Genomic DNA, 56068 nt, shown 5'->3' with positions numbered 1-56068 from the left:
CGACGGAGAAGGTCGCGAACTCCCAGGCCTACAAGTCGTTCCTGGCCGAGCGCGGCTTCGGCTACGCCTTCGCCAAGGGCCCGGCCTTCGGCAGCTTCCTCGCCACGCAGCATAAGAACAACGGCGAGATCATGGGCGCGCTCGGCCTGCGCCTGCGCCAGTAGTCGGCCGCTCTTCGCATGACCAGGGCGCGGCAGCTCCGCCGCGCCCGTTTCCATCGCGCATACCGAGCCCATCATGAAGTTCAACGATCTCTTCGGAGGCCTCGTCTTCCTAGCCTTGTCGGGGCTGGTCGCGACTGCTTCCTGGAGCCTGCCGAACCCGTCGCAGCAGCCGCTCGGCCCCTCGGCCTTCCCGCTGATCCTGTCGGGCCTGTTGGCGCTCTGCGCCGCGATCCTCGCCGTCACCGGCGCCCGCGCGACGGAAGATGGACCGCTGATCGGCCTTGCGGACTGGGCCCGCAGTGGCAGTGCGCTTGCGCGTCTGCTGCTCGTCCCGGCAGCGGTGATCTTCTACATGCTTTTCGCCGAGACGTTCGGCTTCCTGATCTGTGCGCCGCTGATCCTCATCGTCCTTTTCCTGGCCGGTGGCACCAGGCCATTGCACGCAATCGGGCTCTCGCTCGCGGCCGCACTCGTCATCCACTCAATCTTCTATCTGGCCCTCGGCGTGCAATTGCCCTGGGGCCCGCTCGAACCTTTGCGTTGGTAAGCCGCCATGTTCGACGCCTATGTCACAGCGCTGGGGATGGTCCTCGATCCCTATGTGCTCTTCGTCATCACCGCCTCGGCGATCTACGGGCTCGTCGTCGGCTGCATCCCCGGCCTCTCGGCGACGATGGCGACGGCGCTCCTGGTGCCGCTGACCTTCTTCATGCCGCCGGTGCCGGCAATCGCCGCGATCGTCACCACCTCGACCATGGCGATCTTCTCCGGCGATATTCCGGGCTGCCTCTTGCGCATCCCGGGCACGCCGGCCTCGGCCGCCTATGTCGATGATTCCTACCAGATGACGCTGAAGGGCAAGCCGGAGCTCGCGCTCGGCATCGGCTTGTGGTTCTCGGTGCTCGGCGGCCTGTTCGGCACCGCGGTGATGATGGTGGCTTCTCCGGCCATCGCCGATTTCGCGCTCGGCTTCGGCTCGGTCGAGTTCTTCTGGATCGTCATGCTCGGGTTGGGCGGCGCCGTCTTCATCGGCTCCTCAACGCCGCTGAAAGCCTGCATCTCGCTGCTGATCGGCCTGCTGATCGCGATGGTCGGCATGAACAACCCAGCCGGCCAGCCGCGCTTCACCATGGACTCGACCGAGATGCTCGGCGGCGTCTCGCTGATCCCGATGATGGTCGGCATGTTCGCCTGTTCGGAGGTGATGCGGCACATGGTCTCCGACGGCAGCGCCCCACATGCCGTGGTCAAGAAGATCGGGCCGATCTTCGCCAGTATGTGGCGCCTGACCAAGCAGTACCCCTGGCAGTTGATCCGGGGCAGCGCGCTCGGCACGGTCATCGGCATCCAGCCGGGCAGCGGAGCCGACATGGCGGCCTGGATGTCCTATGCGATGAGCAAGCGCTTCTCGAAGGAACCGGAGAAGTTCGGCACCGGCCATCCCGAGGGGCTGATCGAGGCCGGCGCCTCCAACAACTCCTCGCTCGCCGGCGCCTGGATCCCCGCCCTGGTCTTCGGCATCCCCGGCGACTCGATTACCGCCATCGCCATCGGCGTGCTGATGATGAAGAACATGGCGCCGGGGCCGACGATCTTCGTCAACAATCCGCAGAACGTCTATGCGGTCTTCCTGGTCTTCGTCATCGCCAACCTTTTGATGCTGCCGCTCGGCTGGGCGATCATCAAGGTCGCGACGCGCGTGCTCTCGGTGCCGCGGCGCGTATTGATGCCGATCATCCTGCTCTTCGCCATCGTCGGCTCCTACGCGATCAACAATTCGCTGTTCGATGTCGGCGTCATGCTTGCCTTCGGCGTGCTGGCCTTCGTGCTCGAGGAGAACGACTTCCCGGTCGCGCCGGTGATCCTCGGCGTCGTGCTCGGGCCGCTGCTGGAGGAGTATTTCATCAACTCAATGATCAAGTCCGACGGCAGGCTGATCGGCTTGGTCGACCGACCGATCGCCGCGGTCCTCGCTGCAATCACGATCGGCATCATCGGCTGGACGATCATCGCCTCGCTGCGGAGTGGCAAGCCGAGCAAGCAACCCGCGCAAGGCTGAAGCAGCGCGGGTCGGCGCCGCTCAGCCTACCTCTCACCTGGCGGCTGTGAGATAGGCCCACATCCGCTCCAGAATGGCGCCGGACCAGGTCGCGCGCTGCGCGGCCTCGGCCTCGCCGAAGACCACGCCGGTCTCGGCAATGCCGGCCGCCCGGGCCTCGAACTCGACGCGCGCCGCGTCCTCGAGATACCAGGTCAGCACGACGGCTTCTTCCAGGCTCGTGCCCGCCGTCACCGCACCGTTGCCGCGCATCACGATGGCGCGGGCCGGGCCCATCTGCTCGGCGAGGGCGGCGGCCTGTTGATCATCCCGCAGCAATTGCGGATCGTCCCAGAGCGGCGGGCGTGGCGCAAAATAGCTGCCGAAGCCATGCCGCGGCTGCGGCGTGATCCGGGCGGTGCCGAGCGTCATGACCCGTTGCGGCATCGAGCGCACGACGCCGCCGATTTCGGGCCGCCGGCGATAGATCTCGCGATGAATGCGAACCTCGCCAAGCACGCCGTCCGGCAACGGCCCGTCGATAGGAACGACGCTGCAAGCATCCTGATCCGCGACGAGCCCGGGCGGCTTTGCCGGCGAGACCAGGAAATGCCCCTCGTCGAGGCGCATGCTGCAATGGCCATAGGCATGGACGAGGCCATGGCGCGCCAGCGCGCGCCCGGCCTTCCGGACCAGATCCTCCTGAGCGACGCTCGGCCGCGGCGATGTCGCGCTCACTTGTTGAATTCGGCGATATTGGGCTTCGCGCCCCATTTGCAGAAGCCCTTCGGCTCGAACATGAACTGGCGCTCGCGCCAGAGCAGTTCGTCGGCGATCTCGCGCACGCCGCTGGAGTACTCGAAAACCATGCCGTCCGGCCCCTCGAAATAGAGGAACTTGGCCGAGGAGGTCGGGTGCCGGCCCGGGCCGAAGACCATGCGCACCTGCCGGTCCTTCAGGAACTGGTGCGAGCGCATGATGTCGTCGCCGGTCTCGACCTGATGGTTGATGTGCTGGATGCCGGGCTTGGGCGAGGGAAACAGCGCAATGGTGTGATGCACCTCATCGATGCGCAGCAGCGGCGCGTCGCCGATCCGGTCGCTGACCTGGGCGTTCGTCACCTTGGTCCAGAACGCTTCGTCGCGGGCGAGATCGCTGGAGCAGATTCCGACATGGCTGAAGCCCGTGATGCCGGCATCGCGCGCGCCGTGATAGCGCCGCCCGCTATAGCCCGGTCGCCAGGCGAGCTCGATCGGATTGCCGGTCGGATCGCGGAAGGCGATGAAATCGTGGACCTTGCGCAGCGCCGCCTCCGATGCGGTCCCGCGCCGGACCGGATGGCCGAGCGCCTCGAGCTGCACCGCGGCCTCGTCGAGATGGAACTGCTCCTCCACCTCGAAACACACGACCTGGTCGCCCGGGTCGCCCTCGAAATAGCAGAGCGTGTGCTCGCGCTCGTCCGACTTGAAATAGACCGAGCCCTTGGCGCGCTCAGCAACATCGAGGCCGAGATATTCGGTGGCGAAATGGGTCGCGCCCTCGAGATCGCGGGTCCCGAGCCGGACATAGGAGACATCGGCAAGCTTGATCATGGGTCGCTCCTCGCTGCCGGTTCAAAGCCGGCGAAGACGCTTCACTGATATTCGGGAAGCTGGGTGTCGCTGCCCCAGGCGCAGAAGGATTCGCGCTTGCGCGGGAATTGCCGGGCCCGGCGCGGCGCAGCGAGCCGCTCGCCCTCGGCGACATAGGAGAAGTTGACGCCGTCAGGACCGGCAAAGCTCAGGAAGAGCTGCTGCGAGGCCGTGCGCCGGCCGGGGCCGTCGACGATGCGAGCCTGGGCGCCGCGCAGGTGATAGGCGTTCTGCATGACGAGATCGACGTCCTCGACGCCGAACTCGATGGCGAGGATGCCCTTCTCCTGCGAGGGGTGCACGGCGATGCGATGATGCGCCTCGTCGAAGCGGATATAGGCAGCCTCGCCGACCCAATCGCTGACCTTGCCGCCGAGGAGTTTCGTCCAGACCTGCTGGTCGGAAGCGTCCGGCGTACCACGCAGTGCGATCGCTTCCAGCCCGGTGATGCCGGCATCGCGCGGGCCGTGATAGCGCCAGCCGGATTCGAGCGGCCTGACCACGAGCTCGATATCGTAGCCGGCGGCCATGGGGAACGAGACGAACTGCCGGACTTTTCTGAGGGCGCAGGCCTCGGTATCGCCGCGCGTGGTGGCGATGCCGGCGCCCTGCAGCACCCGCTCGGCATGGGCCAGCGCATCGGGATCGCGCACCTCGAAGCCGATCGCCTGGCCGGTGTCGAGCCCGTCGACATAGACCAGCGTGTGGTCGCGATAATCGGAGCGGAAATAGGCGGCGCTCTCGGTCCGGTCGACCAGTTGCAGGCCGAGGATGCGGGAGGCGAAATCGGCCGCGCCCTTCAGGTCGGCGGTACCGAGCCGGACATAGCGCAATTGCTCGATGGTGATCGCGTCGCTCATAGCCCGAGATGCTCTTTCTGAAGATCCTTGTCGGCCATCAACCTGTCGGAGGCCCCGTCGAAGACGACGCGGCCATGGTCGAGGACCAGCGCCCGTTCGGCCAGCTTCAGCGCCATGGCGAGGTTCTGCTCGGCGATCAGCAGGGTGTAGCCTTCACCGCGCAAACGCCCGACCGTGCCGATGATGACCTCTTCGATGGCGCGAGGCGAGAGGCCCTCACTCGGCTCGTCGAGGACGATCAAGTCGGCCTGCGTCAGCAGGGCTCGTGCGATCGCGAGCAATTGCCGCTCGCCGCCGCTGAGCGCGCCGCTGGAGAAGGAGCGGCGCTCGGCGAGGCGCGGAAAGTCCTCGTAGATGCGCTCCTTGACCCAGCGCCGGTTCGGCTGCTTGCGCGACCACAGCGCCGCCATGGTCAGGTTCTCGTCGACGGTGAGGTTGGCGTAGACGCCGCGGCCCTGCGGCACCAGGGCGACGCCGAGCCGGGCGACGCGGTGTCCAGGCCAGCCAGTGACTTCCCGGCCCTTGATCGCGATCCGGCCAGTGACCTGCGGCTCCAGCCCGAACAGGGCCGAGCAGAGCGTGCTCTTGCCGGCGCCGTTGCGGCCAAGCAGCGCCACCGCCTCGCCTCGCTCCAGCGAGAAGTCGACGCCGTGCAGGACGCGCACGCCGTCATAGCCGGCATCGAGCCCGGCGACTTCGAGATAGATGGCGGCAGCCGGTTGTTGCTGTGCTTGCGCGGACATCATGCGGCCTCCCCGAGCGACGCACCGAGATAGGCGGCCTGCGCGCCCTCATGCGCCTTGATCGCGTCCGGCGTGTCGCAGGCGATCAACCGGCCGAGATCGAGCACGGCGACGCGATCGCAGACACCGAAGACGATATCGAGATCATGGGCGATCAGGATGGTCGAAAGGTCCTCGCCGAGCGTGCGCACCACCTCGATCAGATGCTCGCCCTCGGCGCGCGACAGGCCGGCGGTCGGCTCGTCGAGTAGCAGAACGCGCGGACGCATCGCCAGCGAGACCAGGACGTCGACGATGCGCTGCTCGCCATAGGAGAGGCCCGCGACCGGCAATTCGGCCCGCTCGCGCAATTGGGCGCGTGTCAGCAATTCATCAGCCGCCTCGTCCGCTGCCGAAACGGCCTTGCGGCTGCCGAACCAGCCATAACCTTCGCCATTCCGCGAGCGCGCGGCCAAAGCCAGGTTCTCGCGGACGCTCAGCTCCGGGAAGGCCATACTCTTCTGGAAGGTGCGGACCAGCCCGGCACGGACCCTGACATCGGGCCTCGCCCTGGTGATGTCCTCGCCGGCAAAGGCGATGCGGCCCTGGTCGGGGGTGAGGAAGCCGGTGACGATGTTGAACAGCGTCGTCTTGCCAGCGCCGTTCGGGCCGATCAAGCCGAGGCATTCGCCCTGGCCGAGCGTGACCGAGACATCGCTCAGCACCTTCAGCCCGCCGAAGGATTTGGCGACACCCTCGATCGCGAGAGCGGGAGCTGCGTTCGCGCTCATGAGCGGCCCTCCGCATCCTTCCGCCGTCCGAAGGCGGCTTTCAGCCCGGCGACGACACCCTTCGGCATGATCATAACGGTCAGCACGAAGACGAGCCCGACGACCAGCTGCCAGCGATCTGTGTAGGACGAGACATAGGTCTGGATGCCCAGATAGATCGCCGAACCGATGAAGGCGCCATAGAGCGAGCCGACGCCGCCGATCACCAGCATGATGATCATCATCGCCGACATCGTCCAATGCACGGCGTTGGGGCCGACATACTGGTTGACGAAGGGATAGAGCGCGCCGGCGGCGCCGGCGATGCCGCCGGAGGCGACGAGCGCCATCAGGCGGATGCGCGGGATCGAATAGCCGAGCGCACTCATCCGGAGCTGCCGCTCGCGCGTGCCGAGCAGAGCGCGGCCGATCGGCGCCGTGAAGAAGGAGCGGGCGGCAAGATAAGCGGCGAGTGCCAGCACGACCGAGGCGAGATAGAGCGCGACGCCGTTGTTGAGCGGGATCGTCGCAAAGCCGGTGTGCAGCGTCAGCACCGGAAAACCGCGCAGGCCGTCGGCGCCGCCAGTAACCTCGCGCCAGTGGAACACCACCTCCCAGACGATCTGTCCGACGATCAGGCTGAGGATCAGGAAGAACAGCGCGATGGTGCGCATCACCACGACCCCCATCAGCAGCGCCGCCGCCATGCCGGTGGCGATGCCGACCGCGAGCATCACGACGATGTCGGCGCCCAGCGTCTGCGCGGCGATCGCAGCGGCATAGGCCGCGCCGCCGAAGAAGACGGCATGGCCGAGCGAGACCAGCCCGCCGAAGCCGACCAGCAGATCGAGGCTGAGTACGGCCGTGCCGATGATCAGGATCTCGGCGAGGAAGCGCAGCTGATAGTCACCGGCGAACAGCAGGGGAGTGGCGGCGGCAAGCGCGAGCAGCGCAAGCTTCGCAGTCACCAGCAGGCTGCGCCGCTGGCTGGCAGGGCGCGCCTCCACGCGACCGGTCCCGTCGGCGATCGAGCTCATACCTGCCTCACCTTCCTGGCGACCAAGCCTTCAGGCAGCGCGACCAGTAGCGCCGCCATGATGGCTAGGGCGACGACATTGGAGAATTCCGGAACCCAGACCTTGGAGAAGGTCATGGCGAAGCCGAGCAAGAGCGCGCTCAGCACCGTGCCGCGGAAGGTGCCGAGCCCGCCGGCGACGACGACGATCAGCGCCAGGATCAGCACCTCCTCGTCGAGGCCGGGATAGGCCGAGAGGATGCCGGCGCCGAGCGCGCCGGAGATACCGCCGAGACCGGCCGAGATCACCAGCACCGCCGTGAAGATCCGGCGCGTGTCGAGGCCGAGCGTCTCGACGAAGCCGCGATCGGTGACGCAGGCCCGCACCACCGCGCCCCAGATGGTGCGGTCGATCACGAACCAGAGCGCGAAGGCGAGCGCAGCGCCGAAGCCGATGATGAAGAGCCGATAGATCGGGAATGGCATGTCCATGATGAAGACGACGCCGCGCAGCGCTTCCGGGATCTCCGCCGACAGGATCTGTGCGCCAAAACCCCAGCGCATCAGGTCGGCGAAGATAACCGAGAGCCCATAAGTCAGCAGCACCTGCATCAGATGGGTGCGCGCGTAGAACTGCCGAAACGGGAAGCGCTCGAGCAGGAAACCGGCAAGGCCGGCCGCCACGAAGGCGACCGGGAAGGCGAGCCACCAGGGCGCGCCCGAGGCCAGCCAGTAGACGCCGACATAGGCACCGAGCAGGAAGAAGGAGCCGTGGGTCAGATTGACGAAATTCATCAGGTTGAGCACCACCGACAGGCCGAGCCCGGTCAGCAGCAACAGCATTGAGAACGACAGCGCGTTCAGGCTCTGGACGGCGTAGAAGCCCACGGGAAAGCTCCTTCGTAGACCTCAGGCCACCGGGCCCGGATCGCGCACGGCCTTGTAGGTGTGGATCACCTGATTGACCGGGATGCCCCCGGTGCCTTCCTTGATCTCGTTGACGTAGATGTCGAGGATCGCCTGGTTGTTGCGCGGATCGAACGGCATAGGGCCGAACACCGTCTCGACCTCCTTGGCGAGCAGCGCTTCCTTGACCTTCTCCTTGTTGGAAAGGTCGCCCTCGACGCGCTCGACTGCAGCCTTGATCACCTGGCCGGTGACATAGCCGGCCGTGCCCATCTCGCCGGGCATGACGTTGCGGGCCGCCTGATAGGCCTTGGTGAAGGTGGCCGAGCTCGGCGCCGTCGGCGACTGGTTGCAGGTGTTGAGCCCGCCGAGCGCCGCTTCCTTCACCGCCGAGACGACGTCTTCCTGGTCGAACAGCGCACCGCCGCCGATCAGCTTGACCTTGCCGGACAGCCGGTACTCGCGCATCTGGCGCAGGAAACGCACTGCGTCGGAGCCGGCGAAGAAGGAGTAGATGAACTCCGGCTTCTCGGCCGCGATCGTGGTCAGCAGCGGCCCGAAATCGGTGGTGCCGAGCGGCGCCCAGAGCTGCTTGCCGACCTTGCCGCCCTGCTGCTGATAGGTCGCGACGAAATCGCCGATATATTCGCGCCCGGCGGCATAGTCGGCGCCGATGGTCATGCAGCCGGTCTTGCCGAGCTTCTCATACGCCCAGAGCCCGGCGGTATGGCCGAGCATCCAGTTGGTCTTGGTCGGGCGGAAGACGAAGGGGCTCGCCGCCTTGCGGGCGAGATCATTGGCCGAGCCGGCCGAGATGAAGGTCAGCGCCTTGGCCTCGGTCACGACGTCGCGGACGGCAAGCGCCACCGCCGACGAGATCACGCCCGAGACGATGTCGACATTGTCCTGCCCGAGCAGCTTGCGGAACTTGCGCACGCCTTCATCGGGCTTGGCCTGATCGTCCTCGACGATCAGCTCGACAGCACGGCCGGCCAGCTTCCCGCCATTCTCGGCCAGGAACATCTGCATGCCGGCGCGCATGCTCTCGCCGAGCGCCGTGAACGGGCCCGACAGCGAGGTCACCAAACCGATCTTCAACGGCCTGTTGGCGCTCTGCGCCAGAGCCGGTGCACCGATCGCGCCGGAGAGGGCGGTGGCGCCTGCAGTTGCGAGGAAGTTGCGGCGGGACAGCGGAAAGCGCTCGGTCATGGGACGTCCTCCAACGGGGCGGTCTTGGCGCCACTCGATTGGCCGGCATCCGACCAGAACGGCTTCGGCCTGTCAATATTATTTCGAAATTTTTTCGACAAGTCGAATCCCCTCGCGCGACCTTCTTATAGAGAATTGCTTTAATTATACGGTTTAAAGGGATTTCTCTAAGCGGCTCCCGTGTCGTCTGGATTGTAATTTCGAAATTTAATGGTAGAGAGGGCTATCGACAACAGGAACTCCGCGCTCCCGGCATGTCCAATTCCGACAAGACCCTGGCCGACCGGACCTACCGCCAATTGCGCGGCGATATCGTCAATGGCCGCCTGGCCGCCGGCAGCAAGCTGAAGCTCGAAGGTCTGGCGCAGGACTACGCGGTCGGCATGTCGCCGTTGCGCGAGGCCCTCGCCCGGCTGATGGGTGACCTGCTCGTCGTCTCCGAGGGGCAGCGCGGTTTCTGGGTCGCGCCGCTCTCGCTCGACGAGCTCGACGACGTCTCGCGCGTCCGCGCCCTGATCGAGACCGAGGCGCTCAACGCCGCGATCCGCAATGGCGATGCTGCGTGGGAGCGCGAGGTCACCGCAGCGTTCGAGGCGCTGGCGGCGGTCGAAGCGCATCTGCCGCATACCAGCGAGGCGCTGCCGCCGGGGCAGATCGAGATCTGGGAGGCGCGCAATCGCGCCTTCCATGCCGCGCTCGTCTCCGCTGCCGGCTCGCCGATGCTGATCAAGCTGCGCGATCTGCTCTACCAGCAGTCCGAGCGCTATCGCCGCGTCTCGCTCAACGTCTCGCGCGGCTGGCGCAACGTCCATGACGAGCACCGCGCCATCTACGACGCGACCATGCAGCGCAACGCGCTGCGGGCCTGCCGGATGACCGAGCTGCACCTGTCGCGCACCGCCGAAGAGGTGCGCAAGGCGATGGCCGCGCTTGCGCGGGACGACGATGCTCCCGGAGACAAAGCGTGAGCGGCTTCGATCTGAGCGGCCGGACCATTCTGGTCACGGGCGCGGCCGGTGGCATCGGCGCGGTGACGGCGCAGGTTCTGGCGGGCCTCGGCGCAAAGCTCGTCCTGACCGACCGCATCTCCTGCGCGGCGACGATCGCGGGGCTCGGCGAGAAGGCGGGCGCGGCCCGCGAGATTGTCATCGACCTGCTCGACGACGAGGCGCCGCGGCGCCTGGCCGAACAGGCCGGGCCCATCAATGCGGCCGTCCTCGGCGCCGGCATCTACCGCCCGGTCGATTGGGATGCGGATGGCTGGGAAGAGGTCGCGGAGACGACCTTGTCGCTCAATCTGATGGCGCCGATGCGCCTGGCGCGCGAGCTCGTGCCCGCCATGGCGGCGCGCGGCGGCGGGCGGGTCGTCCTTGTCGGCTCGATCGTCGCCGCGACCGGCGGTTCCTTCCCAGGTGTGGGCCCGCATTACGCCGCCTCCAAGGGCGGCCTCCACACGCTGGTGCGCTGGCTCGCCGCCCGCTTTGGCGGGCAGGGCGTGCTGGTCAACGGCGTCGCGCCGGGGATCACCGACACGGCCATGGTCGGCGTCCACGACCTTTCGGCCGCGCTGGCTAAGCATCCGCTCAGCCGCGCCGCCCGTCCGGAAGAGATCGCCTGGCCGATCGCCTTCCTCTGCTCACCCGCCGCGAGCTTCGTCTCCGGGGCCATCCTCGATGTGAATGGCGGCGCGATGATGCGCCCATGACGACAACAACAGACCGGGAGTGAAACGATGAACAGCGCCGTTCCGCGCTATCAGGGCGCTGCTGTCAGCGCCGAGACCGCCCGCCTGTCGCATTTCATCGACGGGCGTTTCGTACCGGCCGGCCGCAGCAGCTTCGAGAACCGCAATCCGGCGACCGGCGAACTGATCAACCTCGTGCCGGAGGCCGACTCGGCCGCGGTCGACGACGCGGTCAAGGCGGCGAAGCGCGCCCTCAAGGGTCCGTGGGGCAGGATGAGCGAGCAGCAGCGCTCGGCCATCCTGCGCAAGGTCGCCGACGGCATTATGGCCCGCTTCGACGATTTCCTTGCCGCCGAGGTGCTCGACACCGGCAAGCCGAAGAGCCTCGCCTCGCATATCGACATTCCGCGCGGCGCCGCGAACTTCAACGTCTTCGCCGACCAGGTGCTGACGCTCTCGACCGAGACCTTCCGCATGGCGACGCCGGACGGCGCCGGCGCGCTGAACTATGCGATCCGCGGACCGCGCGGCGTCATCGCCGTGGTCTGCCCGTGGAACCTCCCGCTGCTGCTGATGACCTGGAAGGTCGCGCCGGCGCTCGCTTGCGGCAACACCGTCGTGGTCAAGCCCTCCGAGGAGACTCCGACCACGGCGACCATGCTCGGCGAGATCATGAACGAGGCCGGCGTGCCGCCCGGCGTCTACAATGTCGTCCACGGCTTCGGCGAGGACAGCGCCGGCGAATACCTGACCAGCCATCCTGACGTCGACGGCATCACCTTCACCGGCGAGACCCGGACGGGCGAGGCGATCATGCGGGCGGCGTCCAGGGGCGTACGGCCCGTCTCGCTCGAGCTTGGCGGCAAGAACGCCTCGCTGGTCTTCGCCGATTGCGACATGGACAAGGCGATCGAGGGTGTGACCCGCGCCGTCTTCGCCAATTGCGGCCAGGTCTGCCTGGGCACCGAGCGCGTCTATGTCGAGCGGCCGATCTTCGACGAGTTCACGCAGCGACTGAAGCAGGCGGCTGAGAAGCTGAAGCCCGGCAACCCGTTCGAGGCCTCGACCACGCTCGGCCCGCTGATCAGCCAGGTCCATCGCGACAAGGTGCTGTCCTACTACGCCAAGGCGAAGGCCGAGGGCGCCGAGATCGTCACCGGCGGCGGCATTCCCGATCTCCCCGCCCCCTATGCCGCCGGCTCCTTCGTCGAGCCGACGATCTGGACCGGCCTCTCCGAGGACTCGGCGGTGATGCGGGAGGAGATCTTTGGCCCCTGCTGCAACATCGTGCCCTTCGACGAGGAGGACGCGGTCGTCGCGCTGGCGAACGACAGCCCCTATGGGCTCGCGACGTCGATCTGGACCGAGAACCTGACGCGGGCCCATCGCGTCGCCGCGCAGGTCGAGGTCGGCATCACCTGGGTGAACTCCTGGTTCCTGCGTGACCTGCGCACGCCCTTCGGCGGCTCGAAGCAGTCCGGCATCGGCCGCGAGGGCGGCGTGCACTCGATGGAGTTCTACACCGAGCTGCGCAACGTCTGCATCAAACTCTGACGGCTTCCCGCTTTCAACTTCAAATCCGGCGGTAGCAGGCAGCGACCGCCCTCTGCCATCGCGACACAGGACAAAATGCCATGCTGACCGAAGCCCAGCGCGCGCAGGTGGTGCGCTCTTTGCTGGAGAGCCACCGCACCAAGAAGCAGGGCGAGCGCCCGTCCCAGATGTTCCCGGAGATCAAGATCGAGGACTCCTACGCGATCTCCTCGGCGGTGGCGCAGGAGCGCGTCAAGGCCGGCGCCCGCATCATCGGCCACAAGATCGGCCTGACCTCCAAGGCGATGCAGGCCTCCTCGAAGATCGACGAGCCCGATTACGGCTATCTCTTCGACGACCTCATTCTGAACGACGGCGCCAAGGTGCCATTCGAGAATTTCTGCGTGCCGCGCGTCGAGCCGGAGCTGACCTTCATCCTGAAGGAGCCGCTGAAGGGCCCGGGCGTCGGGTTGATCGACGTGCTCAGGGCGACGGAATACATCGTGCCCTCGATCGAGATCATCGATGCGCGCGTGACCGAGCCGCGCAAGATATTCGACACGGTGGCCGACAACGGCGCGGCCGCCGGCATCGTTCTCGGCGGCAGGCCGGTCCGGCCGGAGGATGTCGACCTGCGCTGGGTCGGCGCGATCTTCTATCGCAATTCGGAGATCGAGGAGACCGGCCTCGCAGCCGGCGTACTCGGCCACCCCGCCATGGCGATCGCCTGGCTCGCCAACAAGCTCGCGCCGTTCGACATCACGCTGAAGCCGGGCGATTTGATGCTCTCGGGCTCCTTCACACGGCCGGTCTGGGCGGCTAAGGGCGATACGCTGCACGCCGATTTCGGGCCGCTCGGTAGCGTCTCCGTGCAGTTCGTCTGAGAGGAAACGCCGTGGACCTGCCCCGCAACGCCTTCAAGGCCGCCCTCGCCCGCGGCGAGCTCCAGATTGGATTGTGGAGCAGCCTCTGCAGCCCGATCGTCGCCGAGATCATCGGCCATAGCGGCTTCGACTGGATTCTGGTCGATACCGAGCATTCGCCGAACGAGCCGCCGGCCGTGCTCGCCCAGCTCCAGGCCCTGCAGGCCGGCACCGCAACCCCGATCGTGCGCCCGGCCTGGAACGATCCGGTGCTGCTGAAGCGCCTGCTCGACATCGGCACGCAGGCGGTGCTCGTGCCCTTCGTCCAGAACGCTGAGGAGGCGGCGAAGGCTGTCGCTGCCTGTCGCTATCCGCCGGCCGGCATCCGCGGCATCACCGTGAGCGGCCGCGGCAGCCGCTATGGCCGTGTGCCTGATTATCTCAAGCGCGCCGATGCCGAGATCTGCGTGCTGGTGCAGGTCGAGACCGGCGAGGCCCTGAGCCAACTGGAGGCGATCGCCTCCGTCGACGGCGTCGACGGCGTCTTCATCGGTCCCGCCGATCTCTCCGCCTCGCTCGGCCATATCGGCAACCCCGGCCATCCCGAGGTACAGGAAGCGATCAAGGGGGCGGTCGATCGGTTGACCGCCGTCGGCAAGCCGGCGGGCATCCTGACCCCGTCCGAGGCCGACGCCCGCCGCTATATCGAATGGGGCTATCGCTTCGTCGCCGTCGGCTCGGATCTCGGCCTGCTGACGAAAAATGCCGACGCGCTGGCGAAGGCGTTCGCCCGCTAGATGCGAGCTGGCCGGTCGGCTTGCACCGCAAGCTGACCGGAATGGACTCTAGCCCGGCTTGATGCCGGCTTCCTCGACCACGCGATTGGCGCGCAGGGTCTCAGCCTCGATGAACTTCGCGAAGCTCGCGGCGTCCTCGGTCACGGCTTCGGCGCCAAGCGCGGTCAGCTTCTCGACCATTTCGCGATCCTTCGAGGCCGCCTGCACCGTCGCGTTGACGCGCTGCACCGTCTCCGCCGGCAGGCCTTTCGGTCCCCACAGCCCATACCAGAGCGTGAAGTCGATATCCGCCAGCCCGAGTTCGCCGGCGGTCGGCACGTTCGGCAAGAGCTTGCTGCGCTGCGCGCCCATGATCGCGAAGGCGCGGACCTTGCCGTCGGCGATGAACGACAGGGCCGAGCCGAGCGGGGCGACCATCAGCGGGACCTGGGCGGCGACCACGTCGGTGATCGCCGGAGCGGTGCCACGATAATTGACCAGTTCCGCGCTCGTGCCGGTGCGGCGCTTGAAGCTCTCGGTGGCGAGATGGCCCATGCTGCCCAGCGCCGAATTGGCGAAAGTGTACTCGGTGGGCTTGGCCTTCATATCGGCGATCAGTGCCGGCATGGTCGCGGGCGTCTTGGTCGAGCCGATCAGCACCATCGGCGAGGTCGCAAAGCGCGAGATCGGCGTGAAATCGCTCAGCGGATCGTAGGAGACGCTGCGCATGACGTGCTTCGCCATGATGTGGATGTCGGCGTTGGTCAGATAGGTCGTGCCGTCGGGCGCGGATCTTGCCACGTCAGCTGCCCCGAGCGTATTGCTGGCGCCGGCCTTGTTCTCGATCACCCAGGATTCGTCGAGCGCGGGAGCGATCCGCTGGGCGTAGAGCCGCCCGATGACGTCGATGGCGCCGCCCGCAGCGGCGGGCACGACGAGCCTCACGATCTTGCGTTGGGCCAGGGCGGCCCGGGATGTGAGCGCGCTGGCGGCGAGCGCAGCCAAGGCGGCGCGTCTTGTGATGATCACCAGGGTTTCCTCCAGATATGGCCGCCTTGCCGGCGGTTCTCGATTCACGTCGAAAGGTCGGTCTGCGATCCCGATCTCGTCTCGGAATGGGCCCGCCAGCGATGGACGCTGGCGGCTCCCGCAGGTCGCCCCGTCAGGTAAGAACGCATACTTATTATCAGTATGCACCACATCTCAGACCTGTCAAACCGCAGGCTTACGAACCCCGAGACATCGAAGCTCGTGAAACTGCCCTGACGGCGATCTCGATGAGGAAATGCCCGGCGATCAGGCCGCGTCGGAGGAGCGAACCGCGTCAAGCCGCAGCGGCACGCGCGAGGCGTCGTTGTTGAGCTCGACCAGCTGCCCGAGCATGCGCATGAAGGCCTCGCGATCCTCCGGCGCCAGCGGAGCGAGAATGCGCTCCTGGGCACGCTGCGCCAGCGGCTCGGCCTCCAGCAGGATGCGTTCGCCCTTGGGCGAGAGATGCAGAACCTTGATGCGCTTGTCGTCCTTGCTGCCCGAACGCAGGATCAGCTCTTTCGCCTCCATCCGCTCCAGCACATTGCCGAGCGTCGAGCGATCGAAGGCGACGAGAGCCGACAGGCGGGTTGCATCGATGCCGGGATTGTCGCGCACCGTGACCAGCGCCGCGAACTGGACGGGGGTGAGGTCGACCGGCGCACATTCCTCGAGGAAGATCGAGACGGCAATTTGCTGCGCACGCCGAATGAGATGGCCGGGCATATGATAGATATCGTCCATCGGCATCGTCGCTTTGCTTTGTGAAACAGCAGCAGGTCTCGCCGCTCGGATTTCAGCACTTTAGGTTCTTCGCCACCCGGCTCAGGCGAATATTGCCCGGCCAGATCGGCGAGCTTCCGCTATAGATCGTATGCTTTCATTCCGTAAGCGGTCAAACTGATCCCGGCGCCGCGCCCCAGAACGACGGCATATCTCGATCACCCCACCGACGCCGCGACTCCGCCCTACCGGAGCGTCGTAACACCGACGCCACCGGCCCGGTTGACAGCCGAAAATCTGCGCGTATCCTGTTAATCAGTATACGGACGATCTATCAGAGATCGAGCAGATGGGAGGACGGCCCAGCGATTTCCGGCTGCGGGAATCCGCGGTGCCGCATGCACCTTCGCACCTCATCGATCCCCTCTGATCATCTGCGCTGGCACGGCGGACCGACTGCTGTACCGGCACTGGCTGGCCTGTAGAACGCTTCGATCAAGGCGATTTCGGAGAGACCGACCTATGTGCACTTCCGACCATGGCAACCACCCCATCGCCGTCGACGTCGCCGACACGGCCACAGCTTCGGTCGCGCCCTCACAGCAGATCATCGAGGACCTCGTCGCGGCCAATCACATCCTGTTCGATCAGGGCGTCGTCGATGCGTTTGGTCATATCAGCGTGCGCCATGACGGCCGGCCCGATCGCTTCCTGCTCGCCCGCAACATGGCGCCGAGCCGGGTAGAGGCCGAAGACATCGTCGAGTTCACGCTCGACGGCGAAGCGGTGAATGCCAACGGCCGCAAGGTCTATCTCGAGCGCTTCATCCACGCAGAGATCTTCCGCAAGCGTCCCGATGTGATGGCCGTGGTTCACAACCATTCGCATTCGATCGTGCCGCTGAGCGTGGTCAAGGGCACGCGGCTCAGGGCGATGTTCCACATGGCGGGCTTCGTCGGCCAGGGCGCTCCCGTCTTCGAGATTCGCGAAGCCGGCGGCGACGCGACCGACCTCCTGATCAGCAACAATCATCTCGGCCGCGCCCTCGCCGAGCATTTCGACGGACACGACATCGTCCTGATGCGCGGCCATGGCTCGACCGTCGTCGGTGGCTCGATCAAGCAGGCGGTCTACCGGGCCGTCTATGCCGAGCTCAACGCGCGCTACCAGCTCCAGGCGATGCAGCTCGGCGAGGTCACCTATCTCACCGAGGGCGAAAGTCGCGCCTGCGTCGCCAGCATCGAAGCGCAGGTCCATCGCCCTTGGGAGATGTGGCTCGAACAGGCCCGCGCCCGCCGGCGCTGACGGCGTCCGGCCAACGCAAGCACCTCGATCATTCCGCCTCGTTGAAGGGGGCTTCCATGCAGTTTCATCTCAACGGCTTTCGGACCGGCGATCCCGCCGTCTCCGAACCCGCCACCGATCTCCCGGCGTCCTCGGCCAGCACCTCCCTGCCGACGGAGGTCGACGTCCTCATCGTCGGCTGCGGTCCCGCAGGCTTGACGCTGGCGGCGCAATTGGCCGCCTTTCCCGAGATCACCACGCGGATCGTCGAGCAGAAGCCCGGGCCTCTGGAGCTGGGCCAGGCGGACGGCATCGCCTGCCGCACGATCGAGATGTTCGACGCCTTCGGCTTCTCCGAGCGCGTCCTGAAGGAGAGCTATTGGGTCAACGAGACGGTGTTCTGGAAACCCGACGCGAAGAGGCCGGAGGCCATCATCCGCAGCGGCCGGATCCAGGATGTCGAGGACGGGCTCTCCGAATTCCCGCATGTGATCCTCAACCAGGCGCGTATCCACGACTTCTTCCTCGACGCGATGCGGCGCTCGCCGAGCCGGCTAGAGCCGGACTATTCCCGGCGCCTGCTCGATCTCCAGATCGACAACGCGTCATCGCGCCCGGTGACCGTAAAGCTGGAGCGTGTCGATCCGGCGCATGAGGGAGAGGTCGAGACCGTCAGGACGCGCTATGTCGTCGGCTGCGATGGCGCGCGCAGCGCCGTGCGCAAGTCGATCGGGCGAGCGCTGGAGGGCGATTCCGCCAACCAGGCCTGGGGTGTCATGGATGTGCTCGCCGTCACCGACTTCCCGGATGTCCGGCTGAAGGCGCTGATCCAGTCCGCCGGCGAGGGCACGATCATCATCATCCCCCGCGAAGGTGGTTATCTCATCCGCATCTATGTCGAGCTCGACAAGCTCAGCGAGAACGAGCGGGTCGCGAGCCGCAATATCGGCGTCGAGCACCTGATCGCCGCGGCGCAGCGCATCCTGCGTCCCTACTCGTTCGAGGTGAAGGAGGTCGCCTGGTGGTCGGTCTACGAGATCGGCCAGCGCCTCTGCGACAAGTTCGACGACGTGCCGGCGGAGGAGGTCGAGCAGCGCCTCCCCGCCGTCTTCATCGCCGGCGATGCCTGCCATACCCACAGCCCGAAGGCCGGCCAGGGCATGAACGTCTCGATGCAGGACAGCTTCAACCTCGGCTGGAAGCTGGCCGCGGTCCTGCGCGGGCAATGCCCGCCCGGGCTGCTGCACAGCTACTCGGCCGAACGCCAGGCGATCGCCAAGGAATTGATCGATTTCGACCGCGAATGGGCGAAGATGCTGAGCGCGCCTCTGAAGACCTCGGAAAGCGGAGATGGCGTCGATCCCAAGGAGGTCGAGGCCTATTTCGTCAGGCACGGCCGCTACACCGCGGGCACCGCGACACGCTATGCGCCCTCGATCCTGACCGGCGAGCCGACCCATGCCGCACTGGCGACAGGACTACCGATCGGCGCGCGTTTCCACTCGGCGCCGGTGGTTAGGCTCGGCGACGCCAAGCCGGTTGAGCTCGGCCATGTCGCGCAGGCTGATGGCCGCTGGCGCCTCTACGTTTTCGCCGACCGCACCGATCCGTCTTCGGGCACGTCGCGCCTGCGTGCCTTGTGCGACTTCCTTACGGATTCGCCCTCGTCACCCCTGCGGCGACATACGCGGCCCGGTGACGATGTCGATGCGGTCATCGACCTGCGCGCGATCCTTCAGCAGGCCCATCGCGACGTCGCCGTCGATGCCCTGCCGAGCCTGCTTCTGCCACGCAAGGGTCGCCTCGGCCTGATCGACTACGAGAAGGTCTTCTGCCCCGACTTTGGCAGCGGTCAGGACATCTTCGATACACGCGGCATCGATCGCAAACGCGGTTGCCTGGTGGTCGTGAGGCCCGATCAGTACGTCGCCAATCTGCTGCCGCTCGACGACCACGCAACTTTGGCCGCCTTCTTCGCCGCGTTCATGAAGGGCCAAGCTTACCGCTGAACGTTTTTTAAAGAGAACGATACACCCGCAAACCGCCTCTTGGCCCTTCCCTCCAATAAGAGGGGCGTAGAGTTTTTGACCCGAGAAGACAAATCTTCTTCGGCCACTGCGCTCAGGGTAATAAACAACCCTCTCCATCTGTTCTTTAAAAAGAACATTCTCGTTGACGCTTGCGCTGTCGAGCCGCAAGTTTCGGCATGGCTCAGCGCGGCCTGGGACACGGGCCGCCGCAGCGTTTTCGGGAGTTCGAGATGGCGATTTGGAACAACCTCTTGTCGCGCCGGCAGGCGGCCGCAGTGATGGTCGGCACGGCGCTGTCGTTCGGCATCACCAGCGCGGCTTCGGCTGCCGAGGGCCAGCTGCGCATCGCCAAGCAGTTCGGCGTCGTCTACCTGCTGCTCGATGTCGCCGCCGAGCAGAAGCTGATCGAGAAGCACGGCAAGGCGGCCGGCGTCGACATCAAGGTCGAGTTCCTGCAGCTCTCCGGCGGCGCCGCGGTGAACGATGCCTTGCTCTCGAACTCGATCGAGATCGCCAGCGCCGGTGTCGGCCCGCTCTTCACGCTGTGGGATCGCACCAAGGGCAAGCAGAGCGTCAAGGGCGTCGCCTCTCTCGGCAACTTCCCCTATTATCTCGTCACCAACAATCCGAACGTGAAGACGATCGCCGACTTCACCGACAAGGACAGGATCGCCCTGCCCGCCGTCGGCGTCTCCGTGCAGTCGCGCATCCTGCAATGGGCCTCGGCCAAGCTCTGGGGCGACAAGGAATTTGCGAAGCTCGACAAGATCAGCGTCGCCCTGCCCCATCCCGAGGCCGCCGCCGCGATCATCAAGGGCGGCACCGAGATCACCGGCCATTTCGGCAACCCGCCCTTCCAGGAGCAGGAGCTGGCCGAGAACCTGAACGCCCGCATCGTGCTCAAATCCTACGATGTTCAGGGCGGGCCGGCCTCCTCGACCGTGCTCTACGGCACCGAGAAATTCTACAAGGAGGCGCCGAAGACCTATCGCGCTTTCCTCGACGCGCTCGACGAAGCCGCGAAGTTCATCACCGCAAACCCCGAGCAGGCGGCCGATATCTACCTCAAGGCCAATGGCGGCAAGGGCGACCGCAAGCTGCTGCTCCAGGTCATCAAGAATCCCGAGGTGACCTTCAAGGTCGAGCCGCAGAACACGCTCGGCCTCGGCCAGTTCCTGCATCGCGTCGGTGCGATCAAGAACGAGCCCAAGGCACTGTCGGACTACTTCTTCACCGATCCGCGCATCACCGCCGGTAGTTGAGCCGGCATGACGCTCGTCGCCGAGAGACGACCGCAGGGCGGTCCGCTGCCCCTGCCCGCTCGCACGGCTGCACCGGCCGGCGAAGGACAGGCTTCGCCTGCCTTGCTAGCTCCGCTCCTCCAGGTCGACGGCGTCAGCCTCGAATACCGCACGGCCGAGACGATCGTGCGTGCCACCCACCGGGTCGGCTTCGATGTCTATGAAGCCGACCGCTTCGTGCTGCTCGGTCCGTCCGGCTGCGGCAAGTCGACCCTGCTCAAGGCGGTCGCCGGCTTCATCGCCCCGGTCGAGGGCGAGATCAGGCTCGGCGGCCGGCCAGTCAGCGGACCCGGCCCCGACCGCATCGTCGTCTTCCAGGAGTTCGACCAGCTCCCGCCCTGGAAGACCGTGCTGCAGAACGTCACCTTCCCGCTCACGGCCTCGCGCACGCTTCCGCGCCGCGAGGCTGAAGAGCGGGCGCGCCATTATGTCGAGAAGGTCGGCCTCGCCAAATTCGCCGACAGCTATCCGCACCAGCTCTCCGGCGGCATGAAGCAGCGCGTCGCCATCGCCCGCGCACTCGCCATGCAGCCGAGCATCCTCCTGATGGACGAGCCCTTCGCCGCGCTCGACGCGCTCACCCGGCGCCGGATGCAGGAGGAACTGCTGGCGCTCTGGGACGAGGTCCGCTTCACCCTGCTCTTCGTCACCCATTCGATCGAGGAAGCGCTGATCGTCGGCAACCGCGTCGCGGTGCTCTCGCCCCATCCCGGCCGGCTGCGGGCCGAGTTCAACAGCCACGAATTCGATCTCGCGAGCACAGGCGGCGCCCCATTCCAGGCCGCCGTCCGGCGCTTGCACGAGCGGCTCTTCGAGCATGAACAGGCCGGCGCAGAAGAGGCGAAGCCATGAGCCTCGCCCAGCCACCGATCCGGCCGGAATATGACCAGCCGCTGCCGCCCTTTGTCGCGACAGCACTCGAGCGTCAGCGTCCGCTGCTCGAGCGCCTCGCCGGGCAGGGCTGGCTGCGCAAGGGCCTGATCCTCGTCGTCCTCGCCCTTCTCTGGGAGGCGCTGGCGCGCTGGCAGGGCAACGAGCTCCTGCTACCCACCTTCCTCGCCACGGTCCAGGCTCTGGTCGAAGGGCTCGCAAGCGGCGAATTGATCGAGCGCGCCCGGCTCTCGCTGATCGTGCTGGCGCAGGGCTATGCTGCCGGGCTGACGCTCGCCTTCCTGCTGACGACGCTGGCGATCTCGACGCAAATCGGCCGCGATCTGCTCTCGACCCTGACCGCGATGTTCAACCCGCTGCCGGCGATCGCGCTCCTGCCCTTGGCGCTGCTCTGGTTCGGACTCGGCTCGGGCAGCCTGATCTTCGTGCTGATCCATTCGGTGCTCTGGCCGGTTGCGCTCAATACCTTCGCCGGTTTCCAGGGCGTGCCCGAGACGCTGCGCATGGCCGGCCGCAATTACGGACTCACCGGCCTGCGCTATGTCTTCGGCATTCTCGTACCGGCGGCGCTGCCCGCGATCCTGTCGGGCCTCAAGATCGGCTGGGCCTTCGCCTGGCGCACGCTGATCGCTGCCGAGCTCGTCTTCGGCGCGTCCTCGGGCCGTGGTGGCCTCGGCTGGTACATCTTCCAGAACCGCAACGAGCTCTATACCGACAAGGTCTTCGCCGGCCTTCTCCTGGTGATCCTGATCGGCCTCACTGTGGAGAACCTCGTCTTCGCGGCGATCGAGAAAACGACGATCAGGCGCTGGGGCATGGCGCGCTGATGCCGCTGTCGCTCGCACTGACCCATGCCTTTCTGCACGGATCTCCATCCATGACCGCTGCCCTGCACTTCGCCGACACCCCGCCTGCCGCACTCTCGGAGGTTTCCGCCGGCGCCGACGCAGAAGCGCTGCTGCGGGCGCGCTATCGCGCCGAGGGTCAACCAGAGCCTGCGCATTGGAACGAGGTCATCGGCCAGATCCTGGCGCATCGCTCTGTGCGCTCCTACAAGCCCGACCCGCTGCCCGAAGGCACGATCGAGACATTGGTCGCGGCTGGGCAATCCGCCGCCAGCTCCTCCAATCTGCAGACCTGGAGCGTGGTCGAGGTCTCGGACCCCGCCCGGAAGGCACGCCTCGCCGATGTCACGGGCAATCAGAAACACATCCTCCAGGCGCCGACGCTGCTGGTCTTCCTCGCCGATCTCAGCCGGCTGGACGCGCTCGGTGCCGCTCGCGAGCATGCGGTCGACGCCCTCGACTATCTCGAAACCCTGTTCGTCGGCATCATCGACGCCGCACTCGCCGCGCAGAACGCGGTTCTGGCTGCCGAGAGCCTCGGCCTCGGCACAGTCTATATCGGCGCCCTGCGCAATGACCCCGAACGCGTCGCCAGGGAACTCGGACTGCCGCCGAAGGTGTTCCCCGTGTTCGGCCTGTGCGTCGGCTATCCCGCCCCCGAGGTCGTCACCGGCATCAAGCCGCGGCTTTCGCCCGCCCTTGTCCTCCACCACGAGCAGTACGGTGCCGGCTACGCACCGGAACCGGTCGCGGCTTATGACGGGGCGATCCAGGACTTCCAGGGCGAACAGAAAATCCCGCAGGTGCCGTGGTCGCGCCAGGCGCTCGCCCGCGTCACCGGTCCGCAATCGCTGAGCGGGCGCGACCGCATCCGCGATGCATTGACCGCGCTCGGCTTCGCGCTGCGTTGAGGTGCACTCGCAGCCGCAGCGCTATACTGGTGCGGGACTGGAATGACGGAGCCCCGTTTCCGCGGGATCGACGATGAGCTGGATTGAAGCCACCTATCATCTACGCGGCGCGCCTGAGGAGGCCGAAGCGCGCGCCAGAGCAATCGCCGTCGAGCAGAGCATCGAGATGCCGCCCGAGGCGGTCGACGACCCCTTCGTTCTCGGCGAGATCCTCGGCCGCGTCGTCGCGGTCGAGCCCAAAGGCAACGGCCTGCATGCGATCTGCATCCTGCTCTCGGCGGCGACGGTCGGCGATGACGCCGGCCAACTCCTCAACATGCTGTTCGGCAACTCCTCGCTGCACGATGACCTGACGCTCGCAAACTTCGCTCTGCCGCCAGAGTTGCGCGCCGCGCTCGGCGATGGCCCGCAAATCGGCCTCGACGGCCTGCGCCAGCGTGTCGGCGCCACAGGGCGGGCCCTGACCTGTTCGGCCCTGAAACCGCAAGGATTGCCCCCGGCGGAGCTGGCACGCCTTGCGGAAGCCTTTGCACTGGGCGGCATCGACTACGTCAAAGATGATCACGGGCTGGCGACACAACGCTACAGCCCGTTCCCGCGGCGCGTTGCTGCCTGCGCCGCCGCGGTGCGCCGTGCGGTCGCGCAGACCGGTCATCCGACCCGCTATGTGCCGAGCCTCTCCGGAAGCCTCGACGCCGTGCGCGAGCAGTTGCGCATCGTCACGGAGGAAGGGCTCGACACGGCGATGGTCGCGCCGGCGATCCTCGGCCTCTCCAACGTCCAGGCGCTGAGGCGCGACTATCCGCAGATTGCGTTCTTCGCCCATCCGAGCCTGGCGGGCGCGGCCCGGATCGATCCGGCCTGCCTGACCAAGCTCTGGCGGCTTGCCGGCGTCGATGCGGTGATCTTCCCCAACCATGGCGGCCGCTTCGGCTACTCCGCTGAGACCTGCCAGCGCATTGCCGAAGCCGCGCTCGCGCCCGAGCCCGGGCTCGCAGCGAGCGCTCCTGTTCCGGCCGGCGGCATGAACGTCGCGCGCGTGCCGGAGATACTCGACTTCTATGGCCGCGACGTCATGCTGCTGATCGGCGGCAACCTGCTCGCCGAGGGCGACAGATTGAGCGAGGCCACGGCCGCGTTCGTCGCCACGGTCCACCAGCACTCGCAAGCGCAAGCCCTGGCACAAACCCATGCCTGACACGACCAAGGATGCTCCCAACCTGCGCCGGCATGAAGGCGGCTTCGCCTGGCAGGGTGTCGAACGGCTCGCCTACAAGCAGGATGGCGGAGCGCCCTTCCGCGACGTCTCGCGCCAGATCCTGTTTTCGCGACCCGACCTCGCCGGCGAGCTGCGCTATTTCGAGGTCGCCCCCGGCGGCCACACCACGCTGGAACGCCACGGCCATGTCCATGGTGTCGTCATCGTACGCGGCCGTGGCCGCTGCCTCGTCGGCACGCAGGTCAGCGAGATCGGCCCGCTCGACCTCGTCACCATTCCCGGCTGGACCTGGCACCAGTTCAAGGCCTCGCCCGACGAACCGCTCGGCTTCCTCTGCCTGGTCGACGCCACCCGCGATCGCCCTGCCCTGCCGACGCCTGAGGAACTGGAGACCTTACGATCCTCGCCAGAGGTCGCCGCCTTCCTCGACGGTTGAGCGCAGCCGGCGCCGCTATCGCAGCATCATCACTAAAAGGCGGCTGCCCGCAGAGAGCACCGTTCTCCGGCCGTCCCTCCGTAAGCGCCCTCGCTTTGCAGGCCCCGCAAAATAGATCGTACTGTACTTCTATGCGGGGGACGGGCAGTGCTGACCAACAAGGGCAAATACGGCATCAAGGCGATGGTGCACCTCGCCAGGCTCGAGGCCGGCGAAACCGCCCAGATCGCCCAGCGCAACAACATCTCGAAGAAGTTTCTCGACCCCATCCTGCTCGATCTGCGCCGGCATGCTGCGCAGCAAGAAGCGCCCGGGTGGCGGTTACGCGCTGGCGAAGCCGGCCCGAACCATCAAGGTCGGAGCCGTCCTCCGCGCCCTTGAAGGGCCGATCGCGCCGTCGCGCAACAGGGCAGCAACTGGTCGCCCTGCCACCTAACGCCAATATCGGCCGCCGATACCCGGACGCGCGCAAGGACCATCACAGCGACTCGGCGATCTTCCAGCCGACATACCCAAGCAGCGCGAACCAGCTCAGCGTGACGGCGACGATCGCCGTCCCAAGGATCCCACCGACGACCTTGTCGCTGGCGGACGCTTCCCGGGCCGCTTCGGCGACGATCTCGGGCAGTAGCAGACTCGGTTCGATCTCGAGCGAGCGCCGACCCCCATGCCTGACGGCGCGGTAATCCGGTGACGGATGAGGCGTCGAGCCCTGCCCGCCGGCGGAAGCGGCAACGAGCGTGCCGTTCCATTCCACCCGCCGCTGGACAGTGTCTGCAAGCCGTGAAGATGGGACGAGGGCTGCGTCACGGTTTGACGATATCCTGCGCCCCAGCGCGATCATTGGGCGTTCGATTGCTCGATAGACAGGCCAGGACACCAGCAAGGTCGAGCCGGTGCAGACCAACATCGTCGCGATGTCGCCGAACTCACCAGTCAGGGGCAGGACGCGATAGACGGCAGCGTTGACCGTCCCGTGGAACAGATACATCGAATAGCTGGTCAGTCCGATCAGCGCGAGTAGGGGCGAGCGCGGTCGATCCAGCCCGATCGCGGCGAGGAAGACCGCGAAAGCGAGGATGTAGGCGCTCAGGACAGGCCTCAGCCCCTCCATGATGAAATTGTCGCCGCGCGCCAGCGAAAACTGCGAAACCGACAGCAGCGCGGCGAGCTGCACGACAACGAGAAGCACGGCCGAGAGGCGCGCTCCCCGCATCCGCTCGACCAGCCAGAGCCGCAGCAGCAGGCCCAGGAACAAGAAAGACAGGTGCATACCGAGATACTGGATCGGCAGGTTGACGACACCGTGCGTGCGCAATTGGACCGGCAGGACCGTCGCGGTGATCAGGGCCAAACTCAGGCCAAGCAGGACGCCGACATGCCTCAGCCTTCCCGCCGCGAACAGCAGCGCGACGAGGACATAAAAGAGCAGCTCGACGAACAAGGTCCAGTGGATCGGCGAGAGCCAGGGCTGGCCGAAGATCGGCGGCGCCATGCTCATGTTGGCGAGCACGGTCGGTAGCCCCGGCATATATCCGGAGAACCAGCCCATCGTCGCGAGCACCGCCAGCGCCAGCCAGAACGCCGGATAGAGCCGAAACAGCCGCGAGATGGCGAAATGCCGGAGCGGCCGCTCGCCGGCGATGCTGAACGGCACGACGAACCCGCTGATCAGGAAGAACAGCGCAACGCCGAACCGGCCCAGACTCAGATTCTGCACGAGCGCCTCGGCGAGTGCGCTCATCGGACCTGTCGCGGCAGGAGCCTGCCTGATGAGATCGCCGAACATGTGCTCGACCATCACGGCTAGCGCCGCGATCGCCCGCAACGCATCGAGATTGGCATAGCGCTGCCGTGTCGTGGCGGGACTCATCGCGGCAGGAGCCCCAGCGCACGGCGCGTCGCCGCGTTGAAGCCCGGCCCGGTCTCGCCCTCGGCGAGCGCAAACCCGCCCGCCCCGGCATAGGTCCAGCAGGCCCAGGCGAAGCCATGCGCCTCCGCGAGTTCGCGCATGTCGCGCAGCCAGTGCTCCCGCGCAGCCACTCCCTCGGGAGTGCCAAGATAAGGCGTCCTGTGGACCCCGAACTCGCCGAGCAGGATGGCATGGGCAGGCAGGCGCTGCGCGCTGCGCCAGGCATTCACCTGCCGGAAGGTCCGTTCGAGGGCCGAACGATCGAAGCCGGCATAGCGCACCAGTGTCTGTTTCGCCTTCCGCGCCTGTTCTAAAGCGGGGCCGTCGAGACCGAGGCCGCCGATCCGCCGCTGGGTCGCCGCAATCATCGCCTGGGTGGATTGTGGCGCCGGATAGGCGATCGCGTCCAGCGCATAGGCGGGATTGCCGCGGACGCCCTGATGGGTGAACTGCCAGGGCGAGTAGTCGTGATAGGTATAGATCAGGCGGGTATCGCCAGCGAACGGGCGCATGTCGATCGCAGCCAGCACTGCCGGAGCGTTCATCGACCCACCGCCCAGCACGAGCGGCAACGTTGCCGAGCCGCTGCGCGCGGCCTTGTAAGCGGCTTCGAGCATGGGTTGCCAGGCTGTCTGCGGCAGCTCCGGCTCGTTCATGAGTTCAAGCGCGAGCCTCGGGACCCCGGCTGCTGCCCTGCCCTGCGCAAGTTGCCCCAGGCGCGCGGCCAGGCGCTGCTGCAAGGCCAATACGGCCCGGAAGTTCGGCGTATCGACGCCTGTGGTCAGCGCAGCGGGCCAGTAGGCCGGATTCATCGCGCTCGGATGCAGGTCGACGATCACGCCAAGATCGGTATCGATGAGGTCGCGAACCGTGCCAATGAGGCGCTCGTCGAGCCCGTCGCGAGCCGTGCCGGAGAAGGCCAGGAACGGGCCGACATCGACGGCCAGGCGCACGAAATCGAAACCTGCGGCGCGGATCGCCTGTCGTTGCGCCTGATCGAAGCGAAAGCGAGCCGCCGAGAATGGTGCATAGCCGTAGGAGCCGTCGGCCTCGACATCGGCCCATCCCCAGGCGTGAGAGACGCCGATGCCGCGACGAAACAGGGGGATGTCGCCGCTGGGCCCACTTGCCGTTGGCAGTGTCCCGAAGGAGGCAAGCGTCGCGACGCCGGCAAGGCCGCCGAGAACGGAACGGCGGCTCGTCACGAAGCCATCCCCCAATCGCCGCCCAGTCCGGGATAGCGCGCCGTCAGGGCGCCATCGAGGATGCTCATATCGTCCCGGCCGGCGAAGGGCGCGGCAAGGCCTCGCAATGAGGTCTCGCGAAGTGCGGGATCGATGGTTAGCGACGGCACGAAGCGGACATCGCTCCAGCCCTTGGCTGAAAAGCTGCGGACATAATCGGCGGGGCGTTGCCGGTTCGGCTGGCCGGGAAAGCTAAAGAGCCGGTAGATCGGTTCGGGATAGCGATAGATGTTGTTGGGATCGCGCTCGCGGATCCAGCGCGAATGCGTCTGCAGGTCGATGATGTGGACGCTCTCGCAGCCGGGCCGGGCGACCTGCGTCAGGCCGGCGATCGTCGCCGCCGGGTCGTCGTAATGTTCGAAAGCGGCGCAGCTGACGATCAGGTCGAAACTCCGTCCCTCGGCAAGGCGGAGGATATCGAAATCCCGCCCGACGGCATAATCGAACTCGCGCGCACCGGGCGTGCGGGCGATGGTCCGGGCGCGTTCCCGGTCGGCCTTTCGGCCTTCGGGGAACCGGTCGAGCAGCCGGTCATAGAAGGCCGGGTCTTCGCCGCCGGCAAGGTCGAACGCGTCGATGGCGTGATAGGATCGCGCCCCGAGCGCGAGGAAGAGCACGCCGATGCCGCGCGATGCGCCAGGGCTCAGCTCCAGCACATCGCGCCCGCGCAGGTCGAATTGCGGCGGCAGGAAGCGGCGGAGCGAAGCGAAGATGTCGAGAAGGTAAGCGACCTTGCCCTCTGAATCTGATTTCTCCACGCGGTTTGGCGTGGTGTAGCCGTGCAGTCTGTTCTTGCCCCAGGCCAGGCCGAGGAAGCCGAGGCCTAGGATCGTCATTTCGAGGTTTCGCAGGACAGGCGTCATCATCGGCCTCCGAATTCGACGTGTGCCCGCAGGCCGGTGCCACCATGGCGCACGCCGCCCGGCCGCCAGCCGAGAAGCGCGCTCTCGTAGACGTCCATGGTGCGCTCGACGATTGCGCCCCATCCGAAGGAATCGAGAACCCGGGCGGCCCGCTCCGCGCCCTCGGCTGTACTGGGCGCGGCGAGCCTCAACCGCATCGCCTCCGCGAGCGCATCGAGCTCGCCCAGCGGGAAATAGCTCTCCCTCCCGAGATCGAGCGCGAGATTCGCGTCGATGTCGCTCGCCAGGCAGGGCGCCCCGTAGCTGAGCGCTTCGAGCAGCACCATCGGCATGCCTTCATGGCTTGAGGGGAGAACGAACAGGCCCGCGTGCCGGTATAGCTGGGACAGGGCTTCGCCGCGCTGGAAGCCCGCCATCACCACGCCGGGCGTCGCCGCGGCGGCGGCCTCGACCGCGCGCTGATAGCGCCCGGCGTGATCGGCCGTGCCGGCAATGACGAGCTTGAGGCCAGGATCGTTCAGGCGCGCGAAGGCGTTGATCAGATCAAGATGCCGTTTCTCTTCGACGATCCTGCCGACGCTCAGGACATAGCGGCGGGGCGTGACCTGGATGCCGTCGAGATAGGAGGTGTCCAGCTTCGGGAACGGGTTCTCGACACCGTTCGGGATGAAGATCGCGCCTACGCTGAACTTGCGGCGGACGCTGTCGACGATCACTTTCGAGACGCCGATATTCGCATGGGAGAACAGCATCCCCATTGCTTCACCGGTGCGCAGAATGGATTTGGCGAGGCGCCCCCATTTCTGTCGTTCGTAGTCAAAGCCATGATGGGTCACCACGACGTGGAGGCCGAGCAGGCGCGCGAACGGGGTCAGCAGCGCCGGCCCGATCGCATGGATATGTACCAGGTCGGGGTTCCGCCCGGCCGCGACGATGAGGCCCAATGCCGTATGCGCCAGCGCCTCGAAGCTCCGCGACCGCGGCGCCCACACCGGCGTGACGGTGACGCCTTTCCAGACATAGGGTCGTTGCGACGGAAGATACGGCGCACGGCCGAGCACCTCGACCTGCCAGCCGCGTTCCGCCAGGCGCGCCGAGATCGCAGCGACGTGGGTTTCGACCCCGCCCTGAATCTCGGGGACGCCGCGCAAGCCGACAAAGATCACTTTCCGTTCGGGCGGGCTCGCGCTGATTGGCGGGATCAGGGTGTACATCAGCCGAGCGCCTCGTAGAGGTCCGTGGTGCGTTGGCGGTATCTGTCGGGCGAGAATTCCCGGCGCACCCAATCGCGGCCGGCCGCGCCCAGCCCGGCGCGCTCTGCGGGCGAAAGGTTCGCAAGCGCAGCGAGCGCGTCGGCAAGCATGGCCGGACTGCCCGGTTCGACCAGGATGCCGGTCTCACCATCCGCGACCAGCTCCGGAATGCCGCCGATCCGCGTGCCGACGACCGGGCGCCCGAGCGCATAGGCTTCGAGGACGCTGATGGGCGCGTTCTCGTACCATTCGGAGGGGAGAACCAGCGCCAGCGCCTCACCGATCAGCCGCTTCAGCTCCGGCTTGTCAAGATGACCCGCGAAGGCGACATCGGCGCCGAGATTCCATGCGAGATGGCGTAGGGTTGTCTCTTCAGGACCGGTGCCGGCCAGGACTAATCGCTGGTCCGACAGTGCGACGGCGCGCACGAGCGTGGCCAGCCCCTTCTCCGGCGCGAGCCGCCCCGCATAGACAAAATAGTCGCCTTCGTGAGACACCGGCGCATACTGGCTCGCGTCGATGCAGTTCGGGATGTAGGCGATCCGATTTGCGTCCCATCCCCACTCGACCAGCTTGTCGCGGTAGAAGCGGCTCGGGGCGATGAGACGATCGATCGTGTCGCGATAGAGGCCGAAGCTGCGGTGGACCAGGGTCTCCATCAAGACGAGGCCGCTCACCATGGCCGAATCCTTGACGCAACGATGCAGCAGGACGTTGTGGATGCGGCCGCCATGGCAGCGCTCGCAGACGCGGCCCTGGCTCAGCATCTTGTAGGCCGGGCAGGCGATCTTCAGATCGTGCGCCGTCATCACCAGCGGCACGCCCTCGGCCTTGAGAGCTCCGAAGATCGACGGCGAGATATGGTGGTAGACGTTGTGGGCGTGCGCCACCGTCGGCGGCGCCCGCCCAATCAGGGCACGGATCTTCCGGCGAGCCTCCAGCGAGAAGATGATCTTGGCAGCCTGCCTCGCCTTCGTGATCGGACCACCCGGCTCGCCATACTCGATCTCGGAGACGAAATAGTTGGACCAGGCGCTCGGCAGGTTGGCGGGGTGCTGCATCGCGAACGGCACGACATCCCAGCCGGCCGCGGTGAACAGGTCGATATGGTCGAGGAAGACGCTCTCGGCGCCGCCGCGTCGATAGAAGTAGTTGTTGATGGCCAGGAGCCGCCGGGCGCGCTTCATCTCGCCTGCTCCCGCAACCCCATGCGCTCGAGCGCCGCGTCGACGGTCAGCACCTGGCAGCCGCGCGCGAGCGCATATCCGACCAGCAGCCGGAAGCTCGGGGCCGTGCAGCCATAGGGGGTCGGCCTCGGCGAGATGTCGTGCGTGAAGAAGATCAGCCAGCCGGGGTTGACGACCAGCGCCTCGATCCAGCGGGCTAGTCCCAGGACATGCTGCTGCGGCTGCCGGATTTCGACCGCACGCAGAAAAGTCGGGTCGGTCGGACCGCGATTGATCCCTTCACCTGCTGCGCGGCAAGTCCGGAAGGCGTCGGCGAGGATGCTCCGTTTGCCGAAAGAGCCATTATTGTAGGGATAGGCGAAATTGCGCCGGCTTGGCTTTGGGCCGATCGCGTCGAGATAGCGCGCGTTGCGCGCCAGATCCTCGACCAGGGCGCCGCCGTCGACATGCCGCAGATCCCGATGCGCATAGCTATGGCAGCCGATCTCGTGGCCGCGCGCCGCGAGCTCCCTGCAGCCCGCCAGATCGATCAGGGTGCGATCCGGCTCGATGCGCCCTTCCAGGCTACCGGAGATGTAGAACGTGCCGCGCACGCCATCCGCCTCGAGGATCGCCGCGCCGGCGTCGAGCGCGGAGACGGGCACGTCGTCGAAGGTGAAGGAGACGATCGGCTCGCGTGTCGGCACCTGCATGACCTGCCACGGCGCGGCCCGGATCAGCCGGTTCTCGAGTCGGCTGGCGCACTGATCGATCAGCGCCGGGAGGCGGGCGAGGCGCTCGGGCGCGGCAGGAAACGTGGCCACACTACGCATGGGCCGACTCCATGCCGCGACGATGATGTGCCGGCTCTCTGATCTCGTGCGCATTGGCCTGGAGGTGGAGGCCGAAGATCGCAACGACCAGCATGAACCAGATCAGGCTGCCCGACTGGAAGAACAGACTCTCGACGCAACCGACCAGGATCCCGTAGAGCCAGATCCGCACGAAGAGGCGCGTCAATGCGGGATCGTTCGCCGTGGCCTCGGCCCGGGCGATGTCGCACAGCGGCAGCCAGACGAGCAGGACCAGCGTCAGGACGAGACCGGGAATGCCCGTGGTGATCGCCACGTCGAGATAGGCGTTGTGGCCATTGAACGCCGCGAAGGCCCAGCTTGCCGCCGCGCTGCCCTTATGGACCATCTCGTAGGTCTGCCAGAACAGCTGGAAGCCGTAGCCGGTCAGCGGGTTGTCGATGGCAGCGGCGGCGCCGATCTTCCAGATATCGATGCGGTTGGTGAAGGTCGGGTCGATGCCGAGCTGCGCGACCAGATCGCGCATGGCTGGTGACACCGAGCAGCCGATCGTCAGGATGTTGACGGCGGCGATCCCCAGAACGACCATCGGGAACCGAACGGCGCGCCAACGCTCGAAAACCCAGGCGATTGCAAGAATGCCAGGCAGGGCCGCAGCGGCGGATTTTCCGCCGGTTTGGCTCAAGAACACCAGCGCCAGCAGTGTCATCAACCCGCCGACGATCCGGCGGCCGGTGCTGAACAGATAGAGTCCGGCGAAGCTTATGATCACCATCGCCGCAGCCGCGACGTTCTTGTGCGCGAAGTGGCCGCGCCAGAGCCCGGCGTTCATCGGCTCGCGGATTTCGCTGGCCTGATGTACCGCGAACTGGGGCATCAGCGCGATGCCGAGATAGGCGAGCGCCAGGGTGCCGAGGCAGCAGATTGTGAGCATGCCGGCAAACTGGCGTTCCGAGCGCGGCAGCAGCAGCAAGATGCTGCCGTTCACGATGGTGAGCGTGGCCAGGAAAACGCGCTTGAGCGCGAGGTCGGGTTGCGACGAGACGGCCGAGACGATCGCGAACCAGAGGAACAGCGCGATCAGGATGCCACGCGGACGTGCGACCAGGTGGCGCCCCGGCGAACAGAAGACCGTCAGCCACAGGGCCGCGGTCAGGCTAAGATAGATGATCTGATTGAGCGTGCTCGACTTGGCCGTCGCGGCGTCATTCGCATCGGCTACCGACAGGTCTATGAACGGCGTCAGCGTGACCAGGTAGAACAGCAGCGTCGCGACGAAGAGCAGTCCCCCAAGGGTGCCCGCAGTCGAGCGCGCGCGCATCTCGTTCGTCTGGCTCATGGCGCTGCGCTCCTGCGGGACCGAAACTCGCCGAGGTAACCGAGGGCCAGGAGCGCGCCCGCTGAGAGAAGCAGGCCCAGCGCCATGCCCGCCGGAGCCGCGATGATCGGGCGAGGCGGCCAGGTCGAACGCGATGGAACAGCCGCAACCGTGATCACGCGGACATCAGTCGCGTCGATCTGTTGTCGCTGCGCGGCCTCGCCCGCCCGGGTCAGAAAGGTCTGGTAGAGCGCGGTCTTGGCGCTTGCCTCGCGCTCGAGTTCCCGCAGCTTCACCTGGGCCTGGTCGTCGACGGAGACGCTTCCGCGTAGCATGCGTGTCTCCCCGCCCAACGCCTCAAGAGCCTTTCTGGCCTGGTCGACGTCGATGCGGGCTGCGCGCCGAAGCCGCTCGGTTTCGGATCTGATCGCTTTGCCCAGGGCATCGGCTTCGGCCAGTATGTTCACCAGGGAGGGATGGCGCGGGCCCAGGGTCTTGCCGAGCGCCGCAACCTGCCGGCGCAAGGCCGCCTCGTCGGCGAGCAATCCGGCCAGTATCTGCGACTGGACACCGCCGCCTTGCGCGCCGTGCTCTGCGACCGCCCGCGTGACTTCGTTATAGCGCGCCTCAGCCTCGGCCAGGCGCGCCTTGGCGTCGGTCAGCTTGGCACTCATCCGCTCGAGGGCTTCCCCGCTGAGCGGTTGCCTGGAGGAGCCCTGCTGCAGGCCATTGGTGCGGCGGAAGGCTTCGACCCGGTCTTCCGCCTCGGTCGCGGCGGCCTTGATCTCGCCGAGGCGGGCGGTCAGTCCTTGCGCCGCACGCCCAACCCGCTCCGCATCGGCCCGCACGACTTCCTCGCGGAAGGTTTCGGCAACGGCATTCGCGAGCCGAGCCGACAGGGCGGCCTCGCTCGCCCAGACCGACAGGGACACGACATAGGATCGCTCCTGCCGGGCAATGGTAATGCGCCTGGCGAGAACGGCGGCAAGATCGGATCCGTCGCCGGGTTGTCGTTGATCGGAAGCTCCCAGGAAATCGAACAGCGGCAGCTTGCCGGCGAATTCCGGATCATTCCTGAGGGCGAGTTCGTCGACGACCCGGCGCAAGACATTTCCCGAGGAGATCATCCTCATCTTGCTCTCGACATCCAAGATCTGGCTGTCGCTCTGAATATTCGTTGCGTAGAGATCGTTCGGAGCGATCAGCAGGTTAGATGGCGCGATCGTCAGCTCCGTCGTCGCCTTGAAGCGTGGCGTCAGCAGAAATGTGACGCCGACGGCCGCGACGGCGCCGACGAGCGCTGCAACCAGCATCCAGAACCAGCCACGCAGCAGCCAGCCCAGAGCCTGGGTGGCGCTGATCGTGCGGACGGGCGGGGCCGCCAATTCGACAGCGCGTCGAAACGGGGCATCCTCCTCGCGCCGCATCTTGCTGCTCTCGGTTGTGAGGTACATCTCGGCCTGCGTCAGTGCGAGTGCGCGTCTACCTTGGACATCACGGAGCTCTGCTCGAGCCACGCAGGCCGAGTTCCGAGAGCTGAGAAGAAACGCCACGGTCTCTCGAAGTGACGGGGATGGCCGAGAAAGCGCCTTTGCTCGGGTGAACTTGCGTCGCCTGGGGCGCCGTGGATCGGAGCAAGCCTGACGGCCGCAATCGTGACCATGTCTTTCTCCAACTCCGCGAATTTTCTCAAGACTACTCCTATAGGTTGTGATAATCTCCGTTTGTTCGATAATTACAACCTCAGGTAGTATATTTAATTAAACGTTAACCTTACCCGGAGGCCGTCGCGTCGGTATTGAGGCGCGCTTCTGCCGCCGCAAATGGGGGAATGTCTTGGCAATCAGCGAAGAGGGTGTCGGGGGAAGAATCCGGTTCGCCCGGCCAATCCTTCTCAGCTACCTGTTGTCGAGCGGGTCCCTTGCTACGGCCAGCCTGTCACAGCTCGTGACCTTCGCCATTCTGGCGCGCGCGCTCGGGCCGACCGAGTTTGGCCTCTTCGTTCAGGTTTCCGCCGTGATCGCCGTGGCGGTCCAGCTCTGTGGCCTCGGCGCCTCCGACTGCATGCTTCGTCGGGTGTCGCGCGACCCCGACAGTTATCCGAGCCTGCTTGGTCACAATCTTCTTTTGATAGGCCTCAGCGGTGCCGTCCTCGTCGTTGGCGGTGTTGCGGCGATGTCGTCCTGGGTCCGCCTGAGCTCTGGCCCCTCCGTCGATGCGCTGACCCTGACGTTGCTGTTCTTCGGCAATGTCGTGCTCGTAAGGGTGATCCTTCTCGTCGAGACTGTCTTCCTCAGCCTCGGCAGGGTTCATGCGGCCAATCATGCGGTCGTCGGCTTTGCTGTCGCGCGCATGGCCACCGCGGCTCTCGCCTGCATGGTGTTCCAGGTCTCGAGCCTGTCGGAATGGGCGCTCTGGCAGTGCGGCGGGAATCTTCTCTATGCCCTCGTCGGAGCCGCATGGCTCTCGCCCCTCGGCCGCCCCCGACTCGCGATCCTGCGCGAGGAGCTGCAAGCCGGCCTGCTTTTCAGCTCGCAATTCGTCGGGCGGGCCATACGCTCGAATGTCGACCTGTTGGTGATCGGCCTATTCACCTCGATCGAGACGGTTGGAAGCTATGGCGTCGCCAGACGGATCATCGACAGCAGCCACCTTGCGATCGATGCCCTCAACCGGCTGATCTATCCGCGCCTGGCGCGCGAAAGCCGCGACGGCCTGCATCTCGCCTTGCCCACGGCCAAACGGGCCCTGATCGCGGCGCTTGCCCTCGGTACGACGACTTTCCTCACCTTGTTCATGCTGGCGCCATGGCTTCCGGCCCTGTTCGGCCGCGCCTATCACGATCTTCCGGTCTTCGTGCGTTGCCTCTCGGGCACCATCGTCCTCGTCGGTGCCTGGGCCGCTGCGGTCGACCTGCTGGGCGCCTCGGGGCGTCAGGATGCACGGGCCTGGGTCCTGAACAGCGCCAATCTGCTGGGCAGCGCCGTCATCGTGGGGGCGACATGGCTGGCGGCGCCGATCGGCACCTTCATCGCGCTCTATGCGATCGACGGCGCCATCGTCGTGGCCGCGTGGCTCGTGCTGCTCCGCTTCGCACGACGCAGCCGCTTGCACGCGGCCGCGCCCATGCCGGCAAGGCCCCTGCCCTCATGAGATGTCCTGGACGATCCGGCTCTCGATCCAGGCGTCGGGAGCCTTCCGCGCCTGGAAGAAGCCGTGCGGCAAGGCGGCGGCGTGGAACAGCCAGGCGACGACCGCATACAGACCGAGCGACAGGCTGCGCTGCCGCAAGCTCATCATGCCGACGATGCCAGCGATCAGGACAGCATCGATCGCGAGCCCCAAAGCCGGGCTCGGCGTCGCGAAGGGAAGCACGATCATCGCGATCAGCCAGAGATAGACGACAATCCAGAGCTTCAGCTCGGGCAGCTCCTCGACCAGCTGCCGCCATTGCGGCTTGCCGAGCGCTGCCCGCAACAACTCTCCGATCCCGCGCAGATAGCCCGACTTCCAACGCCGCAGGAGCAGTGTGTAGGCGTTGAGCACATGGCCGAAATGGCGGACGAAAGGGCGATCGAGACGGTGCAGGGTCCAGCCCCGCGCCCGCAAGCGCAGGCCGAGGTCGAACTCTTCGTAACCGTGCAGGTTTCGATCCGACAGATAGCCGGCCTGCTCGATCGCCTCCCGCCGATAAAGACCACCGCCATTCATGCGGTCGATCGTGCCCGTCCGGTTCTCCGGCGAGACCCGGCGCCCACGCCTGATGTATTCGAGGCTGGTATCGTTCATCTCCTCGACATGCCCGGTCACGCCGGCGGCGCGGGGATTGGCTTGGAGATAGGCGATGGCTTCGGGCAGGAAGCCGGGATCAAGCAGCATGTCGCCGTCCATCAGGCAGATCAACGGTTCGCGGCTGTACTGGAAGCCGAGCTGTGGACCGATTCCGCAGCTCGGCCGAATGGCCGGTTCAAGTTGGACGACACGGACGGGATAGGTCGCGGCGATGGCGAGGGTGCGATCGCGCGAGCCACCATCGGCGACGATGACCTCGCCACCGATCCCAGCCAGCGCCGCCAGGACGCTTTCGATGGCGGCGCCGATCCGAGCCTCCTCGTTGAGCGTCTTGAGGATGACCGACACCGCCATCGCACCCGCCTAGATCACGATGATTTTGGATCGAGCCGATCCAAAATCATAAAACGTGATCGATTCTAAGAGGTTAGAGCAGGATTTCTGCGAAAAACCGGTTCCCACTTTTTCGTATCCTGCTCTAGTGGAAATCGGTGAGGAGCCGGCTCCAGTCCTCGCCGGCGAGGCCGCCGACATAGACATCGCCGCGTGCGACCGCGTCGTTGATCTCGGGAAGCCGCGTCAGCACGAAGGCGAAGGCCCGGTGCCGGAAGACGAGCCAGCGCTGCAGCGAGAGCCCGGCCATCAAGGCCGGCTGGGCACGGCCGCGCGCCTCGACATGGCCGGTCTCGTCGAGATGGCGGAACATCGCGCTGAGGACGGCGGATTCCCGGCCGGGGAACGACAGGATGTTGAGGACATGCGCGGTCCGCCCCGGCGCCGCATAATAAACGAAGCAGCCGATGATCGCCCCAGTACGGTCGGCGACGGAGTTGATCGTGAAGGCACCAAGCCGGGTGTTCTGCGCAGCCAGGAAAATCAGCCAGGAGAGCTCCTCCTCTGCCCAAAGGGGCCGCACCGCATAGTGCGCGATCAGCCGCGGCGCCTGCACGAGGAAGGTCGGGACTGACATCTCCGCGACGCTCGCTGCGGCGGGTTCCGCGGCGCCCTCCTCCGGCAGCAGACGCCGCAGCAGGCTGTCGAGAGGGCGCGCGAGAAGAGGCAGGCCAAGATGCTTGCCGCGTAGGAAGCGCTCGGCGAAGCGCCCGGCCAGGGCTCCCACAGGGCGGAAGCTGCGGGCCCATTCGAGGTTCTGCACCGGGATCGGCTTGCCACCGATCGCAAGGAGATGGTTGCAGCTTGTTGGCGAGGCGCTGTCGCAGAAGGCGAAATCGGCACGCCTTGGCCGCAAGGCGAGGATGAGTTGCGCCGCTCCGGCGGCCTCGGTGTCGGTCATGAAGACGCCGAGAAGCCTTCCGGGCAGGATGGTGCCGCAGACGACGAAGCGCATCGGCACGGCCAGCAGTACACTCCGGATACGCCCGTCCTGCTGCTCGTAGACCTGCGTGCCCGTCGTCTCGTCGTAAGACGGAGCCTCAAGAGTCAAGGTTCGCAGATAGTCCTGAAGCTCGGGACCCGCCGGTTTGTCGGCTCCTCTGAAGATCTTCAGAAACAGCCGGGCGACCGCAGGCACATCGGAAGGTCGCATCGGCCTGGCAGTGCCCTTGCGCAAGGGCCGTTCGCCGACAGGAGCTTGCGGTTCGAGCAGCGACATCTAGGCCGCTCCCATCTGAAACGGACCGCGGAACGGGTTCGATGTGAGAGTACGGCAGGGGTGCATCGTAGCCTGCATCATCATGAAGCCGGAGCGTCTTCGCGCCGGGGAACAGGAAAGCTCCCTCCAGTTGAGCGAGCTGTCCTGCGTTATGCAACTTATAGGTGTAAATCGTAAGTTATACGTAAACCGAGGGTGGGTGGATGCCGGCGTCAGCGCACTCGACCTCAAGGCCGGGCCGCAGATCAGCACGGCCGTCAGGCGGCGGCCAGTTCCCGCGTGGCGAAGTCACCTGTGTCGAGGCGGGCGACAAGCGCTGCGAGCTCGGCCGTCTCGCCTTCGGTCAGATCGGTCAGCGGCGCGCGGACCGGGCCGGAATCGCGGCCGATCACCTTCATGCCCGCCTTGATCATCGAGACGGCATAGCCCCGCTTGCGGTTGCGGATCGCGATTAGCGGCAGGATGAAGTCGCGCAGCCCCGCCTGAACGGTCGCGCGGTCGCGGCGGCGCACGGCGGCGTAGAACTTGGTCGAGAATTGCGGGACGAAGTTGAACACCGCCGAGGAATAGGTGGTCACGCCCATTTCGAGATAGGGCAGCGCGAAGGTCTCGGCGGTCGGCAGCCCGCCAACATAGGTCAGCCGATCGCCCATCTTCAGATGGATGCGGGTCATTAGCTCGATGTCGCCGACACCGTCCTTGAAACCGACGAGATTGGGATTGCGCTCGCAGAGCCGCGCCAGCGTCTCCTCGGTCAGGATGGCGTTGTCGCGGTTGTAGACGATCACGCCGAGCGTCGTCGCCTTGCAGACGGCGTCGATATGAGCGGCGAGGCCATCCTGCTCGGAAAAGACCAGATAGGGCGGCAGCAGCAGGATGCCATCGGCGCCGGCGCTCTCGACTTTCCTGGCGAGCTCGCAGGCGATCTGCGTGCCATGGCCGACGCCGGCCAGCACCGGTACGCGCCCAGCCGTGGCGGAGACGGCGGTCGCGACGACCTTGACCACCTCCTGAGGCGAGAGCGAGAAGAACTCGCCCGTGCCGCCGGCTGCGAAGAGGCCAGCGACCTCGTAGCCGCAAAGCCAGTCGAGATTGGAGCGGTAGCGCGCCTCGTCGAAGGCGTTGGCGGCCGTGAACGGCGTCACCGGGAAGGACAGCAGCCCGTCGCCGATCCGCTTGGCCATCTCCTGCGGCGTAAACGTGCTCATGATCTCGGTCCCTCGCTGGCTATGCCGAAGCAGTAGAACAAGATCGATGCGCGTTGAGACCAATCACTGGATCGATCGATCCAATCGTTGAATTGTTTCGCTGGTCTCGGCGATCTCCCGCGCCAGCGCGGTAACGATCGGCACCAGCGGGTTGTCGTTGTCGTCGCGGCTGACGAAGAAGAGCTCGGCCGGACGATGGCGCGGCAGGTCGAGGGCGCGCAGGGCGACTCCGCTAAAACGCAGGTTGACCGCCGTCTCCGGTACCAGCGCGACGCCGACGCCGGAATGGACCATGGCGAGCATCGAATGGATCTGCGCGAGGTGCTGGACATAGTTCGGCACGAGGCCGGCGCGCGAGAACAGCTCGACGAGGAGATCGTGGAAGTAACGCGCCTCATAGGGCGCGTACATGATGAACGGCTCGCCGGCGAGATCGGGCAGCGCCACGCTCTCGCCCCGCGCCAGAGCGTGGCCAGCGGGAACAGCGGCGATCAACGGCTCTGCCATCACCCGGAAGGCGCTGAGGCCGCGGCGCGGGATCGGCGGGCGCAGCAGGCCGATGTCGATCTCGCCCGAGTCGAGCCGCTTGAGCTGGTCGCTGCTGACCATCTCCTTCAGCGAGATCTCGACATCCGGCAATTCGCGACGGCAGGCGGCGACGAGCCGCGGCACATAGGAATAAGCCGAGGTCGCGGTGAAGCCGATATTGATCGAGCCCGCCTTGCCGTTGGCGACGCGCTTGGCGAGCAGGGCTGCACTCTCCGCCAGCTTGAGCAGCCGGCGCGCCTCGGCGAGGAAGCTCTTGCCCGCGGGAGTGAGCTTCACCGTGCGGTTGCTGCGCTCCAGCAGCACCACGTCGAGCACCCGCTCGAGGATTTGGACCTGCCGGCTGAGCGGCGGCTGGGTCATGTTCAGCCGCGCCGCAGCGCGGCCGAAATGCAGTTCCTCCGCGACAGCGACGAAGCAGCGCAGCTGGCTCAGCTCGAACATGTTCCGCCTCCCGCGCGGCCTCTGCGATGCAGCCGCAGCGCGGGCCGGCGTCAGTTCTGGATGGTGATCCCGGCCTTTTCAATGATGTCCTTGAACTTGGCGAGTTCGGCGACCGACTTCGCCTTGGCCTCCGCGCCGGTCGAGGGCGTCGCCGCCGCGCCGAGTTCCTCGAAGCGCGAGACGACGCCGGGGTCCTTCAGGATCGCCTGCATCTCACGGGTCAGGCTGTCGCAGATCTCCTTGGGCGTGCCTTTCGGCGCAAGGAAGCCGTTCCAGGAGCTGATGTCGAAGCCCGGCAGCGTCTCTGCCAATGGCGGGATCTCAGGCGCGATCCTGGCCCGCTCGACCGTGGTGACGGCGAGACCGCGCAGCGTGCCGGCCTTGTAGTGCGGATAGGGCGAGGTGAAGTTGTCGAAGGAGAGCTTGACGTTGCCGGCGACGACGTCCTGCACCAGCGCGGCCGAGGAGCGGTAGGTGACGTGCTGCATCTTCACGCCGGCGAGCTGCATGAAGAGTTCGCCGCAGAGATGGATCGAGGTGCCGATGCCCGAGGAGCCGAAATTCTCCTTGCCGGGATTGGCCTTGAGATAGGCGATCAGCTCCGGGACGGTCTTGGCCGGCAGTGAGGGATGGATGCAGAGGAAGTTCGGCTGCGACGACGACAGCGACAGGAATTCGAAATCCTCGATCGCCCTGAAGGGCAGCCTGTCCTTGTAGAGATTGGGATTGATCCCGTGCGTCGAAACCGTCGTCATGCCGATCGTGTAGCCATCGGGCGTGGCATGGGCGAGCGCGGCGACGCCGGTATTGCCGCCCGCGCCCGCCCGGTTCTCGATGACGAAGGCCTTGCCGAGCCGCTGCTGCAGCTTCTCGCAGATGATCCGGCCGATCACGTCGGTCGTGCCGCCGGCGCCGAACGGGATGATCACCGTGACCGGCTTCGCCGGGTAGCTCTGGGCATAGCCCTGTCGCGCGATGAAAGGGGCTGCGAGCGCGCCGCCCGCGAGTCCGAGCGCCCTGCGGCGCGTGATCGATCCGGTCATATTGTTCCTCCCCTAGATGGTGCGCGGCTTTTGCCGTCTGCAATCTGAGATTAGGGGGATGAACGGCGTGGGCAAGGCTTCCCGCGCTATCGCACAATCCAAAAACGGTATCGTTCCATTGCCAATCTAATTCATTGCAGCATCGTGCCTGACCTATCCTCTGCCTCACAGGGCAGCACCGAGACTGCCCGCCAGCACGCGCCGGCCAGGCTCGGCCAGGCTGCATCCGGAGGAAAGAGCGACCATGTCCAGATCTTCGTTCCGTCCGTCGTCGACCCTCGCAAAGGGCCTCGTACTTGCCGCGCTCGCGGGCCTTGGCCTCACCGCCCAGCCTGCTGCGGCCCAGAATTTCGAACGGCCCGTGCGCATTATCGTCCCCTTCGCGCCGGGCGGCACCTCGGACATCCTCGCCCGTTTGATCGGACCGAAGCTGTCGGCTGCGATCGGCCAGTCGGTCGTGATCGAGAACAAGCCCGGCGCGGCCGGCAATCTCGGCGCCGACACGGTCGCGAAGGCTCCCGCCGACGGCCATACACTTCTGCTCATGGATGTCGGCTCGCTGGCGACTGCGCCGAGCCTGTTCTCCGACCTCACCTATGATCCGGCCAAGGATCTCGCGCCGGTCTCGATGGTGATGTTCGGGCCTTATGTGCTCGCCGTTCATGAATCGGTTCCGGTCAAGACCGCCCAGGAGCTCGTCGCCTACGCCAAGGCGAATCCGGGCAAGCTCGCCATGGCCAATTCCGGCGTCGGCGCAGCCAACCACATCACGGCGGTCTCGATGGCCAAGGAACTCGGCATTCAGTGGAAAAACGTGCCGTACAAGGGCGGCGCGGCCGCCTCGCGCGCGGTAGTCTCGGGCGAAAGCACCGTGATCATCAACGGCTCCACCGCGACGCTGCCCTTCGTCGCCAACAAGCAGCTCGTCGGGCTCGCCATCACCGGCGAGGAGCGCATCTCCGGCATCCCGACCTTCAAGGAAGCCGGCTTGCCCGGCGGCGATGCCGGCACCTGGCAGGGCATCCTGACCACCGCCAAGACCCCGCCGGCAGTGATCGCGCGCCTCAATGCCGAGATCGGCAAGATCCTGCAGGATACCGAGATCAAGGCCAAGATCGCCGAGCAGGGCGGCGTGGTGAAGCCGGGTGCGCCCGCCGAGTTCGCCGACTGGCTGAAGAGCGCCACCGAGCGCTGGGGCGGCATCATCCGCGAGGCCGGCATCAAGGGCACGAACTGACGGTGGCGCGGCCGATGACCCGGCTCAGGCTCGATTGGCAGGACCTGCTTTTCGGCACCTTCCTCGTCGCGGTGGCGGCGGGGGCGCTCTACGCGACCCGCACGCTATCGGTCGGCCATGCGGCCGATATGGGGCCGGGCTACATGCCGCGCGTCGTCTCACTCGCCCTGTTCGGCTTTGGCCTGTTCTTCCTGGGACGCAGCGCAAGGGGCGTGGCCGTGACGATCGAAGCGGTGCGCCTGCGGCCGCTGCTCGCCGTGCTGGCTGCAGTCGGGGTCTTCGCACTGACGGCGGAGCGGCTCGGCCTCGCCATCGCCTCGGTCCTCACAGTGCTGCTGGCGGGGCTCGCCACCCGCGAGACGCGGCCGCTGGAAAGCATCGGCTTCGCGCTGCTGCTGTCGGCTCTGGCGGCGCTGCTATTCATCAAGGTCCTGGCCCTGCCGGTCCCGCTCTGGCCCCGCTGAGCACGCCATGGAACTCTTCGACAACCTGCTGATCGGCCTGTCGACGGCTCTGGAACTCAAGAATCTCGGCTTCTGCCTGATCGGCGTGCTGATCGGCACCGCGATCGGTGTCCTGCCCGGAATCGGGCCGATCCCGACGATTGCCCTCTTGCTGCCGTTCACCTTCGGCATGGAGCCGGCCGGCGCGATGATCATGCTCGCCGGCATCTTCTACGGCGCGCAGTACGGCGGCTCGACCACGGCGATCCTGGTCAACGTCCCCGGCGAGACCTCCTCGGTCGTGACCTGCCTCGACGGACATCAGATGGCCCGGCAGGGCCGCGCCGGGCTGGCGCTGGCGATCGCCGCGCTCTCCTCCTTCTTCGCCGGCACGGTGGCGACCATCGTCATCGCCCTGCTCAGCGTGCCGCTGGCGGCGCTGGCGCTCAAGTTCACCGCGGTCGAGTATTTCAGCCTGCTGGTGCTCGGGCTGATCGCCGCGGTCGTGCTGGCGCATGGCTCGGTCGCGCGCTCGCTGTCGATGGTCCTGCTTGGACTGCTGCTCGGGCTCGTCGGCATCGATGTCAGTTCGGGCGCGGCGCGCATGACTTTCGGCGTCCCCGCACTATCCGACGGGCTCGATTTCGTGCCTGTCGCGATGGGCATGTTCGGGCTCGCCGAGATCATCGCCAATCTGGAGCGCCCGGCCGAGCGGCACGTCGTCAGCCAGGCCGTGCGCGGCCTCGTTCCGAGCTGGGCCGACCTCAAGCAGGCCTTTCCCGCCATGGTCCGCGGCACGGCGCTGGGTTCGGCGCTCGGCGTCCTGCCGGGTGGCGGGGCGGCGCTGCCGCCCTTCTCTTCCTATGCTTTGGAAAAGAAGCTGGCCAAGGACCCCTCGCGCTTCGGCCATGGCGCGATCGAGGGCGTCGCTGGACCGGAAGCGGCCAACAATGCCGGCGCGCAGACCAGCTTCATCCCCCTGCTGACGCTCGGCATCCCCGCCAATGCGCTGATGGCGCTGATGATCGGTGCGCTGATGATGCAGGGCATCCAGCCCGGTCCGCAGATCATGCGTGAGCAGCCGCAGCTCGTCTGGGGCGTCATCGCCTCGATGTGGGTCGGCAATCTAATGCTGCTGGTGATCAACCTGCCGCTGATCGGTCTCTGGGTCTCGATGCTGCGGATACCCTACAGGCTGCTCTTCCCGGCGATCGTGCTGTTCTGCTGCATCGGCACCTATGGCATCGCCAACAGCCTGTTCAATGTCTGGCTGATGCTGGGCTGCGCCGCGGTCGGGTACTTCTTCATCAAGGTCGGGGTCGAGCCGGCCCCGCTGCTCCTGGGGCTGGTCCTGGGGCCGCAGCTGGAAGAGTATTTCCGCCGTGCCATGCTGCTCGCGGACGGGGACTTCTCGGTCTTCCTGACCCGCCCGATCAGTGCCGGCTTGCTCGCCGTCGTCGCGCTGTTGCTCGTTGCCATGCTGTCGCCAATGGTTGTCCGAGGGCGGAAACAGGCCCTGGCCGAGTAGCGCCAGAGCTGGGCAGACTGTCGGAAACACGTCGTGGTGCACCGCACCCCAGGGGTTCGTTGCGGTGGAACTCGGTGTCGGGGTAACAACGCGGGTCGCGACGCGATGCATCTTGGAGCGGCGGACCCGTGAACCGATATCCGATGTTCAGTCCGCAATTGCTGATCAGCTTCGTCGCCGTCTGCGAGACGCTGAGTTTCACACGCGCGGCCGACCGGGTATCGCTGTCGCAATCCACTGTCAGCCTGCAGGTCAAACGGCTCGAGGATTTGCTGGGTCAGGCGCTGCTGGAGCGCTCCTCGCATCAGGTCGAACTCACCGAAGAGGGAGAGCGGCTGCTGAGCTATGCGCGGCGCATCATCGCCCTCAACGAGGAGGCGCATGATGCGTTGACGGGCGTCTGGCGAGACGGAGTGCTTCGTCTTGGAATGCCGGAGGATTTCGCGGTGCCGACAGTCGAGCTGCTGGCGGCTTTCAGCCGACAGCAGCCACATCTGCGGCTCGATGTCACCAGCGGTTTGAGCGCCGATCTGCACGCCGCCTATAAGCGCGAGGAGCTGGACTTGATCCTGGTGAAGCAGCGGCGCGGGCAGCCGCCACGCGCGGCCCGGCGCGAGCCGCTGCTATGGCTCGACAGCCTGGCGTATCCTGCGATCGAGCGCACGCCTGTTTCGCTGGCGCTGTTTCCGCTCGGTGGGCTTTATCGCGAAGAGCTGTGCGGAGCCCTCGATGCGCTCGGCATCCGCTGGCGCGTCGGCTATTGCAGCGGCAACCTTGCCGCGCTCGCCGCAGCGTCGGCCGCGGGGCTGGGGATGACCTTGCTGCCCGCCAGTTGCCGGCTGCCCGGGCACAGGACGCTCGGCGCTGCCGAGGGACTAGCCGAGATCACCGACTTCGAGCTAGCGCTCTACTATCGCGACGATGCTCCAGCCTTGACCGCCGCATTGGCCGAGCGGCTCGCCGCCTTCTGCCGGCTGGAAGCCTGACGGCGACAGCATTGACGTTCTCAATCGCCAGCATTGCCAAGTATCACTGCCAAAATGCCGCCTTCGCCCGTATTTCAGGGCCAACGATCACAGGGAGGTGGCAGAGCATGGAACCGGCACAGCATCAGAGCAGGCGTACGTTCCTCGGCCGGACGGGTGGCATCGCCACTGCCTGCGCCATGGCGGGCATGACGGGCAGCGGCGGTGCCAAGGCGTCGCCCGCCTCCGGAAAACCTGCCGCGTCCGAAGCGGGGACAAGCACCCTGACGGACCAGCACTATCTGCTGACGAATGTGCGGCTCGAGGACGGCTTCGTCTATGACGGCGAGATCGTGACGGCCACTCGCACGGCCCAGCATGCGCTCGAGATCAAGGCCGGCAGGATCGTGGCGCTTCATGCCGCAGGTGCCGCCTTGCCGGCCGGCGTGCCCAGCTACCAGGCCAATGGCCAGCTCGCTTTGCCGGCGATGCGCGACATGCACATCCATCTCGACAAGACCTTCTATGGCGGCCCGTGGCAGGCGCCGCTGCCGCGGCAGGGCAAGACGATCCTCGACATGATCGCCCGCGAGGAGAAGTTGATCCCGCAATTGCTGCCAACCTCGCAACAGCGCGCCGAGGCACTGATCGCCCTGCTCCACTCCAAGGGCACCACGGTCGCCCGCAGCCACTGCAACATCGATCCGGTGAGTGGGCTGAAGAGCCTCGAGCACTTGCAGCGCGCTCTGGAGAACCATCGCGACGATTTCACCTGCGAGATCGTGGCCTTCCCGCAGCACGGCCTGCTCCACTCGAAGGTCGACGGGCTGATGCGCGAAGCGATGAGCATGGGCGTCGCCTATGTCGGCGGGCTCGACCCGACAAATGTCGATGGCGCCATGGAGAAGTCGCTCGACGCGATGTTCCAGATCGCGCTGGACACCGGCAAGGGCGTCGACATCCACCTCCACGAGACCAGCCCGGCCGGTGCCGCGGCGATCCAGTACATGATCGCGACCGTCGAGAAGAACCCCGCCCTGCGCGGCAAGGTCACGATCAGCCATGGCTTCGCCCTCGCCACGCTCGCGCCGGGCGCGCTTGAGGAAACCGCTACACGTATGGCGGCTCAGGGCATGACGGTCGCCTCGACGGTGCCGCTCGGCGCGTCGACGATGCCCCTGCCGCAGTTGAGCGCGAAGGGCGTGTTCGTGATGACCGGCACCGACAGCGTCTACGACCATTGGTCGCCCTTCGGCCGTGCCGATATGCTCGAAAAGGCCAATCTCTACGCGCAGCTCTATCGCGGCAGCGACGAGTTCCGCCTGTCCCGTTCGCTGACGATCGCGACCGGCGGCGTGCTTCCGCTCGACGACAATGGCAAGCGGGCCTGGCCCAAGGCCGGGGACGCTGCCGACTTCACGCTGGTCCCGGTCAGCTGCTCCGCCGAAGCCGTGGCAAGGCTGCCCGAGCGCAGCGCGACCTTCCATCGCGGCCGCATGGTCTTCGGCAGCGTCGGGATCGCCTGACGCGGCCGAGCAAACCGCAGGAGTGCGTCACCGCGGGACGATGGTCATGCCGCCGTCGGCCATCAAGACCGAGCCGGTGATGAAGCTTGCGTCATGCGAAGCGAGGAAAGCGATCGCCGCGGCAATCTCGTCGGACGTGCCGAGCCGGCCGATCGCCTGGCGCTCCGCCATCGCGGTCATGCGCTCCTCGCGATCGGCGCCGTCACCGGCAAGGCGGGCGATCCAGGGCGTATCGACGGTGCCGGGACAGAGGCAATTGACCCGCACCTTGCCCGCGAGCTCGACAGCGAGCGCGCGCGTCAGGCCGAGTACGGCCGATTTCGAGGCGCAGTAGGCGGCCCGCTCGGCGAAGCCGAGATGGGCGGCGACGGAGGCGAGATTGACGATGCTGGCCCCGGTCGGCATCAGCGGCAGGGCCGCCTTCGCCATCAGCATCTGGGTGGTGACGTTGACGGCGAAGACGCGGTTCCAATGAGCCGTGGTGAGCTCGGCCAAGGCGCCTTCGCCCGGTATGCCGGCGTTGTTGACGAGTACGTCGCAGCGGCTACGCGCTGCGAAGAAGGCCGCCACGGCATCTTCATCGGTGATGTCGAAGGCATGCCAGGATAGGTGGTCCGTATCGCCCTCGTCCGTGGACAGCTCCAGATCGATCGCGGCGACGCGAGCGCCTTCAGCGAGGAAGCGCGTCACCGCCGCCCGCCCGATGCCGCGGCCGGCGCCGGTGACGACCACATCACGATCGCGGAAGCGCATGGCGGCTCCTTTCAGTATTTCGGCTTCTCGGCGAACCAGCCGGGCCGGTCGGGATCGAGATAAGCGCCGATCACCTCGCTGCTGACGAAACGTTCCAGCGCATCGAGATCGGGCACGACGCCGAGGCCGGGCTCCTGCGGGACGTTCAGCCGCCCATCGCGGATCGCGAACGGCTCGGTGACGATGTCGGCGCTGTGATAGTAATACTCGGTGTCGATCGCGATGTTCATGTTCGGGATCGAAGCGGCAAGGTGCAGATAGGCCGCCTGCGACAGACCGAGCTCGCCGCCCGAATGCAGCGTCACCGGAATACCGGCGGCCTCGGCCACACCAGCAGCTTTGATGCATTGCCAGATGCCGCCCTCCTCGTGCGGATCGAGCAGGATCACATCGGCTGCGCCGGCGCGCACGATGTTGCCGACGTCCCCGAGAGTGTAGGCGCCCTCGTCGATCGCGATCGGCACTGTCTGTACCTGGCGCAGTTCGGCATGGCCGGCGATGTCGTGCAGGACGAGCGGCTGCTCGACATAAGCGAGGTCGAGCCCCCTGAGCTTCTCGAGCTGGCGTCGGGCCGTGCCGGGTGACCAGGCGCCGTTGACGTCGCCACGCAAGGGCGCGTCGCCGACGACTTTGCGGACGCCTTCCATCAGGGCGATGTCGCTTCGCTCGTCATGGCCGATCTTGACCTTGAAGGTGGTGTAGCCCTCGTCGCGGAAGCGCGCGGCGGTCTCGGCGCAAGGCTTTGGATCGGCGACGAAGAGATAGGCGGCGAGCTCGATCTCGCGGCGATAGGCGCCTCCGAGCAAAGCATGCAGCGGCAGGCGGGCATGCTTGCCGAGCGCATCCCACATCGCCATCTCGACCGCGGCGAGCGCCATCACCACGGCACGCTCGTGATGATAGTAGCCGGCCCCAAGCACATGCCGGTGCAGGCGCTCGACATCGGCAACGCTGCGGCCGAGCGCGAGGGGCAGCACGACCTTTTCCAGCACGACCGGGACGAAATCGAGCAGTGCGATCGTCTCGCCATAGCCCTTGAGGCCCGAAGCGGTCGTCACCTCGACGATCAGCCGGGTCGAGCCCGCGCGCTTGCCGGAGCCCCAGACGATCGGGCTGTCGAAGGGGATGTAGACCAGCCAGTGCCGGGTCGCGGTGATGGTGAGCGGGTCGTCGGGGAGCGCCATGGTGGCCTTCAATCCATGTAAAGCCCGCCGTTCACGTTCACCACCTCGCCGGTGATGTAGCTCGAACGTGACGACGACAGGAAAAGCAGGAGATCGGCGATCTCGTCGGTCTCGGCCATGCGGCCCAGAGGAACGAAATCGGTGACACGCTTGAGCTGCTCGGGCGTCAGCGCCTTGATCAGCTCGGTCGCGACGGGGCCGGGCGCCACCGCATTGACGCGCACGCCGACCTTGGCCGCCTCGATGGCGAGCGCCCGGGTGAAGCCGATGACGCCGGCCTTCGAGGTCGAGTAGGAGGTGTTGTCGCCGAACAGCGTGCCGCGCTTGCCGGCAAAGGAGGCGAGCGAGACGATCGCGCCCCTGCTCTCGGCGAGTGCCGGCATAGCCGCCCGAGACAGCAGGTAGACTGCGTCGAGATTGACGGCGAGGACCCGGCGCCAGGAGTCCGGCGTGGTCTTGGCGATAGGCGCCGGCTCGCTGATGCCGGCATTGTTGACGAGCACGTCGAGGCGGCCGAAGGCGGAGAGCGTCGCGGCCAGCACCCGGTCGGCGGCGCCGTCCTCGGTGAGATCGGTCGCGACCGTCCGTGAACCCGGCACCGAGGCCGCCGCTTCAGCGAGAGCCCCTTCGTCGCGGTCGGCGAGCATCACCAGCGCGCCCTCGGCGGCAAAGCGCTGCGCGCTCGTCAGGCCGATGCCCCTGGCCGCGCCGGTCACCAGCACGACCTTGCCGTTCAGTCCGAGATCCATGAATCAGCTCCGATGACTACTTGACCGCGCCCTGGGTCAGGCCGGCGATGAACTGGCGCTGCATGATCAGGAAGGCGATGATGATCGGCACGCTCGACAGCACCGATGCCGCCATCAGCATCCCGTATTCGGGCAGTTGGTCGCTCTTCAGCGTCGCGACGCCGACCGGCAGGGTCAGCATCTCGTCGGTGCGCATCATCACCAGCGGCCAGATATAGCTGTTCCAGGAGGCGATGAAGATCAGCACGCCGACGGTGCCGAGCGCCGGGCGCAGCAAAGGCAGCACGACACTCCAGTACAGGCGGAATTCGCCGGCACCGTCGATGCGGCCCGCGTCGAGCAATTCGTTCGGAATGGCCACCGCATATTGCCGCATCAGGAAGATGCCGAAGGCGTTGGCGGCGAAGGGCAGGATCAGCACGATATAGGTGTCGAGCAGCCCGAGCCTTGCCAGCCAGCCGAACAGCGGGATCACGGTGGTGAAGGCCGGGATCGAGACCGAAGCGATCACGATCCAGAACATCACGGTCTTGCCGGGAAAGTCGAATTTGGCGAAGGCGTAGCCGCCGAGCGAGCAGAACAGCAGCCCGAGTGCCGTGCTGGCGAGCGCGACCACCAGACTGTTCGCCATCCAGCGCAGATAGAGCGTCTTCGCTAGGAGGTCCTCGAAATTCTCCAGCGACCAGCGGCGCGGCCAGACATCGCCAGCGAAAATGTCGGCACGCGATTTGAAGGCGGAGAGCACCGCCCACAGCACCGGCGTCATCGCCAGCGCCAGCACGAGAAGCACGATCAGCGTGCCGAGATAGGCGGCGAGGCTCGGCGCCGGCTGTTCCGCTTGGGATTCCCGGCTCATGCGACCTCCCGTCCGGAGAGGAGCTTCTGGACGATCGCGATCGCGACGATCATCAGCGTCAGCACATAGGAGACCGCCGCCGCATAGCCGAGTTCGACGTATTGGAAGCCGGCCTGGTAGAGATAGATCACGATGGTCAGCGTTGAGTCGGCCGGCCCGCCCTTGGTCAGCACCCAGGGCTCGTCGAAGAGTTCGAGCGCCCAGATCGTCGACATGATCACGCCGAACAGGATGACCGGCTTGAGCAGCGGCAGCGTCACATGGCGCGTCACCTGCCAGGGGCTGCAGCCATCGAGGCGAGCGGCTTCCTTTACGTCGGTCGGGATGCCTTGCAGGCCGGCGAAATAGATCACGGCGTAATAGCCGAGCGCCCGCCAGACGCGCAGGATGATGATCGCCCAGATGGAAAAGCGCGGATCGCCGAGCCAGTCGATCTCGCCGAGGCCGAGGCCCTTCTGCACGATGTTGAGCAGGCCGACGCCCTTGGCGAAGATCATCTCGAAGATCACCGCCGCGACGACCAGACTGATCGTCACCGGCAGGAAGAAGCCGACCTTGACTGCGTTCTTGAAGCGCAGCCACAGGCTGTCGAGGCAGAGCGCCAGCGCCAGCGCCGAGACATTCAGGATCGTGACGTAGACGACGCCGTAAAACAGCGTGTTCTTGAGCGCCACCCAGAAGCGCGGATCGGCGAAGAGCTTGCTGTAATTGGCAAAACCGATGAAGCGCGGCGAGGCGAAGCCGCGCCAGTCAGTGAAGGAATAGATCAGCGAGGCGATGATTGGCCCGAGCCAGAAGGCGATGAAGGTCAGGAAGAAGGGCGCGAGGAAGAGATAGGGCGTCAGCCCACGGCGCAGCCGCGGCCAAAGCACCGTCCCGCCAGTTCTCCTTGCTGTGGCCGTCGCGCTCATCGGCCAAGCTGGCCCGCGAGCTGCTTCTCGATCTCGGCCCAGGCCTCGGCCGGCGATGTCTTGCCGCCGAACATCAGGTCGAGCGCGTTGCCAATGATCACCTCGGCCTTGGCCCAGTCGAAGTAATTGAAGCCGTTGAGCGTGCGATCCTTGAGCCCGGCCTCGTAGATCGACTGGCCGGACAGATAATCCTCGCCCTTGAGCAGTTCGGGCGAGCGCAGCGCCGGCGCGAAGGCCGGGACGAGGTGGCCTTCCTGCCAGATCTTCACCTGGGTCAATTCATTGGCGCCGATGAACATCGCCCATTTCAGCGCCGCCTCCTTGTTACGGGAGACTTTCGGGATGGCGAGCACATTGCCGCCCCAGGCTCCGGTCGTTGCCGGCTGGTCCTTGCCCCATTTCGGCCAGGGCATGACCCGCCATTTGCCGGCGTGCTCCGGCGCCTCCTTCTGCAGGCGGAAGATCGCCCAGGCCGGCACGGCATAGCCGGCGATCTTCGACTCCTTGATCGCCTGGAAGAATTCCGGCGCGTTGTTGCGCGACTCGAAGACGACCTTCTCCTTGCGGGCGAGGTCGAAATAGAACTGCAGCGTCTCACGGGCGAGCGTGTTGTCGCGGATCACCTTGCCGTCCGCGCCGAAGATCTGCGCATTGCGCGACTGCAGATATTGGACGAGGTTTGCGACGCCGGGCACACCGCTCGGGCTTGAGACATGGCCGATGAAGATGCCCTTGGCGGCGAGGATCCGGCCGGCGGCGACGACATCCTCCCAGGTCTCGAGCGGCGCCTTGATGCCGTTCGCCTCGAAGATATCCGCTCGGTAGAAATAGACCGCCGGGTTCTGGTCATAAGGGACCGCGAAGGTCTTCCCGCCTGTACCAAGCGAGGCATAGACGCTCGCCGGGAAACTATCCTTGAGCGGCGCCATCGCCGCGGTGGTGTCGAGCAAACCGCCCGTCGGCAGATAGCCGTCGAAGCGACGCTGCAGGATCAGCGCGACATCGGGACCGCCGGCGCCCGCCGCGAGCGCGACCAGGAACTTGTCCTGAAGATCGAAGGGATTGAGGTTGACGACCTCGACCGTGATGCCCGGGTTCTGCTTCTCGAACTCGCCCTTCACCGCATTGGCGGCGGCGACATGCTCGGTCCAGGCCCAATAGGTGATCTTGCTGCGCGCTTGCGCATTCCCAATTGCCGGCATCGCAGCCGCAGCGGCCATTCCCGCCAGAACGGCGCGTCGATCGATCATCGTCATATCGCCCTCCCTTTAGTTCTACATAGTAGAACTTGTTTTATAATGTAGAACATCGTAGAATCGCAGTCAGCGGAGGTCAAGCAAGCGATGATCGAGACTGTCGGAGAGGGTTCACATGACGGCGATCCGGCGCGTGGCACGGCGGCGTTGCAGAAGGGCATCGGCCTGCTCGAAGCGTTGTCGGAGGCGGGTGGCACCGCCAGCTTCAGCGAACTCGTGCGCGCCTCCGGCCTGCCGAAGGCGACCGTGCACCGCATCCTCGCCGCACTGCTGGAACGCGGGCTCATTCGTTTCGAGCGCCGCGACGACCGCTACCGCTTCGGCTGGAAGCTGATCGAGTTCGCACGCTTCGCCCAGGCCGATCTCGACCTGCCGACCCTGATCGAGCCCGAGCTCGTCCGCTTGCAGGTCCAGACCGGCGAGACGGTTTTCGTCGCCCTGCCGCATGGCCCAGACATTGTCTGTTCGAAAGTGCTGGAGACGCGCGCGACCGGCGGCATCTCCCTCGCGGAGGGAAGCATCCTGCCCGGCTACTGCACGGCCGCCGGCAAGGCGATCCTCGCCTTCGCCGAACGGACCCTGCGGCCTGCCATGCTGGCCCGGCTCAAGCTCGTCCCCCACACGGCCCGCAGTCTGGCCGAACTGCCCTTGCTCGACGCGCAGCTCGATATCGCCAAGGCCCGCCGCTACGCCGTCGAGGACGAGGAATTCGCGATGGGGCAGCGCTCCGTCGCCGCGCCGATCCTCGACCATAGCGGACGAGCCATCGGCGCGCTGGCGGTCGTCGCGCCCGCCTTCCGCCTGACGACAGAGCGCCTGCACGAGATCGGCGCCGACCTCCTGAAGGCAGCGGCGCGCATCACCGGCCAGGCCGCCTTCTCACAACCGGAAACGAGGCGTTCTGCAATGACGACGACGAGAGCACGCTGCGTGGTCGAGACCCAGGCTTTCCTCGGCGAGGGGCCGGTTTGGAACGAGGCTGAGAAGCGGCTCGACTGGGTCGACATCCTCGCTCCCGCCCTGCATCGCTCCGATCCGACCAATGGAGCGGACCGTACCGTGGAGCTCGGCGAACTCGTCGGCGCCTTCGCCCATTGCTCGACCGGCGGTCTGGTCCTGGCGGCCCAATCGGGCTTTGCGCTGTTCGACCCGCAGACGCGCCTGACCACGCCGTTGATCGACCCAGAAGCCGACAAGCCGAACAATCGCTTCAACGACGGCAAATGCGATTCGCGCGGGCGCTTTTGGGCTGGGACCATGGATATGGGCGTCGCGCCGGGCGCCGGCAGCCTCTACCGGCTCGATCGCGACGGTTCGGCCCATTGCCTGGAGCGCGGCATCGGCATCTCGAACGGGCTCGGCTGGAGCCCCGACGACCGGCGCATGTATTTCACCGACTCTCTGGCCCGGACGATCTTCGTCTATGATTTCGATGCCGAGAGCGGGACGATCACGAACCGCCGCGTCTTCGCCCAGACCCTCGACCATATGGGCGTTCCCGACGGCCTGACCGTCGATGCACAAGGCTATGTCTGGAGCGCACAATGGGATGGCTGGCAGCTCATCCGCTTCGACCCTGACGGGCGGATCGATCAGACGATCAACCTGCCGGTGCCGCGCCCGACGAGTTGCACCTTTGGCGGCCCCAACCGCGAGACGCTCTACGTGACCTCGGCACGCATCCGCCTCTCGGCACAGCAGCTGGCGGAGGCACCGCTATCGGGCAGCGTCTTCGCCATCGATGGCTGCGGCCGGGGACTGCCTGAGAGCGCCTATCACTACTCGCCGGGCTAGCCCCCAATGGAGGCTAGCGAGTTCACCAGAAACCGGACACCGACAACGTCCGAACAAGGGCCTTTTGATGCGTAACTCCGGCATGTCGGTGGTGTCCGCGTCAGGAAGTCAGCCATCGTGCGATCAGCATTACAGCCTGAAGCTCGGCGACAGGCGATCAGGGTGGTCGAACGATTGCGAATGCCGCCACCATTGATCGTCGGCGTTGAGTCTGCCGGTACGATAGCTTAGGACCGCGTCGCATGATGGCAGCCGCGCGGTTCTTTTCAACAAGCGAGATGGAAGGGCAGCTCCTCAGCTTCTGCCTGGCGGCGGGCGCGACTCATTGCCTGAGCGGGCCGAGTGCGAAGAGCTATCTGGACGAGACTATTTTCGCGCAAGCGGGCGTTGCAGTCGAATGGATGGCTTACGGCCCATACGAAGCCTACCCGCAAACGCATGGCGAATTCGATATCGCGGTCTCGATTTTGGATCAGATCTTCAACCGCGGCCCCGGCCTGCTCGAGAGTCCGAGCATCCGGTCAGGTCGGGCTGTCTAGACGTTCGAGATCTGCAAGCACCCGCATCAGCGAATGGAACAAGCCATGTCCGACCCTATCTCCGCCCAGATCCTGTCTGATGTTGACCAGTATTACACCGGCAAGCTGCGTACGTTCGGCGCGACGCCAAATGGCGTCGACTGGCGGGACGAGGCCAGCCAGCATCGACGCTTCGCGCAATTGCTGCGCCAGATCGACCGCTCCCAGCCCATATCGATCGCAGAAATCGGCTGCGGTTATGGCGCGCTGGTCGAATATCTTCGTTTGAGCGGCC

Annotated in this window: 54 protein-coding genes and 1 pseudogene (2 of these 55 cut by a window edge); 26 read left to right on the top strand and 29 right to left on the bottom strand. The window is 66.3% G+C overall.

The window, feature by feature from the left end; all coding sequences use genetic code 11:
• The 3 genes from BLM15_RS28445 to BLM15_RS28435 all read left to right on the top strand — a co-directional run.
• Nucleotides 1–164: the 3' portion of a tripartite tricarboxylate transporter substrate binding protein gene (locus BLM15_RS28445; RefSeq protein WP_126115899.1), read on the top strand. 805 nt of this gene lie to the left of the window's left edge; 164 of the gene's 969 nt are visible here — the last part of the coding sequence; its start codon lies off the left edge, out of view; the stop codon is at nt 162–164.
• A 73-nt stretch (nt 165–237) separates the two neighbouring features.
• Nucleotides 238–711: a tripartite tricarboxylate transporter TctB family protein gene (locus tag BLM15_RS28440; RefSeq protein WP_126115898.1), complete on the top strand. Its 474-nt coding sequence runs from the start codon at nt 238–240 to the stop codon at nt 709–711.
• A gap of 6 nt (nt 712–717) precedes the next feature.
• Nucleotides 718–2223: a tripartite tricarboxylate transporter permease gene (locus BLM15_RS28435; protein ID WP_126115897.1), complete on the top strand. Its 1506-nt coding sequence runs from the start codon at nt 718–720 to the stop codon at nt 2221–2223.
• A 33-nt stretch (nt 2224–2256) separates the two neighbouring features.
• On the opposite strand, the gene BLM15_RS28430 is transcribed toward BLM15_RS28435, so the two are convergent.
• The 8 genes from BLM15_RS28430 to BLM15_RS28395 are packed head-to-tail and all read right to left on the bottom strand — an operon-like array spanning nt 2257 to nt 9315.
• Entirely contained in the window at nt 2257–2940 is a 684-nt protein-coding gene (locus tag BLM15_RS28430; RefSeq protein WP_236846459.1) for a class II aldolase/adducin family protein, read from the bottom strand.
• On the bottom strand, nt 2937–3794 hold the full coding sequence (locus tag BLM15_RS28425; RefSeq protein WP_126115895.1) for a VOC family protein: 858 nt from the start codon (nt 3792–3794) through the stop codon (nt 2937–2939). Before BLM15_RS28425 ends, BLM15_RS28430 begins: the two co-directional genes overlap by 4 nt.
• A 41-nt stretch (nt 3795–3835) precedes the next feature.
• Nucleotides 3836–4693 carry a VOC family protein gene (locus BLM15_RS28420; RefSeq protein ID WP_126115894.1) on the bottom strand — a complete coding sequence of 286 codons (858 nt, stop codon included), beginning with the start codon at nt 4691–4693 and terminating at the stop codon, nt 3836–3838.
• Nucleotides 4690–5436 (bottom strand): ABC transporter ATP-binding protein, encoded by a 747-nt coding sequence (locus BLM15_RS28415; RefSeq protein WP_126115893.1) that lies wholly within the window; start codon nt 5434–5436, stop codon nt 4690–4692. Before BLM15_RS28415 ends, BLM15_RS28420 begins: the two co-directional genes overlap by 4 nt.
• Nucleotides 5436–6206: an ABC transporter ATP-binding protein gene (locus BLM15_RS28410; RefSeq protein ID WP_126115892.1), complete on the bottom strand. Its 771-nt coding sequence runs from the start codon at nt 6204–6206 to the stop codon at nt 5436–5438. Before BLM15_RS28410 ends, BLM15_RS28415 begins: the two co-directional genes overlap by 1 nt.
• Nucleotides 6203–7222 carry a branched-chain amino acid ABC transporter permease gene (locus BLM15_RS28405; RefSeq protein ID WP_126115891.1) on the bottom strand — a complete coding sequence of 340 codons (1020 nt, stop codon included), beginning with the start codon at nt 7220–7222 and terminating at the stop codon, nt 6203–6205. The genes BLM15_RS28410 and BLM15_RS28405 overlap by 4 nt, the downstream gene beginning before the upstream one ends.
• Complete coding sequence (locus tag BLM15_RS28400) at nt 7219–8088, bottom strand: branched-chain amino acid ABC transporter permease (RefSeq protein WP_126115890.1); 870 nt, start codon at nt 8086–8088, stop codon at nt 7219–7221. Before BLM15_RS28400 ends, BLM15_RS28405 begins: the two co-directional genes overlap by 4 nt.
• Nucleotides 8089–8109: 21 nt before the next feature.
• Nucleotides 8110–9315, bottom strand: a complete 1206-nt coding sequence (locus BLM15_RS28395) for an ABC transporter substrate-binding protein (protein WP_126115889.1) — start codon at nt 9313–9315, stop codon at nt 8110–8112.
• A 254-nt stretch (nt 9316–9569) separates the two neighbouring features.
• Between BLM15_RS28395 and BLM15_RS28390 the strand changes: the two genes are divergently transcribed.
• From BLM15_RS28390 to BLM15_RS28370, 5 genes are all read left to right on the top strand, one after another.
• Nucleotides 9570–10283, top strand: coding sequence for a GntR family transcriptional regulator (locus BLM15_RS28390; RefSeq protein ID WP_126115888.1), 714 nt, complete (start codon nt 9570–9572; stop codon nt 10281–10283).
• The gene (locus BLM15_RS28385; protein ID WP_164547675.1) at nt 10280–11020 is read left to right on the top strand and encodes an SDR family NAD(P)-dependent oxidoreductase; all 741 of its coding nucleotides are present in this window, start codon (nt 10280–10282) and stop codon (nt 11018–11020) included. The genes BLM15_RS28390 and BLM15_RS28385 overlap by 4 nt, the downstream gene beginning before the upstream one ends.
• Nucleotides 11021–11047: 27 nt before the next feature.
• The gene (locus BLM15_RS28380; RefSeq protein WP_126115886.1) at nt 11048–12553 is read left to right on the top strand and encodes a 2-hydroxymuconic semialdehyde dehydrogenase; all 1506 of its coding nucleotides are present in this window, start codon (nt 11048–11050) and stop codon (nt 12551–12553) included.
• Nucleotides 12554–12633: 80 nt separating this feature from the next.
• Nucleotides 12634–13416, top strand: coding sequence for a 2-oxo-hept-4-ene-1,7-dioate hydratase (gene hpaH, locus BLM15_RS28375; RefSeq protein WP_126115885.1), 783 nt, complete (start codon nt 12634–12636; stop codon nt 13414–13416).
• An 11-nt stretch (nt 13417–13427) separates the two neighbouring features.
• Nucleotides 13428–14192 (top strand): HpcH/HpaI aldolase family protein, encoded by a 765-nt coding sequence (locus BLM15_RS28370; protein WP_126115884.1) that lies wholly within the window; start codon nt 13428–13430, stop codon nt 14190–14192.
• A gap of 48 nt (nt 14193–14240) precedes the next feature.
• Here the strand turns inward: BLM15_RS28370 and BLM15_RS28365 are convergent, their stop codons facing one another.
• Nucleotides 14241–15200, bottom strand: coding sequence for a Bug family tripartite tricarboxylate transporter substrate binding protein (locus BLM15_RS28365; protein ID WP_126115883.1), 960 nt, complete (start codon nt 15198–15200; stop codon nt 14241–14243).
• Between the two features lie 267 nt (nt 15201–15467).
• Nucleotides 15468–15944 carry a MarR family winged helix-turn-helix transcriptional regulator gene (locus BLM15_RS28360; protein ID WP_442859407.1) on the bottom strand — a complete coding sequence of 159 codons (477 nt, stop codon included), beginning with the start codon at nt 15942–15944 and terminating at the stop codon, nt 15468–15470.
• A 501-nt stretch (nt 15945–16445) separates the two neighbouring features.
• Here BLM15_RS28360 and BLM15_RS28355 point away from each other — a divergent pair.
• The 9 genes and pseudogenes from BLM15_RS28355 to BLM15_RS28315 all read left to right on the top strand — a co-directional run.
• A complete protein-coding gene (locus tag BLM15_RS28355) occupies nt 16446–17228 on the top strand; it encodes a class II aldolase/adducin family protein (RefSeq protein WP_126115881.1) in 783 nt (260 codons plus the stop codon).
• Nucleotides 17229–17284: 56 nt separating this feature from the next.
• Entirely contained in the window at nt 17285–19216 is a 1932-nt protein-coding gene (locus tag BLM15_RS28350) for an FAD-binding monooxygenase (protein ID WP_126115880.1), read from the top strand.
• Between the two features lie 251 nt (nt 19217–19467).
• Nucleotides 19468–20499 carry an ABC transporter substrate-binding protein gene (locus BLM15_RS28345; RefSeq protein ID WP_126115879.1) on the top strand — a complete coding sequence of 344 codons (1032 nt, stop codon included), beginning with the start codon at nt 19468–19470 and terminating at the stop codon, nt 20497–20499.
• Between the two features lie 6 nt (nt 20500–20505).
• Nucleotides 20506–21390: an ABC transporter ATP-binding protein gene (locus BLM15_RS28340; protein WP_126115878.1), complete on the top strand. Its 885-nt coding sequence runs from the start codon at nt 20506–20508 to the stop codon at nt 21388–21390.
• A complete protein-coding gene (locus tag BLM15_RS28335) occupies nt 21387–22256 on the top strand; it encodes an ABC transporter permease (RefSeq protein ID WP_126115877.1) in 870 nt (289 codons plus the stop codon). The genes BLM15_RS28340 and BLM15_RS28335 overlap by 4 nt, the downstream gene beginning before the upstream one ends.
• A gap of 50 nt (nt 22257–22306) precedes the next feature.
• Nucleotides 22307–23185, top strand: a complete 879-nt coding sequence (locus tag BLM15_RS28330; RefSeq protein WP_126115876.1) for an NADPH-dependent oxidoreductase — start codon at nt 22307–22309, stop codon at nt 23183–23185.
• A gap of 73 nt (nt 23186–23258) precedes the next feature.
• Nucleotides 23259–24383: a RuBisCO large subunit C-terminal-like domain-containing protein gene (locus BLM15_RS28325; protein ID WP_126115875.1), complete on the top strand. Its 1125-nt coding sequence runs from the start codon at nt 23259–23261 to the stop codon at nt 24381–24383.
• The gene (locus tag BLM15_RS28320) at nt 24376–24840 is read left to right on the top strand and encodes a cupin domain-containing protein (RefSeq protein ID WP_126115874.1); all 465 of its coding nucleotides are present in this window, start codon (nt 24376–24378) and stop codon (nt 24838–24840) included. Before BLM15_RS28325 ends, BLM15_RS28320 begins: the two co-directional genes overlap by 8 nt.
• 147 nt (nt 24841–24987) lie before the next feature.
• Nucleotides 24988–25258, top strand: a pseudogene (locus BLM15_RS28315) (RrF2 family transcriptional regulator); the annotation flags it as partial.
• Nucleotides 25259–25318: 60 nt separating this feature from the next.
• Here the strand turns inward: BLM15_RS28315 and BLM15_RS28310 are convergent.
• Genes BLM15_RS28310 through BLM15_RS28275 form a run of 8 tightly spaced genes read right to left on the bottom strand, consistent with a single transcriptional unit; the run spans nt 25319 to nt 34835 of the window.
• Complete coding sequence (locus tag BLM15_RS28310) at nt 25319–26713, bottom strand: acyltransferase family protein (protein ID WP_126115873.1); 1395 nt, start codon at nt 26711–26713, stop codon at nt 25319–25321.
• A complete protein-coding gene (locus BLM15_RS28305) occupies nt 26710–27957 on the bottom strand; it encodes a glycoside hydrolase family 5 protein (RefSeq protein ID WP_164547674.1) in 1248 nt (415 codons plus the stop codon). The genes BLM15_RS28310 and BLM15_RS28305 overlap by 4 nt, the downstream gene beginning before the upstream one ends.
• Nucleotides 27954–28862 (bottom strand): methyltransferase domain-containing protein, encoded by a 909-nt coding sequence (locus BLM15_RS28300; RefSeq protein WP_164547673.1) that lies wholly within the window; start codon nt 28860–28862, stop codon nt 27954–27956. Before BLM15_RS28300 ends, BLM15_RS28305 begins: the two co-directional genes overlap by 4 nt.
• Nucleotides 28859–30145: a glycosyltransferase family 4 protein gene (locus BLM15_RS28295; protein WP_236846457.1), complete on the bottom strand. Its 1287-nt coding sequence runs from the start codon at nt 30143–30145 to the stop codon at nt 28859–28861. Before BLM15_RS28295 ends, BLM15_RS28300 begins: the two co-directional genes overlap by 4 nt.
• Nucleotides 30073–31299, bottom strand: a complete 1227-nt coding sequence (locus BLM15_RS28290; protein ID WP_126115870.1) for a glycosyltransferase family 4 protein — start codon at nt 31297–31299, stop codon at nt 30073–30075. Before BLM15_RS28290 ends, BLM15_RS28295 begins: the two co-directional genes overlap by 73 nt.
• The gene (locus BLM15_RS28285) at nt 31296–32111 is read right to left on the bottom strand and encodes a polysaccharide deacetylase family protein (protein WP_126115869.1); all 816 of its coding nucleotides are present in this window, start codon (nt 32109–32111) and stop codon (nt 31296–31298) included. Before BLM15_RS28285 ends, BLM15_RS28290 begins: the two co-directional genes overlap by 4 nt.
• Nucleotides 32104–33429, bottom strand: coding sequence for an O-antigen ligase family protein (locus BLM15_RS28280; protein ID WP_126115868.1), 1326 nt, complete (start codon nt 33427–33429; stop codon nt 32104–32106). Before BLM15_RS28280 ends, BLM15_RS28285 begins: the two co-directional genes overlap by 8 nt.
• A complete protein-coding gene (locus BLM15_RS28275) occupies nt 33426–34835 on the bottom strand; it encodes a GumC family protein (protein ID WP_164547672.1) in 1410 nt (469 codons plus the stop codon). Before BLM15_RS28275 ends, BLM15_RS28280 begins: the two co-directional genes overlap by 4 nt.
• 478 nt (nt 34836–35313) lie before the next feature.
• Between BLM15_RS28275 and BLM15_RS28270 the strand changes: the two genes are divergently transcribed.
• Nucleotides 35314–36561 carry a lipopolysaccharide biosynthesis protein gene (locus tag BLM15_RS28270; protein WP_164985382.1) on the top strand — a complete coding sequence of 416 codons (1248 nt, stop codon included), beginning with the start codon at nt 35314–35316 and terminating at the stop codon, nt 36559–36561.
• Here the strand turns inward: BLM15_RS28270 and BLM15_RS28265 are convergent.
• From BLM15_RS28265 to BLM15_RS28245, 5 genes are all read right to left on the bottom strand, one after another.
• Nucleotides 36556–37554 (bottom strand): glycosyltransferase family 2 protein, encoded by a 999-nt coding sequence (locus BLM15_RS28265; RefSeq protein WP_126115865.1) that lies wholly within the window; start codon nt 37552–37554, stop codon nt 36556–36558. The genes BLM15_RS28270 and BLM15_RS28265 overlap by 6 nt on opposite strands.
• A gap of 124 nt (nt 37555–37678) precedes the next feature.
• Nucleotides 37679–38812 carry a GNAT family N-acetyltransferase gene (locus BLM15_RS28260; RefSeq protein WP_126115864.1) on the bottom strand — a complete coding sequence of 378 codons (1134 nt, stop codon included), beginning with the start codon at nt 38810–38812 and terminating at the stop codon, nt 37679–37681.
• A gap of 257 nt (nt 38813–39069) precedes the next feature.
• On the bottom strand, nt 39070–40020 hold the full coding sequence (gene kdgD, locus BLM15_RS28255) for a 5-dehydro-4-deoxyglucarate dehydratase (RefSeq protein WP_126115863.1): 951 nt from the start codon (nt 40018–40020) through the stop codon (nt 39070–39072).
• Nucleotides 40021–40083: 63 nt separating this feature from the next.
• Nucleotides 40084–41010: a LysR family transcriptional regulator gene (locus tag BLM15_RS28250; protein ID WP_126115862.1), complete on the bottom strand. Its 927-nt coding sequence runs from the start codon at nt 41008–41010 to the stop codon at nt 40084–40086.
• Between the two features lie 50 nt (nt 41011–41060).
• The gene (locus BLM15_RS28245) at nt 41061–42053 is read right to left on the bottom strand and encodes a Bug family tripartite tricarboxylate transporter substrate binding protein (RefSeq protein ID WP_126115861.1); all 993 of its coding nucleotides are present in this window, start codon (nt 42051–42053) and stop codon (nt 41061–41063) included.
• A gap of 244 nt (nt 42054–42297) precedes the next feature.
• Between BLM15_RS28245 and BLM15_RS28240 the strand changes: the two genes are divergently transcribed.
• The 5 genes from BLM15_RS28240 to BLM15_RS28220 all read left to right on the top strand — a co-directional run bounded on the left by BLM15_RS28240 (nt 42298) and on the right by BLM15_RS28220 (nt 47752).
• The gene (locus tag BLM15_RS28240; RefSeq protein WP_126115860.1) at nt 42298–43290 is read left to right on the top strand and encodes a Bug family tripartite tricarboxylate transporter substrate binding protein; all 993 of its coding nucleotides are present in this window, start codon (nt 42298–42300) and stop codon (nt 43288–43290) included.
• 14 nt (nt 43291–43304) lie between these two features.
• On the top strand, nt 43305–43754 hold the full coding sequence (locus BLM15_RS28235; RefSeq protein ID WP_126115859.1) for a tripartite tricarboxylate transporter TctB family protein: 450 nt from the start codon (nt 43305–43307) through the stop codon (nt 43752–43754).
• 7 nt (nt 43755–43761) lie between these two features.
• Nucleotides 43762–45261, top strand: a complete 1500-nt coding sequence (locus BLM15_RS28230) for a tripartite tricarboxylate transporter permease (protein ID WP_126115858.1) — start codon at nt 43762–43764, stop codon at nt 45259–45261.
• A gap of 128 nt (nt 45262–45389) precedes the next feature.
• Complete coding sequence (locus BLM15_RS28225; RefSeq protein ID WP_126115857.1) at nt 45390–46247, top strand: LysR family transcriptional regulator; 858 nt, start codon at nt 45390–45392, stop codon at nt 46245–46247.
• 107 nt (nt 46248–46354) lie between these two features.
• Complete coding sequence (locus BLM15_RS28220) at nt 46355–47752, top strand: amidohydrolase family protein (protein ID WP_126115856.1); 1398 nt, start codon at nt 46355–46357, stop codon at nt 47750–47752.
• Nucleotides 47753–47779: 27 nt separating this feature from the next.
• On the opposite strand, the gene BLM15_RS28215 is transcribed toward BLM15_RS28220, so the two are convergent.
• From BLM15_RS28215 to BLM15_RS28190, 6 genes are read right to left on the bottom strand one after another with little or no spacing between them, the layout of a single operon-like run.
• Nucleotides 47780–48505: an SDR family NAD(P)-dependent oxidoreductase gene (locus BLM15_RS28215; RefSeq protein WP_126115855.1), complete on the bottom strand. Its 726-nt coding sequence runs from the start codon at nt 48503–48505 to the stop codon at nt 47780–47782.
• An 11-nt stretch (nt 48506–48516) separates the two neighbouring features.
• Nucleotides 48517–49689, bottom strand: a complete 1173-nt coding sequence (locus BLM15_RS28210) for a mandelate racemase/muconate lactonizing enzyme family protein (RefSeq protein ID WP_126115854.1) — start codon at nt 49687–49689, stop codon at nt 48517–48519.
• Nucleotides 49690–49697: 8 nt separating this feature from the next.
• A complete protein-coding gene (locus BLM15_RS28205; RefSeq protein WP_126115853.1) occupies nt 49698–50438 on the bottom strand; it encodes an SDR family NAD(P)-dependent oxidoreductase in 741 nt (246 codons plus the stop codon).
• A gap of 16 nt (nt 50439–50454) precedes the next feature.
• On the bottom strand, nt 50455–51294 hold the full coding sequence (locus BLM15_RS28200; RefSeq protein ID WP_126115852.1) for a carbohydrate ABC transporter permease: 840 nt from the start codon (nt 51292–51294) through the stop codon (nt 50455–50457).
• Nucleotides 51291–52166: a carbohydrate ABC transporter permease gene (locus BLM15_RS28195; RefSeq protein WP_164547670.1), complete on the bottom strand. Its 876-nt coding sequence runs from the start codon at nt 52164–52166 to the stop codon at nt 51291–51293. The genes BLM15_RS28200 and BLM15_RS28195 overlap by 4 nt, the downstream gene beginning before the upstream one ends.
• A gap of 35 nt (nt 52167–52201) precedes the next feature.
• Nucleotides 52202–53461: an extracellular solute-binding protein gene (locus tag BLM15_RS28190; protein ID WP_126115850.1), complete on the bottom strand. Its 1260-nt coding sequence runs from the start codon at nt 53459–53461 to the stop codon at nt 52202–52204.
• Nucleotides 53462–53548: 87 nt separating this feature from the next.
• Between BLM15_RS28190 and BLM15_RS28185 the strand changes: the two genes are divergently transcribed.
• The 3 genes from BLM15_RS28185 to BLM15_RS28175 all read left to right on the top strand — a co-directional run.
• Nucleotides 53549–55255, top strand: a complete 1707-nt coding sequence (locus BLM15_RS28185) for an SMP-30/gluconolactonase/LRE family protein (RefSeq protein ID WP_126115849.1) — start codon at nt 53549–53551, stop codon at nt 55253–55255.
• Nucleotides 55256–55497: 242 nt separating this feature from the next.
• Nucleotides 55498–55794 carry a WbqC family protein gene (locus tag BLM15_RS28180; RefSeq protein ID WP_126115848.1) on the top strand — a complete coding sequence of 99 codons (297 nt, stop codon included), beginning with the start codon at nt 55498–55500 and terminating at the stop codon, nt 55792–55794.
• Nucleotides 55795–55839: 45 nt separating this feature from the next.
• Nucleotides 55840–56068 carry the 5' portion of a class I SAM-dependent methyltransferase gene (locus tag BLM15_RS28175; RefSeq protein ID WP_206438583.1) on the top strand. It continues 413 nt past the right edge of the window, so only the first 229 of its 642 coding nucleotides appear in the window; it begins with the start codon at nt 55840–55842; its stop codon lies off the right edge, out of view.

The organism is Bosea sp. Tri-49 (assembly GCF_003952665.1).
In the GTDB taxonomy this organism is placed as follows: Bacteria; Pseudomonadota; Alphaproteobacteria; order Rhizobiales; family Beijerinckiaceae; genus Allobosea.
The sequence above is the reverse complement of the archived record's forward strand: the minus strand, read 5'-3'. Positions and strand labels throughout refer to the sequence as shown.

What these genes read in the sequence shown, in the direction of transcription:
- BLM15_RS28440 (WP_126115898.1), top strand. Translation starts at nt 238, where the DNA reads ATGAAGTTCAACGATCTCTTCGGAGGCCTCGTCTTCCTAGCCTTGTCG.
- BLM15_RS28435 (WP_126115897.1), top strand. Translation starts at nt 718, where the DNA reads ATGTTCGACGCCTATGTCACAGCGCTGGGGATGGTCCTCGATCCCTAT.
- BLM15_RS28425 (WP_126115895.1), bottom strand. Translation starts at nt 3,794, where the DNA reads ATGATCAAGCTTGCCGATGTCTCCTATGTCCGGCTCGGGACCCGCGAT.
- BLM15_RS28420 (WP_126115894.1), bottom strand. Translation starts at nt 4,693, where the DNA reads ATGAGCGACGCGATCACCATCGAGCAATTGCGCTATGTCCGGCTCGGT.
- BLM15_RS28415 (WP_126115893.1), bottom strand. Translation starts at nt 5,436, where the DNA reads ATGTCCGCGCAAGCACAGCAACAACCGGCTGCCGCCATCTATCTCGAA.
- BLM15_RS28410 (WP_126115892.1), bottom strand. Translation starts at nt 6,206, where the DNA reads ATGAGCGCGAACGCAGCTCCCGCTCTCGCGATCGAGGGTGTCGCCAAA.
- BLM15_RS28405 (WP_126115891.1), bottom strand. Translation starts at nt 7,222, where the DNA reads ATGAGCTCGATCGCCGACGGGACCGGTCGCGTGGAGGCGCGCCCTGCC.
- BLM15_RS28395 (WP_126115889.1), bottom strand. Translation starts at nt 9,315, where the DNA reads ATGACCGAGCGCTTTCCGCTGTCCCGCCGCAACTTCCTCGCAACTGCA.
- BLM15_RS28390 (WP_126115888.1), top strand. Translation starts at nt 9,570, where the DNA reads ATGTCCAATTCCGACAAGACCCTGGCCGACCGGACCTACCGCCAATTG.
- BLM15_RS28380 (WP_126115886.1), top strand. Translation starts at nt 11,048, where the DNA reads ATGAACAGCGCCGTTCCGCGCTATCAGGGCGCTGCTGTCAGCGCCGAG.
- hpaH (WP_126115885.1), top strand. Translation starts at nt 12,634, where the DNA reads ATGCTGACCGAAGCCCAGCGCGCGCAGGTGGTGCGCTCTTTGCTGGAG.
- BLM15_RS28360 (WP_442859407.1), bottom strand. Translation starts at nt 15,944, where the DNA reads ATGGACGATATCTATCATATGCCCGGCCATCTCATTCGGCGTGCGCAG.
- BLM15_RS28355 (WP_126115881.1), top strand. Translation starts at nt 16,446, where the DNA reads ATGTGCACTTCCGACCATGGCAACCACCCCATCGCCGTCGACGTCGCC.
- BLM15_RS28350 (WP_126115880.1), top strand. Translation starts at nt 17,285, where the DNA reads ATGCAGTTTCATCTCAACGGCTTTCGGACCGGCGATCCCGCCGTCTCC.
- BLM15_RS28345 (WP_126115879.1), top strand. Translation starts at nt 19,468, where the DNA reads ATGGCGATTTGGAACAACCTCTTGTCGCGCCGGCAGGCGGCCGCAGTG.
- BLM15_RS28340 (WP_126115878.1), top strand. Translation starts at nt 20,506, where the DNA reads ATGACGCTCGTCGCCGAGAGACGACCGCAGGGCGGTCCGCTGCCCCTG.
- BLM15_RS28335 (WP_126115877.1), top strand. Translation starts at nt 21,387, where the DNA reads ATGAGCCTCGCCCAGCCACCGATCCGGCCGGAATATGACCAGCCGCTG.
- BLM15_RS28330 (WP_126115876.1), top strand. Translation starts at nt 22,307, where the DNA reads ATGACCGCTGCCCTGCACTTCGCCGACACCCCGCCTGCCGCACTCTCG.
- BLM15_RS28325 (WP_126115875.1), top strand. Translation starts at nt 23,259, where the DNA reads ATGAGCTGGATTGAAGCCACCTATCATCTACGCGGCGCGCCTGAGGAG.
- BLM15_RS28320 (WP_126115874.1), top strand. Translation starts at nt 24,376, where the DNA reads ATGCCTGACACGACCAAGGATGCTCCCAACCTGCGCCGGCATGAAGGC.
- BLM15_RS28310 (WP_126115873.1), bottom strand. Translation starts at nt 26,713, where the DNA reads ATGAGTCCCGCCACGACACGGCAGCGCTATGCCAATCTCGATGCGTTG.
- BLM15_RS28300 (WP_164547673.1), bottom strand. Translation starts at nt 28,862, where the DNA reads ATGATGACGCCTGTCCTGCGAAACCTCGAAATGACGATCCTAGGCCTC.
- BLM15_RS28290 (WP_126115870.1), bottom strand. Translation starts at nt 31,299, where the DNA reads ATGAAGCGCGCCCGGCGGCTCCTGGCCATCAACAACTACTTCTATCGA.
- BLM15_RS28285 (WP_126115869.1), bottom strand. Translation starts at nt 32,111, where the DNA reads ATGCGTAGTGTGGCCACGTTTCCTGCCGCGCCCGAGCGCCTCGCCCGC.
- BLM15_RS28280 (WP_126115868.1), bottom strand. Translation starts at nt 33,429, where the DNA reads ATGAGCCAGACGAACGAGATGCGCGCGCGCTCGACTGCGGGCACCCTT.
- BLM15_RS28275 (WP_164547672.1), bottom strand. Translation starts at nt 34,835, where the DNA reads ATGCGGCGCGAGGAGGATGCCCCGTTTCGACGCGCTGTCGAATTGGCG.
- BLM15_RS28265 (WP_126115865.1), bottom strand. Translation starts at nt 37,554, where the DNA reads ATGGCGGTGTCGGTCATCCTCAAGACGCTCAACGAGGAGGCTCGGATC.
- BLM15_RS28260 (WP_126115864.1), bottom strand. Translation starts at nt 38,812, where the DNA reads ATGTCGCTGCTCGAACCGCAAGCTCCTGTCGGCGAACGGCCCTTGCGC.
- kdgD (WP_126115863.1), bottom strand. Translation starts at nt 40,020, where the DNA reads ATGAGCACGTTTACGCCGCAGGAGATGGCCAAGCGGATCGGCGACGGG.
- BLM15_RS28250 (WP_126115862.1), bottom strand. Translation starts at nt 41,010, where the DNA reads ATGTTCGAGCTGAGCCAGCTGCGCTGCTTCGTCGCTGTCGCGGAGGAA.
- BLM15_RS28245 (WP_126115861.1), bottom strand. Translation starts at nt 42,053, where the DNA reads ATGACCGGATCGATCACGCGCCGCAGGGCGCTCGGACTCGCGGGCGGC.
- BLM15_RS28240 (WP_126115860.1), top strand. Translation starts at nt 42,298, where the DNA reads ATGTCCAGATCTTCGTTCCGTCCGTCGTCGACCCTCGCAAAGGGCCTC.
- BLM15_RS28235 (WP_126115859.1), top strand. Translation starts at nt 43,305, where the DNA reads ATGACCCGGCTCAGGCTCGATTGGCAGGACCTGCTTTTCGGCACCTTC.
- BLM15_RS28230 (WP_126115858.1), top strand. Translation starts at nt 43,762, where the DNA reads ATGGAACTCTTCGACAACCTGCTGATCGGCCTGTCGACGGCTCTGGAA.
- BLM15_RS28220 (WP_126115856.1), top strand. Translation starts at nt 46,355, where the DNA reads ATGGAACCGGCACAGCATCAGAGCAGGCGTACGTTCCTCGGCCGGACG.
- BLM15_RS28215 (WP_126115855.1), bottom strand. Translation starts at nt 48,505, where the DNA reads ATGCGCTTCCGCGATCGTGATGTGGTCGTCACCGGCGCCGGCCGCGGC.
- BLM15_RS28210 (WP_126115854.1), bottom strand. Translation starts at nt 49,689, where the DNA reads ATGGCGCTCCCCGACGACCCGCTCACCATCACCGCGACCCGGCACTGG.
- BLM15_RS28205 (WP_126115853.1), bottom strand. Translation starts at nt 50,438, where the DNA reads ATGGATCTCGGACTGAACGGCAAGGTCGTGCTGGTGACCGGCGCGGCC.
- BLM15_RS28200 (WP_126115852.1), bottom strand. Translation starts at nt 51,294, where the DNA reads ATGAGCCGGGAATCCCAAGCGGAACAGCCGGCGCCGAGCCTCGCCGCC.
- BLM15_RS28190 (WP_126115850.1), bottom strand. Translation starts at nt 53,461, where the DNA reads ATGACGATGATCGATCGACGCGCCGTTCTGGCGGGAATGGCCGCTGCG.
- BLM15_RS28185 (WP_126115849.1), top strand. Translation starts at nt 53,549, where the DNA reads ATGATCGAGACTGTCGGAGAGGGTTCACATGACGGCGATCCGGCGCGT.
- BLM15_RS28180 (WP_126115848.1), top strand. Translation starts at nt 55,498, where the DNA reads ATGATGGCAGCCGCGCGGTTCTTTTCAACAAGCGAGATGGAAGGGCAG.